The organism is Bradyrhizobium sp. 149 (assembly GCF_023073915.1).
GTDB lineage: Bacteria > Pseudomonadota > Alphaproteobacteria > Rhizobiales > Xanthobacteraceae > Bradyrhizobium.
Genome location: NZ_JADPKK010000022.1, coordinates 1 through 55954 on the forward strand (window position 1 = coordinate 1; position 55954 = coordinate 55954).

General features: G+C 64.5%; 53 protein-coding genes (1 of these 53 cut by a window edge). 31 read left to right on the plus strand and 22 right to left on the minus strand.

Features of this window, described 5'->3' with window-relative positions:
• Nucleotides 1-181: 181 nt before the first annotated feature.
• Complete coding sequence (gene atzF, locus IVA88_RS17510; RefSeq protein WP_247498482.1) at nucleotides 182-1999, minus strand: allophanate hydrolase; 1818 nt, start codon at nucleotides 1997-1999, stop codon at nucleotides 182-184.
• A 193-nt stretch (nucleotides 2000-2192) separates the two neighbouring features.
• A complete protein-coding gene (locus tag IVA88_RS17515; RefSeq protein WP_247498483.1) occupies nucleotides 2193-2687 on the minus strand; it encodes a MarR family winged helix-turn-helix transcriptional regulator in 495 nt (164 codons plus the stop codon).
• 152 nt (nucleotides 2688-2839) lie between these two features.
• On the opposite strand from IVA88_RS17515, the gene IVA88_RS17520 reads away from it, so the two are divergent.
• Complete coding sequence (locus IVA88_RS17520) at nucleotides 2840-4690, plus strand: feruloyl-CoA synthase (RefSeq protein WP_247498484.1); 1851 nt, start codon at nucleotides 2840-2842, stop codon at nucleotides 4688-4690.
• A gap of 280 nt (nucleotides 4691-4970) precedes the next feature.
• Here the strand turns inward: IVA88_RS17520 and IVA88_RS17525 are convergent, their stop codons facing one another.
• Nucleotides 4971-5474: a MarR family transcriptional regulator gene (locus IVA88_RS17525; RefSeq protein ID WP_247498485.1), complete on the minus strand. Its 504-nt coding sequence runs from the start codon at nucleotides 5472-5474 to the stop codon at nucleotides 4971-4973.
• Nucleotides 5475-5557: 83 nt separating this feature from the next.
• Between IVA88_RS17525 and IVA88_RS17530 the strand changes: the two genes are divergently transcribed.
• The 3 genes from IVA88_RS17530 to IVA88_RS17540 are packed head-to-tail and all read left to right on the plus strand — an operon-like array spanning nucleotide 5558 to nucleotide 8380.
• A complete protein-coding gene (locus tag IVA88_RS17530) occupies nucleotides 5558-6778 on the plus strand; it encodes a cytochrome P450 (RefSeq protein ID WP_247498486.1) in 1221 nt (406 codons plus the stop codon).
• Nucleotides 6779-6789: 11 nt separating this feature from the next.
• Entirely contained in the window at nucleotides 6790-7113 is a 324-nt protein-coding gene (locus tag IVA88_RS17535) for a 2Fe-2S iron-sulfur cluster-binding protein (protein ID WP_247498487.1), read from the plus strand.
• Between the two features lie 55 nt (nucleotides 7114-7168).
• A complete protein-coding gene (locus IVA88_RS17540; protein ID WP_247498488.1) occupies nucleotides 7169-8380 on the plus strand; it encodes an ABC transporter substrate-binding protein in 1212 nt (403 codons plus the stop codon).
• 174 nt (nucleotides 8381-8554) lie between these two features.
• On the opposite strand, the gene IVA88_RS17545 is transcribed toward IVA88_RS17540, so the two are convergent.
• A complete protein-coding gene (locus tag IVA88_RS17545) occupies nucleotides 8555-9817 on the minus strand; it encodes an NAD(P)/FAD-dependent oxidoreductase (RefSeq protein WP_247498489.1) in 1263 nt (420 codons plus the stop codon).
• Nucleotides 9818-10114: 297 nt separating this feature from the next.
• On the opposite strand from IVA88_RS17545, the gene IVA88_RS17550 reads away from it, so the two are divergent.
• Nucleotides 10115-11287 (plus strand): ABC transporter substrate-binding protein, encoded by a 1173-nt coding sequence (locus IVA88_RS17550; RefSeq protein ID WP_247498490.1) that lies wholly within the window; start codon nucleotides 10115-10117, stop codon nucleotides 11285-11287.
• A 173-nt stretch (nucleotides 11288-11460) separates the two neighbouring features.
• On the opposite strand, the gene IVA88_RS17555 is transcribed toward IVA88_RS17550, so the two are convergent.
• The 10 genes from IVA88_RS17555 to IVA88_RS17600 all read right to left on the minus strand — a co-directional run bounded on the left by IVA88_RS17555 (nucleotide 11461) and on the right by IVA88_RS17600 (nucleotide 21301).
• A complete protein-coding gene (locus tag IVA88_RS17555) occupies nucleotides 11461-13332 on the minus strand; it encodes a sugar phosphate isomerase/epimerase and 4-hydroxyphenylpyruvate domain-containing protein (protein ID WP_247498491.1) in 1872 nt (623 codons plus the stop codon).
• Entirely contained in the window at nucleotides 13329-14387 is a 1059-nt protein-coding gene (locus tag IVA88_RS17560; RefSeq protein ID WP_247498492.1) for a Gfo/Idh/MocA family oxidoreductase, read from the minus strand. The genes IVA88_RS17555 and IVA88_RS17560 overlap by 4 nt, the downstream gene beginning before the upstream one ends.
• Nucleotides 14384-15121: an ABC transporter ATP-binding protein gene (locus tag IVA88_RS17565; RefSeq protein ID WP_247498493.1), complete on the minus strand. Its 738-nt coding sequence runs from the start codon at nucleotides 15119-15121 to the stop codon at nucleotides 14384-14386. The genes IVA88_RS17560 and IVA88_RS17565 overlap by 4 nt, the downstream gene beginning before the upstream one ends.
• An 11-nt stretch (nucleotides 15122-15132) precedes the next feature.
• Nucleotides 15133-15876, minus strand: coding sequence for an ABC transporter ATP-binding protein (locus IVA88_RS17570; RefSeq protein ID WP_247498494.1), 744 nt, complete (start codon nucleotides 15874-15876; stop codon nucleotides 15133-15135).
• Nucleotides 15873-16871, minus strand: a complete 999-nt coding sequence (locus IVA88_RS17575) for a branched-chain amino acid ABC transporter permease (protein WP_247498495.1) — start codon at nucleotides 16869-16871, stop codon at nucleotides 15873-15875. The genes IVA88_RS17570 and IVA88_RS17575 overlap by 4 nt, the downstream gene beginning before the upstream one ends.
• Entirely contained in the window at nucleotides 16868-17743 is an 876-nt protein-coding gene (locus IVA88_RS17580) for a branched-chain amino acid ABC transporter permease (RefSeq protein WP_247498496.1), read from the minus strand. The genes IVA88_RS17575 and IVA88_RS17580 overlap by 4 nt, the downstream gene beginning before the upstream one ends.
• 106 nt (nucleotides 17744-17849) lie before the next feature.
• Nucleotides 17850-18980: an ABC transporter substrate-binding protein gene (locus IVA88_RS17585; protein WP_247498497.1), complete on the minus strand. Its 1131-nt coding sequence runs from the start codon at nucleotides 18978-18980 to the stop codon at nucleotides 17850-17852.
• A gap of 58 nt (nucleotides 18981-19038) precedes the next feature.
• Nucleotides 19039-19917: a shikimate dehydrogenase gene (locus tag IVA88_RS17590; protein WP_247498498.1), complete on the minus strand. Its 879-nt coding sequence runs from the start codon at nucleotides 19915-19917 to the stop codon at nucleotides 19039-19041.
• Nucleotides 19918-20061: 144 nt separating this feature from the next.
• A complete protein-coding gene (locus IVA88_RS17595; RefSeq protein ID WP_247498499.1) occupies nucleotides 20062-21000 on the minus strand; it encodes a LysR family transcriptional regulator in 939 nt (312 codons plus the stop codon).
• Between the two features lie 124 nt (nucleotides 21001-21124).
• On the minus strand, nucleotides 21125-21301 hold the full coding sequence (locus IVA88_RS17600) for a hypothetical protein (protein ID WP_247498500.1): 177 nt from the start codon (nucleotides 21299-21301) through the stop codon (nucleotides 21125-21127).
• A 175-nt stretch (nucleotides 21302-21476) separates the two neighbouring features.
• On the opposite strand from IVA88_RS17600, the gene IVA88_RS17605 reads away from it, so the two are divergent.
• The 7 genes from IVA88_RS17605 (at nucleotide 21477) to IVA88_RS17635 (ending at nucleotide 26805) form a co-directional block, all read left to right on the plus strand.
• On the plus strand, nucleotides 21477-22205 hold the full coding sequence (locus tag IVA88_RS17605; RefSeq protein ID WP_346657649.1) for a LuxR family transcriptional regulator: 729 nt from the start codon (nucleotides 21477-21479) through the stop codon (nucleotides 22203-22205).
• Nucleotides 22206-22288: 83 nt separating this feature from the next.
• Nucleotides 22289-22945 carry an acyl-homoserine-lactone synthase gene (locus IVA88_RS17610; RefSeq protein WP_247498502.1) on the plus strand — a complete coding sequence of 219 codons (657 nt, stop codon included), beginning with the start codon at nucleotides 22289-22291 and terminating at the stop codon, nucleotides 22943-22945.
• 1 nt (nucleotide 22946) lies between these two features.
• On the plus strand, nucleotides 22947-23165 hold the full coding sequence (locus IVA88_RS17615) for a hypothetical protein (protein ID WP_247498503.1): 219 nt from the start codon (nucleotides 22947-22949) through the stop codon (nucleotides 23163-23165).
• 300 nt (nucleotides 23166-23465) lie between these two features.
• Nucleotides 23466-24383 carry a branched-chain amino acid ABC transporter permease gene (locus IVA88_RS17620; RefSeq protein ID WP_247498504.1) on the plus strand — a complete coding sequence of 306 codons (918 nt, stop codon included), beginning with the start codon at nucleotides 23466-23468 and terminating at the stop codon, nucleotides 24381-24383.
• Nucleotides 24380-25324, plus strand: coding sequence for a branched-chain amino acid ABC transporter permease (locus IVA88_RS17625; RefSeq protein ID WP_247498505.1), 945 nt, complete (start codon nucleotides 24380-24382; stop codon nucleotides 25322-25324). The genes IVA88_RS17620 and IVA88_RS17625 overlap by 4 nt, the downstream gene beginning before the upstream one ends.
• Complete coding sequence (locus IVA88_RS17630; protein ID WP_247498506.1) at nucleotides 25317-26084, plus strand: ABC transporter ATP-binding protein; 768 nt, start codon at nucleotides 25317-25319, stop codon at nucleotides 26082-26084. Before IVA88_RS17625 ends, IVA88_RS17630 begins: the two co-directional genes overlap by 8 nt.
• A complete protein-coding gene (locus IVA88_RS17635; protein ID WP_247498507.1) occupies nucleotides 26077-26805 on the plus strand; it encodes an ABC transporter ATP-binding protein in 729 nt (242 codons plus the stop codon). Before IVA88_RS17630 ends, IVA88_RS17635 begins: the two co-directional genes overlap by 8 nt.
• An 83-nt stretch (nucleotides 26806-26888) precedes the next feature.
• Here IVA88_RS17635 and IVA88_RS17640 read toward each other — a convergent pair whose 3' ends face one another.
• From IVA88_RS17640 to IVA88_RS17650, 3 genes are all read right to left on the minus strand, one after another.
• Nucleotides 26889-27272 (minus strand): hypothetical protein, encoded by a 384-nt coding sequence (locus tag IVA88_RS17640; protein ID WP_247498508.1) that lies wholly within the window; start codon nucleotides 27270-27272, stop codon nucleotides 26889-26891.
• Nucleotides 27273-27561: 289 nt separating this feature from the next.
• Complete coding sequence (locus IVA88_RS17645; protein WP_247498509.1) at nucleotides 27562-29010, minus strand: glutamine synthetase family protein; 1449 nt, start codon at nucleotides 29008-29010, stop codon at nucleotides 27562-27564.
• A gap of 145 nt (nucleotides 29011-29155) precedes the next feature.
• On the minus strand, nucleotides 29156-30514 hold the full coding sequence (locus IVA88_RS17650) for an aromatic ring-hydroxylating dioxygenase subunit alpha (RefSeq protein WP_247498510.1): 1359 nt from the start codon (nucleotides 30512-30514) through the stop codon (nucleotides 29156-29158).
• 112 nt (nucleotides 30515-30626) lie between these two features.
• On the opposite strand from IVA88_RS17650, the gene IVA88_RS17655 reads away from it, so the two are divergent.
• Nucleotides 30627-31412 (plus strand): IclR family transcriptional regulator C-terminal domain-containing protein, encoded by a 786-nt coding sequence (locus IVA88_RS17655; protein WP_247498511.1) that lies wholly within the window; start codon nucleotides 30627-30629, stop codon nucleotides 31410-31412.
• Between the two features lie 106 nt (nucleotides 31413-31518).
• A complete protein-coding gene (locus IVA88_RS17660; RefSeq protein ID WP_247498512.1) occupies nucleotides 31519-31851 on the plus strand; it encodes a PRC-barrel domain-containing protein in 333 nt (110 codons plus the stop codon).
• Nucleotides 31852-31925: 74 nt separating this feature from the next.
• Here IVA88_RS17660 and IVA88_RS17665 read toward each other — a convergent pair whose 3' ends face one another.
• Nucleotides 31926-32321, minus strand: coding sequence for a group II truncated hemoglobin (locus tag IVA88_RS17665; RefSeq protein WP_247498513.1), 396 nt, complete (start codon nucleotides 32319-32321; stop codon nucleotides 31926-31928).
• A 12-nt stretch (nucleotides 32322-32333) separates the two neighbouring features.
• On the minus strand, nucleotides 32334-33242 hold the full coding sequence (locus IVA88_RS17670; protein ID WP_247498514.1) for a helix-turn-helix transcriptional regulator: 909 nt from the start codon (nucleotides 33240-33242) through the stop codon (nucleotides 32334-32336).
• Nucleotides 33243-33378: 136 nt separating this feature from the next.
• Here IVA88_RS17670 and IVA88_RS17675 point away from each other — a divergent pair, with 136 nt between their 5' ends.
• The 4 genes from IVA88_RS17675 (at nucleotide 33379) to boxB (ending at nucleotide 39217) form a co-directional block, all read left to right on the plus strand.
• A complete protein-coding gene (locus IVA88_RS17675) occupies nucleotides 33379-34920 on the plus strand; it encodes a benzoate-CoA ligase family protein (RefSeq protein ID WP_247498515.1) in 1542 nt (513 codons plus the stop codon).
• Nucleotides 34921-35063: 143 nt separating this feature from the next.
• On the plus strand, nucleotides 35064-35882 hold the full coding sequence (locus IVA88_RS17680; RefSeq protein ID WP_247498516.1) for an alpha/beta hydrolase: 819 nt from the start codon (nucleotides 35064-35066) through the stop codon (nucleotides 35880-35882).
• A 72-nt stretch (nucleotides 35883-35954) separates the two neighbouring features.
• Nucleotides 35955-37643, plus strand: a complete 1689-nt coding sequence (boxC, locus tag IVA88_RS17685) for a 2,3-epoxybenzoyl-CoA dihydrolase (protein ID WP_247498517.1) — start codon at nucleotides 35955-35957, stop codon at nucleotides 37641-37643.
• 122 nt (nucleotides 37644-37765) lie between these two features.
• Complete coding sequence (boxB, locus tag IVA88_RS17690; protein ID WP_247498518.1) at nucleotides 37766-39217, plus strand: benzoyl-CoA 2,3-epoxidase subunit BoxB; 1452 nt, start codon at nucleotides 37766-37768, stop codon at nucleotides 39215-39217.
• A 183-nt stretch (nucleotides 39218-39400) separates the two neighbouring features.
• Here boxB and IVA88_RS17695 read toward each other — a convergent pair whose 3' ends face one another.
• A complete protein-coding gene (locus tag IVA88_RS17695; protein WP_247498519.1) occupies nucleotides 39401-40210 on the minus strand; it encodes an SDR family oxidoreductase in 810 nt (269 codons plus the stop codon).
• Between the two features lie 181 nt (nucleotides 40211-40391).
• A complete protein-coding gene (locus IVA88_RS17700; RefSeq protein WP_247498520.1) occupies nucleotides 40392-41450 on the minus strand; it encodes a polysaccharide deacetylase family protein in 1059 nt (352 codons plus the stop codon).
• A gap of 164 nt (nucleotides 41451-41614) precedes the next feature.
• Here IVA88_RS17700 and IVA88_RS17705 point away from each other — a divergent pair, with 164 nt between their 5' ends.
• From IVA88_RS17705 to phoB, 10 genes are all read left to right on the plus strand, one after another.
• Nucleotides 41615-43009: an OmpA family protein gene (locus IVA88_RS17705; RefSeq protein WP_247498521.1), complete on the plus strand. Its 1395-nt coding sequence runs from the start codon at nucleotides 41615-41617 to the stop codon at nucleotides 43007-43009.
• Between the two features lie 2 nt (nucleotides 43010-43011).
• Entirely contained in the window at nucleotides 43012-43314 is a 303-nt protein-coding gene (locus IVA88_RS17710) for a hypothetical protein (protein ID WP_247498522.1), read from the plus strand.
• A gap of 450 nt (nucleotides 43315-43764) precedes the next feature.
• A complete protein-coding gene (locus tag IVA88_RS17715) occupies nucleotides 43765-44820 on the plus strand; it encodes a lysylphosphatidylglycerol synthase domain-containing protein (protein ID WP_247498523.1) in 1056 nt (351 codons plus the stop codon).
• Nucleotides 44821-44868: 48 nt separating this feature from the next.
• Nucleotides 44869-46167: an ATP-binding protein gene (locus IVA88_RS17720; protein ID WP_247498524.1), complete on the plus strand. Its 1299-nt coding sequence runs from the start codon at nucleotides 44869-44871 to the stop codon at nucleotides 46165-46167.
• Between the two features lie 143 nt (nucleotides 46168-46310).
• A complete protein-coding gene (gene pstS, locus IVA88_RS17725; RefSeq protein ID WP_247498525.1) occupies nucleotides 46311-47321 on the plus strand; it encodes a phosphate ABC transporter substrate-binding protein PstS in 1011 nt (336 codons plus the stop codon).
• A 98-nt stretch (nucleotides 47322-47419) separates the two neighbouring features.
• On the plus strand, nucleotides 47420-48409 hold the full coding sequence (gene pstC, locus IVA88_RS17730; RefSeq protein WP_247500341.1) for a phosphate ABC transporter permease subunit PstC: 990 nt from the start codon (nucleotides 47420-47422) through the stop codon (nucleotides 48407-48409).
• Between the two features lie 4 nt (nucleotides 48410-48413).
• Nucleotides 48414-49259, plus strand: a complete 846-nt coding sequence (gene pstA, locus IVA88_RS17735) for a phosphate ABC transporter permease PstA (RefSeq protein ID WP_247498526.1) — start codon at nucleotides 48414-48416, stop codon at nucleotides 49257-49259.
• The gene (pstB, locus tag IVA88_RS17740) at nucleotides 49256-50077 is read left to right on the plus strand and encodes a phosphate ABC transporter ATP-binding protein PstB (RefSeq protein ID WP_247498527.1); all 822 of its coding nucleotides are present in this window, start codon (nucleotides 49256-49258) and stop codon (nucleotides 50075-50077) included. The genes pstA and pstB overlap by 4 nt, the downstream gene beginning before the upstream one ends.
• 11 nt (nucleotides 50078-50088) lie before the next feature.
• Entirely contained in the window at nucleotides 50089-50805 is a 717-nt protein-coding gene (phoU, locus tag IVA88_RS17745) for a phosphate signaling complex protein PhoU (protein WP_247498528.1), read from the plus strand.
• Between the two features lie 14 nt (nucleotides 50806-50819).
• Nucleotides 50820-51527, plus strand: a complete 708-nt coding sequence (gene phoB, locus IVA88_RS17750) for a phosphate regulon transcriptional regulator PhoB (RefSeq protein ID WP_007597871.1) — start codon at nucleotides 50820-50822, stop codon at nucleotides 51525-51527.
• 141 nt (nucleotides 51528-51668) lie between these two features.
• Here phoB and IVA88_RS17755 read toward each other — a convergent pair whose 3' ends face one another.
• Entirely contained in the window at nucleotides 51669-52181 is a 513-nt protein-coding gene (locus tag IVA88_RS17755) for a GcrA family cell cycle regulator (RefSeq protein WP_247394018.1), read from the minus strand.
• A gap of 455 nt (nucleotides 52182-52636) precedes the next feature.
• Here IVA88_RS17755 and IVA88_RS17760 point away from each other — a divergent pair, with 455 nt between their 5' ends.
• The 3 genes from IVA88_RS17760 to IVA88_RS17770 form a co-directional block, all read left to right on the plus strand.
• The gene (locus tag IVA88_RS17760) at nucleotides 52637-53839 is read left to right on the plus strand and encodes an aspartate aminotransferase family protein (RefSeq protein WP_247498529.1); all 1203 of its coding nucleotides are present in this window, start codon (nucleotides 52637-52639) and stop codon (nucleotides 53837-53839) included.
• Nucleotides 53839-54774, plus strand: coding sequence for an ornithine carbamoyltransferase (gene argF / locus IVA88_RS17765; RefSeq protein ID WP_247498530.1), 936 nt, complete (start codon nucleotides 53839-53841; stop codon nucleotides 54772-54774). Before IVA88_RS17760 ends, argF begins: the two co-directional genes overlap by 1 nt.
• Before the next feature lie 162 nt (nucleotides 54775-54936).
• Nucleotides 54937-55954, plus strand: partial view of an Hsp33 family molecular chaperone gene (locus IVA88_RS17770; protein ID WP_247498531.1) — the 5' portion only. Its footprint extends 14 nt past the window's final position; only the first 1018 of its 1032 coding nucleotides appear in the window; the start codon lies at nucleotides 54937-54939; its stop codon lies beyond the right edge, outside the window.

Consider the following 55954-nt stretch of genomic DNA (forward strand, 5'->3'; position numbering starts at 1 on the left):
GATCGCCAGCGGCCTGTCGCGGGGTGCAAACCGCGGCAGGCCATTCCTCACGGAACGAGTCGAGAATAAACCATCGCGCTATTACAAGGGTGGGCAAAGGCGCGCTTGCGCCGTGCCCACCAGCTTTCCGCGACCGCAAAAGAAGTGGTGGGCACGCTTCGCTTTGCCCACCCTACGAGCGCTACGCCGTCGCAGCGTCCGCCATATACGCGCGCCAGCCACCATAGGCCGTGATGTCGCGCGCTTCGCCCAGCACTTCGGGCTCGACAAGAAAGCCTTTCACATTGCGGCCATCCGCGAGCCGGATCGTGCCGATCGCCATTGGCGCGGGAATCGCGTTGACGAACTTGCCGAAGGCGGACGACGATAGCGACCAGATCTCCAGCTCGATTGACGCGCCCTTGCCGGCTTCGACGCGCAGCATGCCCGGTTTCGGCGGCGTGGTCTTCAATGCGTAGAGTGTGTAGTCGGGCGCGGTCCTGGTCGCCTCGATCAGGTGCCCGTTCAGCGCTTTCAACTCGCCGTTCAACGCCATGCCGGAGAGATGGGCGCCGACGACGGCGATCGGAATCTCGTCGATGCGGTTTGCGGCAAGCGGCGCCAGCGCAGCTTGCGCCACGCCCTTTGCGCCAAGGGTCAACTTGGTATCCGCATGGAACACGCGACCGATGCTCGCGAGCAGCGCATCCTGGCCGGTGGGCGCAAGAAGCGTGATGCCGAACGGGATGCCGTCAGTACGCATCGCCGCCGGCAGCGCCAGACCGCAGAGGTCGAGCAGATTGACAAAGTTGGTGTAGGTGCCGAGCCGGCTGTTGAGCTCGATCGGGTTGGCCAGCACCTGCGCGGTCGTATAGGCCGTCGGCGCCGTCGGCAGCACCAGCGCGTCGATATTGGTGAAGGTGCGTTCGGCGATCTTGCGCAGGCCTTGCAGGCGATAGAGCGCGGAGAAGGTGTCCGCCGCCGTCAGCCGCGCGCCGGCCGTGGTGATCTCGCGCGTCACGGGATGGATCGCATCCGGCGCGGAGGCGAGCAGGTCGCGGATCACGAGATAGCGCTCGGCGACCCACGGCCCTTCGTACAGCAGCCGCGCCGTCTCGTAGAACGGCTCGAGGTCGAACTCGACGAGCGTTGCGCCAAGCGCGGTCCAGCGCTTCAACGCATCGGCGTAGGCCGCTTCCGCCTTCTTGTCGCCGAAGAAGATCAGCTGTCCGCTGCGCGGCACGCCGAGGCGCAGGTTTGCCGGGAGCGGGGTGATCGCGCCAAGCGGCCGGTCGCGCGAGAACGGATCGGCCTGGTCGGGACCTGCCATCACGGAGAGTGCCAGCGCAGCGTCGTCCACGGTCAGCGCGAACACCGAGATACAGTCGAGCGTCCGGCAGGCCGGCACCAGGCCGGCGGTCGAGATCATGCCGAGGCTTGGCTTCAGCCCGACGATGTTGTTGAGCATCGCCGGCACCCGCCCGCTGCCGGCGGTGTCGGTGCCGAGCGACAGTGGCACCAGCCCGGCGCCGACGGCGGTGGCCGATCCCGAGCTCGATCCGCCGGGGATGAGGTCCTCACGGATCGCGTTTCTGGGGATACCGTAGGGCGAACGCACGCCGACAAGGCCGGTTGCGAACTGGTCGAGATTGGTCTTGCCGATGACGATGGCGCCGGCGGCGCGCAGCCGCTGAACCGCGGTCGAGTCATGTGTCGGGGTGTACGAGAAGGCCGGGCACGCCGCGGTGGTCGGAAACCCCAGCGCGTCGATATTGTCCTTCACCACGACCGGCACGCCATAGAGCGGCAGGCTGGCGGCGTCCTTGGCGCCGAGCTTCTCGGCTTCCGCGATAGCGTCCTTTTCGTCGCGCAGGCTGATGAAGATGGCGGGATCGTTGTGGTCGCGGATGCGCTGATAGCTGCGCGCGACCGTCTGTGCCGGCGTGAGCGTGCCCGCGCGATGCGCCGCCACGATCGCGGCGATCGTTTCAGGCTGCTCAGCCCCCGTTTCAGCCCTCATGACGACAAACTCCGGCTACGTCTCTTCACCCGGATCGAAGCAAGCGATGTGCCATTGTGTACAGAATCCGGGCAGGACAAGTACTCCGGATATTATCGAGGAATCAGTGCCTTGTGGGATATTTCGGGGATCAGGCGGGCCGCCACGCCATCGCCCTGTCAGGAGCATTTGCGCAAACATTAGGCAGTCTGGATCAGGTGAAGTCAGCGAGGATTCGCAGCAGCCGCTCGCGGTTCTCCTTGCCGATCTTTTCCTCGACATGCCGCTCGTGCTCCGCAGCGAGGCGCTTGAATTTTGCCAGCGCCGTCTCGCCCTGCGGCGTGAGATGCAGGGCGTGGGAACGCCGGTCTGTCTTCGACTTGACCCGCCTGACCAGCTTGCGCTGTTCGAGGCTGTCGAGCAGATGCACCAGCCGCGCGCGCTCGATGCCGAGGCGCTTGGCCACCGCCATCTGCGACAGGCCGGGATTGGCGCCGATCACCGTCAGCACCGAATATTGGGTCGGCCGGATGTCGACATTGCCGAGCGTCTTGACGAAGTCCTGGAAAATCCAGATCTGGAAGCGCCGCACCGCATAGCCTGCGTGCCCGACCAGCGCGTCGAGCCCGATCTCGTCCGCGTCGATGGACCGCGCGGCGCCGTTGCCGGCGCGTTTGCGCGCGGAAGTCCGGGCTGCAGTGGCTGTCACGTCATGTCTCCTGCCGGACCATTCTTGTAGCGTCTTCGCCACACCAGTGAAAGATTGTTGTTGACGACAACAATTGTCCTGCCCAACATTATGGCCAACGCGGCCCGCGACGAGGCCGCGGCCGATCCCGGCTTCCGGGCGAGGAGGAAACCATGACAGGCGCCCCACGCGGTGATGCTTCCAGCCTGTTCGCGCCGCCCAGAACCGTTGCCGAGCATCGCGCGGACGGCAGCATCGTGCTGCGCTCGCCCGAGCCCCTGCGCGATGGCGCGCGCTGCGTCGGCGACTGGCTGGAGCAATGGGCGCGGCAGAGGCCTGATGCGATCTTCCTCGCGGAGCGCAGCAGTACCCAATCGCCATGGACCACGGTCACCTATGGGCAGGCGCTGCGCCAGGTGCGGGCGGCAGCGTCCTGGATTCTGGCGCAAGGTCTCAGCGCCGAACGCCCGCTCGCGATTCTCTCCGACAACAGCATCGATCATGCGCTGCTCGCACTGGCGGCCCAGCATGTCGGCGTGCCCTCGGCGGCGATCTCGCCAGCCTATTCGCTGATGTCAAAGGATTTTGACAAGCTCAAGAGCATGATCACGCTGCTTGAGCCCGCCGCGATCTATGTCTCCGCGACGGGCCCGTTTGCGGCAGCGCTGGCCGCGATCAAGCCCCTGCATAGCGCGCAGATCATCAGCGGCAATGCCGACGATATCGACGCGCTGGCCTTCCGCACCATCGTGGCAACGCCCGAGAGTCCGGACGTCGCAAAGGCCTTCGCCGCGGTGACGCCGGATACGATCGCAAAATTCCTGTTCACTTCCGGCTCGACTGGCACGCCGAAGGCCGTCATCAACACGCAGCGCATGCTGACCTCCAGCCAGCAGGCCAAGGCGCAGACCTGGACTTTTCTCGAACAGAGGCGCGATGATCTCGTCATTCTCGACTGGCTGCCTTGGAGCCACACCTTTGGCGCCAACCACAATTTCAATCTCGTGCTGCGCAATGGCGGCTCGCTCTATATCGACGGCGGCAAGCCCGCGCCCGGTCTCTTTGCGACATCACTCGCCAATTTGAAGAGCGTGATGCCGACGGTCTATTTCAACGTGCCGCGCGGCTTCGACATGCTGATCGCGGCGCTGCGCGGCGACGAGGATCTGTGTCGCCGCTTCTTCGGCGAGGTGAAATTCGCGTTCTACGCCGGTGCGGCGCTGCCGCAGAATCTCTGGGACGCACTCGAACAGCTCTCGATCAAGACCGTTGGCCGCGCGATGCCGATGGTCTCGGCGTGGGGTTCGACCGAGACGTCGCCGCTGGCGACCGACTGCCATTTCCTCGCGGAGCGTTCGGGCAATATCGGCGTGCCCATTCCCGGCACGGAATTGAAGCTTGTCCCCTCCGGCGACAAGCTGGAGGTGCGGGTGCGCGGCCCCAACGTCACGCCGGGGTACTGGAAGGCCCTAGAGCTGACCAGGCAGGCCTTTGATGACGAGGGCTTTTATCTCATCGGTGATGCCGTGAAGTTCGCCGATGCCGAACGTCCCGAGCGCGGCCTGTTCTTCGACGGGCGCGTCGCGGAGGACTTCAAGCTCAATTCCGGCACCTGGGTCAGTGTCGGCACGCTGCGCGTCGCCGGCATCGCCGCGCTGGCGCCGCTCGCGCAGGACATCGTCGTCACCGGTCATGGCGGCGACGAGGTGCGCTTCCTGGTGTTTCCAAACATCGCTGCATGCCGCGCACATGCCGGCCTGCCAGAGACCGCAGGCGTGAACGACGTGCTCGTGCATGACAAGGTCAGAGCCGCGATCGCGCAGGGTCTTGCGAAACTGAAGCAACAGGGCGCCAACTCCTCCGCCCACGCCACGCGCGCCCTGCTGCTCGCCGAGCCGCCCTCGGTCGATGGCGGCGAGATCACCGACAAGGGCTACATCAACCAGCGCGCGGTGCTGACGCGCCGTGCCGACGCGGTGGCGCGGTTGGATGACGATCTCTCGAACGAGTGGATCGGTCTGTAGCGGTTGGTTGGACCGTACCCGGACGCAGCGCCGTACGCAGTGATGCGCTGCGGAGCCGGCCCATTTTCATGAAACAGGCCAGCCAACCTGCCGCATTATCCTGCAGGATTCTTTTGTTGCCTAAGCAACTATTTTGTGCGAACCGTTTAGCCAAGGATGACGGTGGGAGGAACCGCCGCGTCGAATTTCGGAGGACGCAATGCTCGGCAGAGAGGGTGCCGCGGGCGAACGCTGGCGCATGCCCGGAAATGACAGGGGACGGCGCCCGGTTCGCGACCCGTCAAGTGTCGGTGCTGCCCGTCACGGCGCCGAGATTCTCGTGCAGGCGGCGCAACAGCTCGATCAGCACCTCGCGCTCGTCCTTGTTGAGGCAGGACAACAGGCGCCGTTCGCGCTCGAATGCCGCGACGATCACCTTGTCATGAGTGGCGCGGCCCTTCGCCGTCAGCGAGATCGAATGGGTGCGCCCGTCATTGGGGTCGGTGCGGATCGACACCAGCCCTCGCTTCTCGAGGCCGGCCAGCGTCCGGCTCACCGGACCTTTGTCGAAACCGATGACGTGGCAGATGCGCGAGGCCGGAATGCCGGGCTCGACCGCCAGCAGCGACATGATCCGCCATTCCGTGACGTTGACGCCGAACTGCCGCTGATAGAACGCGGTGGCGCTGTTCGAGAGCTTGTTGGCGATGAAGGTGATGATCGCGGGGACGTAGCGATCGAGATCGAGCGTCGGTCCCGTCTCCGCGGGCGCAGGCTTTTGGCGAGATCTGGTCGAAGGCGGCATATCGGGGTTTTAACTCGCGGAATGTCCGCAGACCTAAGGGCATGCGCTCGCGTTTCACAAGATCAAAATGAGGGAGGACTTCAATGAGTGCATCCGGCTCCTCCGTATCCGCCGGCGACGCGGCTGTCCCGCATCTTGATGTCGATCCGTTCGCGATGAATTTTTTTGCCGATCCCTATCCCACGCATGAGTTGCTGCGGGAGGCCGGGCCCGTCGTCTATCTCGACAAGTGGAACGTCTATGGCGTGGCGCGCTATGCCGAGGTCCATGCCGTGCTGAACGATCCCGCGACGTTCTGCTCCAGCCGCGGCGTCGGCCTCTCCGACTTCAAGAAGGAAACGCCGTGGCGGCCGCCGAGCCTGATCCTGGAGGCCGATCCGCCCGCGCACACCCGCACCCGCGCCGTGCTGTCAAAAGTGCTGTCGCCGACCGTGATGAAGCAGGTGCGCGACCGCTTTGCCGCAGCGGCGGAGGAACGGGTTGATGCTCTGCTGGAGAAGCGCAGCTTCGATGCGATCACGGATCTCGCGGAGGCCTATCCGCTCTCGATCTTCCCGGATGCGCTCGGCTTGAAGCCCGAAGGCCGCGAGCACCTGATCCCCTATGCGAGCCTGGTGTTCAACGCCTTCGGTCCGCCTAACCAGCTGCGGCAGGACGCGATCGCGCGCTCGGCGCCGCATCAGGCCTATGTCACCGAGCAGTGCCAGCGCGAGAATCTTGCGCCCGGCGGCTTCGGCGCCTGCATCCACGCCCGTGTCGATGACGGCGAGATCAGCGCGACCGAGGCGCCGCTGCTGGTGCGATCGCTGCTGTCCGCCGGCCTCGACACTACCGTCAACGGCATTGGCGCCGCCGTCTATTGCCTCGCGCGCTTTCCCGACCAGTGGCAGCGCTTGCGCGATGATCTCACGCTCGCGCGCAACGCCTTCGAGGAGGCGGTGCGGTTCGAGAGCCCGGTGCAGACGTTTTTCCGCACCACCACGCGCGAGGTCGAACTGTCAGGTGCGAGGATCGGCGAGGGCGAGAAGGTGTTGATGTTCCTCGCCGCCGCCAATCGCGATCCGCGGCGCTGGGACAAGCCCGACAATTACGACATCGCCCGTCGCAGCTCCGGCCATGTCGGCTTCGGCTCCGGCATCCACATGTGCGTCGGCCAGCTCGTCGCGCGCCTTGAGGGCGAGGTGATGCTGACCGCACTGGCGAAGCGCATCGCCCGAATCGAGATCACGGGCGAGCCGAAACGCCGCTTCAACAACACGTTGCGCGGGCTCGACAGCCTGCCTGTGACCATCACTCCGGCCTGACGAGGAGTTTCATGCCCGCCATCACCTTCATCCATCCCGACGGCAAGTCCGACCATATCGAAACAAGTGACGGCGAGAGCGCCATGCAGGCTGCGACCCGTCACGGTCTCGACGGCATTCTGGCCGAATGTGGCGGCAACGCCATGTGCGCAACTTGCCACGTCTATGTCGACGAAGCCTGGCTCGCGCGCCTGCCGGCGCTGGCTGATGACGAGGACGCCCTGCTCGAGGGAACCGCGACCGAGCGGCTGCCGAACAGCCGGCTGTCCTGCCAGATCATGATCACGCCCGCGCTCGACGGGCTGGTGCTGCGACTGCCGGAGCGGCAGGTCTAAGTCTCGACCGGGCCGGCAAGGACCGGCGCGGCAACAGATCAACGGGGAGGGAACGATGAAGCATCTGAAGCGGACGCTTGCACTGGCCGCGAGTTTGATTTGCGGCGCGGCAAATGCCGAGATCTCGGACAATGTCGTGCGCGTCGGCGTGCTCAACGACATCTCCGGGATCTTCCAGGACACCAACGGCATGGGCTCGGTCGAGGCCGCGCGCATGGCGGCCGAGGACTTCAACGGCGGCGGCAAGGGCATCAAGGTCGAGATTGTCTATGCCGATCACCAGAACAAGGCCGACGTCGGTAACGCCATCGCGCGCAAATGGCTCGATGTCGAGGGCGTCGACGCCATCGTCGACGTGCCGAACTCGGCGGTCGGTCTCTCTATCAACACGCTGCTGCGCGACAGCCGCATGACGTTCCTGGCGTCGTCCACGGCGAGCTCGGACCTCACCGGCAAGGCCTGCTCGCCCAACACCATCCAATGGGTCAACGACGCCTGGGCCACGGGCAACACCACGGCGGCCGCGATGATGTCGCGCGGCGGCAAGGACTGGTATTTCCTCACGGTCGACTATGCGCTCGGCAAGGGCATCGAGGCGGAAGCCCAGAAATACATCGAGGCGCATGGTGGCAAGGTGTTGGGCTCCAGCAAGCATCCGCTCGGCACGTCCGACTTCGCGTCCTTCCTGTTGCAGGCGCAGGGCTCGAAGGCGCAGGTGATCGGGCTCGCCAATGCCGGTGGCGACACCATCAACGCGGTGAAGCAGGCCGCCGAGTTCGGGATCCAGCAGGGTGGACAAAAGCTCGTCGCTTTCCTGCTCTTCATCAATGACGTCCACGGCATGGGCATCAAGGTCGCCCAAGGCCTCCAGCTCATGGAAGCCTTCTACTGGGACATGAACGACGACACCCGCGCCTTCGCCAAGCGGTTCGCTGCGCGCCCCGGCATGAACGGCAAGATGCCGAGCGGCAACCAGGCCGGGGTCTATGCATCCACGCTCGCTTATCTCAACGCGGTCGCCGCGGCCGGCAGCGACAATGCCAAGGACGCCGTACCCGAGATGAAGAAGTTCAAGGGCAAGGACAAGCTGTTCGGCGACACCACGATCCGCCAGGACGGCCGCGTCGTGCATCCGATGTATCTGTTCGAGGTGAAGAAGCCGGAGGAGTCGAAATATCCGTACGACTATTACAAGCTGGTCTCGACCATTTCGGCGGAGCAGGCGTTCCGCCCGCTGGCGGAGGGTGGGTGCGAGCTGGTGAAGTAGGACAAGCTATTGCGGCGAGCGCTGCTGCACCCTCGCCCCTTGTGGGAGAGGGTGGCTTCGCGAAGCGAAGTCGGGTGAGGGGTTCTCTCCTCACGAACAATTCTCGGATGTGGAGAAAGACCCCTCATCCGGCGCTTCGCGCCACCTTCTCCCACAAGGGGAGAAGGAAGAAAGCTACACCACCTTGCTGCTTCCCTGCGTGATCAGCCGCGCGGCGCGCTGGTCGCGGGCGTAGATCCAGAGCCAGCTCAGCGCGACGCTGAGGCGGTGGCGCAAGCCGATCAGGAAGTAGATATGGGCGATGCCCCAGATCCACCACGCGATAGTGCCGCGCAACTTGATGCGGCCGAAGTCGATCACCGCGAGCCGCTTGCCGATCTGCGCGAGGCTGCCGGAGTGCTTGTAGCGGAACGGGCCTGTCGGCTGCTTGCGCAGCCGCGCCTTGATGGTGTCGGCCACGTGACGGCCCTGCTGCTTGGCGGCCGGCGCGATCCCGGGCACAGGCTTGCCGCCCCAGGCGTTGATCACAACAGTGTCGCCGATCGCAAAGATTTCGGGATGACCGGGGATCGTGAGATCGGCCTCGACTTGCACGCGTCCGGCGCGGTCGGCCGGCGCGCCCAGCCATTCAGCCGCGGGCGAGGCGCGGACGCCGGCGGCCCAGATCTTGGTTTTGGCATCGAGCCGCTTGCCGCCGAACACCACGCCGTCGCGGTCGATTTCGGTGACGGCTTGGCCAAGCACGACCTCGACGCCGATCTTTTCCAGCGAGGCCTGCGCATAGGCCGAGAGGTCGTCGGCAAACCCTGCGAGCACGCGCGGCCCCGCCTCGATCAGCACCACGCGCGCCTTGGTCGTGTCGATGTTGCGGAAATCCTGCGGCAGGGTCTGGTGTGCCATTTCGGCGATGGTGCCCGCGAGTTCGACCCCGGTGGGACCGGCGCCGACGATCACGAAGGTCAGCCGTGCCGCGCGCCGAGCCGGATCGGTTTCGCGCTCGGCGCGCTCGAATGCCACCAGGATGTGACGGCGCAGTGTGGTTCCGTCCTCCAGCGTCTTCAGGCCCGGCGCGAACTGCTCCCATTCGTCGTGGCCGAAATAGGCATGCCGCGCGCCCGTGGCGAGCACCAGCGTGTCGTAAGGCACCTGGCTGCCGTCGTCGATCAGCACGCAGCGCCTCTCGGCATCGACGCCGCTGACGGTCGCAAACAGCGTGGTTACGTCGCGCCGGTCGCGCATCAGGTTCCGGATGGGCCAGGCGATCTCGCTGGTGGAGAGCGAGGCGGTGGCGACCTGATAGAGCAGCGGCTGAAACAGATGATGGTTGCGACGGTCGATCAGCGTGATCTCGACCGGGCTGCCGGCGAGCCGGTGGGTCGTCTCCAGCCCGCCGAAGCCGGCTCCGACGATGACGACGCGGTGCGGTGTCGTGGTCATGATGCGCCCTCCGAATCTCGCTGCTCTACTCTCCCATTAAGTGCGGATTGGGCTCCGTGGTCCAATAGAGGTCATCAATCGCCGAATAGGCCAAGCGTATTGATAGCCCGCGAAAAAGCGCCGCAGCCCTCGACGAAGTAAGTAGAATTATATTTCTTGCTATCGCCGATGGGGGCGAAATATGGTGCAGGGGCGGGCGCTGAGCCATTGGCGGCGCGACAGATTTTGCGTTCAATAGAGATGACCCGGGGCGGCGATCACCCCGCTTCCGGGCAAATAATATGGAGGGGAGTGGCTATGAGGACGGCATTCTGGCTGGCGGGCGCAGCGGCGCTGGTGCTGGCAAGCCCGGCATTCGCCGGCGACACCATCAAGATCGGCTTCGTTTCGACCTTCAGCGGCCCGACCGCCGTGATCGGAAACGACATGCGCAACTCGTTCGAGCTCGCGCTGGATCACATCGGCCGCAAGATGGACGGCAAGTCGGTCGAGGTGATCTACGAGGACGACGGGCAGAAGCCCGATGTCGGCAAGCAGAAGACCGAGAAGCTGGTGCAGTCCGACAAGGTCGATTTTATCGTCGGCTATATCTGGTCGAACGTGCTGCTGGCCTCGCTCAAGACCGCGGTGGATTCGCAGACCTTCCTGATCTCGGCCAATGCCGGTCCGTCGCAGCTCGCCGGCGAGCTTTGTTCGCCCTACGTGTTCTCGACCTCCTGGCAGAACGACCAGACGCCGGCCGCGATGGGACTCTACATGAACCAGAAGGGCGTCAAGAGCGTGTTCCTGATCGGTCCGAACTACGCCGCCGGCAAGGACATGCTCGCGGGCGTGAAAAGCACGTTCAAGGGCGAGGTCAAGGGCGAGGAATACACGGTCTGGCCGAGCCAGCTCGACTTCTCCGCCGAGCTCTCCAAGGCGCGCGCCTCGGGCGCGGAGTCGATCTTCGTGTTCTATCCCGGTGCAGCCGGCGTGCAGTTCCTCAACCAATATGCTCAGGCCGGACTGAAGGGCACGATGCCGCTCTATACGGCCTTCACCGTCGATGAGCTGTCGCTGCCGCTGCAGAAGGAGAACGCGCTCGGCGTGCCCGGCGCGCAGGAATGGGTGAATGACCTGCCCAACGAGCAGAACAAGCGCTTCGTCGCCGACTATCGCAAGAAGTACACCGGCCAGCGCCCGACCTACTACGGCGCGCAAGCCTACGACGCGGCCCAGCTCATCAACAGCGCGGTGGTCGCGGTCAAGGGCGACACCAGCAAGAAGGACGCGATGAAGGCCGAGATGGAGAAGGCCAATTTCAAGTCGCTGCGCGGCCCCTTCAAGTACGGCAAGAACCACATCCCGGTGCAGAGCTTCTATCTCCAGGACGTGGTCAAGGACGCCGAAGGCCAGCTCTCGCTGAAGACGGTCGCGACCATCGTCGAAAACGACCAGGATCGCTTCCACGACAAATGCGCGATGAAGTAGCCACAAGCACGATGCCCCTTCTCCCCTTGTGGGAGAAGGTGGCGCGAAGCGCCGGATGAGGGATTTGTTTCCGCGTATTTAAAAGTAAGAGGTCTCGCGCGGAGAGAACCCCTCACCCGTCTCGCCGCTTTGCGGCGAGCCACCCTCTCCCACAAGGGGAGAGGGAAAGTAAGCTACACCCGCGGCATGCTCGCAGGCCGCACCTCGCGGGCTTGCGCCGCGAGCCTGATGCCGGCATTGGCCGCGCCAAAGCCCTGATAATCCCTTCGCTCCACGATCTCGAAGAAGAAGCGCTCGTCGAAAATGTGCGTGTAGACCTGGAAGAACTCGCCGTCGCCTTCGCGATCATAGAGAATGTGGTTGGCGCGCAGCTGCGCCACCAGGTCCGGCGCGAGGTCGTATTTGGCTTCGATGTCGTCGTAGTAATTATCAGGGATATCGAGGAAATCCGCGCCGCGCTTGCGCATCTCCGCGACCGCCGCAAAAATGTCCCGGCATGTGAACGCGATATGCTGCACGCCTGAGCCGAAAAATTCCGAGATGAAGCGGGCCGGCAGCGTGCGGTTGGCGGATGAGCCGTTGAGCACGAAACGCAGGCTCTGGTCGCCGTTGATGACGGCCTGGCTCTGCACGAGCCCTCTGGGATCGGCGATCTCCATCTGCGGCAGTCGCTTGAGGTCGAGGATGCCGGTGTAGAACAGCAGCCAGGACAGCATCTCGTCATAGGGCATCGACTGCGCGATGTGATCGACCGCCAGCAGGGCGTCCGCGCCGGCGTCGCTCGGGACCTGTTCGAAATCCGTGTCCCAGTTCTTGCCGGCTTGATCCAGAAAATACAGCAGGCTACCGCCGACGCCGTGGATCGCGGGAATCTCCAATTCGCCCGGCCCGACCGGCTGGTAGAAGGTGCGCGCCTTCAGCGTCTCGGCGCGTTGCATGGCGAGGCCGGCATTGTCGACATCGAGCGCGATGGCGCAGACGCCGGGGCCGTGCGTCACGTAGTGCGAATGCGCAAAGCCGTCGGTCTCGGAGTTGATGACGAGCTCGACCTTGCCCTGCGACCAGCGCTCCACCGCCTTGCTGCGATGCTTGCCGCTTCTGCGGAAGCCGAGCTGTGCGAGCAGGTGACCGAGCTCGCCCGCCTTGGTTTCGTTCACGGCAAACTCGATGAAGCCGGTGCCGCGACTTTTGGCCTTCGATGCCAGGGGCTCGCTGATGAGCTTGGGCCAATCCGGTGCAAGCTGGTCCTCCAGCAGGATCAGCGAACGCAGGCCGTCGACCGCGGTCTGGGCGGCCGAGCCGGCGCGGAACTGGTCGTTGAAGATCTCCAGCGACAGCGGCCCGGCATAGCCGGTCGCCGCGACCGCCGCCATGAACTCGCCGACCGGAAGATCGCCCTGGCCGGGGAAGGAGCGGAAGTGCCGGCTCCACGACAAGATGTCGAGCTCGAGCTTCGGCGCATCAGCAAGCTGAACCAGAAAGATCTTGTCGCCGGGGATCGAGGCCATCGCGCGGACCGGAAAGCCGGGGGCCAGCGCATGAAAGCTGTCGAGGATGATGCCGATCGCCGGGTGATCGGCGCGTCGCACGATTTCCCAGGCGTCGCGGTAGTCGTTGACGTGGCGTCCCCAGGCCAATGCCTCGTAGCCGACGCGCAAGGACCGTTTGGCCGCACGCTCCCCAAGCTCGCGAAAATCATCTGCGGCGCGGTCGACGCCGCCAAGCGACGCCGGCGAGACGTTGGAGCAGATCAGCAGCAGGTCGGTGCCGAGCTCCTGCATCAGGTCGAACTTGCGTTCGGCGCGGGCGAAGTTGCGCGAACGCTGCGGTTCCGGCATGCCCTCGAAATCGCGGAACGGCTGAAACGCACAGATATCGAGATTGAGGTCCTTGCACAGCAGCGCCACCTGGCGGGGGCTTGCGCCGAACGACAGCAAATCGTTCTCGAAAATCTCGACCGCGTCGAACCCGGCGGATGCGATGGCGCGGAGCTTTTCGTCGAGGGCGCCGGAGAGGGAGACCGTTGCGATCGAGCGTTTACTCATGCTGCCTGCTCCATGATCCGCCCCGGTGACACCTTTTGGCCCGTGCGCGCGGCTTCGCTGACGGCTTCGACGACGGCGAGCGTTCCCATCGCGTCTTCAACTGAGATCAGAGGCGGCTCGCGGCCCGCAATGACGGCACAGAAATGCCGAAGCTGCTCGGCCAGCGGATCGAACGACGGGGGAGCCATGGTCTCGCGGGACAGCGGCGCGTGCCAGCCGGGACTGTCGGAATAAGACCACAGCTCCATGGTCGGCACGGCGAGCGAGCCCTCGGTGCCGGAGAGGACGTAGCAAGGCTGGTCCTGTTGGGGATAGACGGGGTTCTCACCCGACGTCAGTTCCCAGCTCCACGGCGCCGGGGTCGCGTCCGATACCGTCACTGTCCCCAGCGCGCCATTGGCAAAGCGCAACAGCAGTGCGGCGGTGTCTTCGACGGCAAAGCCGCGGACCATGTTCGAGGTCAGCGCCTGCACCTCAACGATCTCGCCGCAGACGAAGCGGAGATTGTCGATGTCGTGGATCAGATTGATGAGCAGCGGCCCGCCGCCCTGCTCACGCCGCCAGGCGACCTCGAAATAGTCGTCGGGTTTCCTGAGCAGCCACAGTCCGACGATTGCGGTGAGCCGGCCGAGCCTGCCGTTCGCGACCGTCTCGCGCGCGGCCTTGATGATCGGGTTGTGCCGGCGGTGATGGCCGACAAGCATCGGAACGCGGCTCCGCTTGATCGTCGTGTATAGCCGTTGCGCGGCCGCGACCGTATCGGTCACCGGCTTCTCGATCAGCGCCGGCACGCCGGCCTCCGCGCAGTCGACCGCCATCTGGAGATGCAGTGCGTTCGGCGAGGCGATGATCAGCCCGTCCGGCTTCCCCTCCGCCAGCAGCGCACGATGGTCCGCAAACCAGGGCGTGTTGCGCGCCTGCGCATGGTCCTTCGCGGCCGGTGAGGGATCGGCAATACCGGCGAGCACGCAATCCTGAGAGGCGTCGATCAGCGCGATATGGCGGCGGCCGATCAGGCCGGCGCCGGCAACGCCGATGCGCAACCGCGTGCTCATGCCGCGCTCTCCTCCATGGCGCCGCCGAGGAACAGTTGCCCAATCCGCGGATCGTTCAGGATGCGCTCGGCCTTGTCGAGCATGCGGGTCTGGCCGAGTTCGAGCACGATGCCGATGTCGGAAATCTGCAGCGCCGAGCGTGCGTTCTGCTCGATCATCAGGATGGTGACGCCGCGGTCGCGCAGGGATTTCAGGATGTCGAAAGTCTGCTGCACCATCAGCGGCGACAGGCCGATCGAGGGCTCGTCGATCAGCACCAGTTTTGGCTCGAGCAGCAGCGAGCGGGCGATTTCCAGCTGCTTCTGCTCGCCGCCGGACAGCGTGGAAGCCTGCTGCGTCGATTTCCGGCGCAGCGCCGGGAACAGGTCGAGCGCGGCCTCGATCCTGCTCTGCAGGTCGATGCCCTTCCCCGCGGAAACGCCGCCGAGCTCGATGTTGTGGCGCACCGACAGCTCGGGAAAGATGTTGCGGCCCTGCGGCACGTAGCAGATACCGGCATTGAGCAGCGCGCGCTGGCTCAAATTGGTGACGTCGCGACCGGCGAAGCTGATCTTGCCGTCGCGCAGCTTCAGCAGGCCGAAGATGGCCTTGAACACGGTCGACTTGCCGGCGCCGTTCGGGCCGATGATGGTGGTGATGGTCGCCTGCGGCACGGCGAAAGTGGTGCCGTTCAGGATCGTCATCTTGCCGTAGCCGCCGACGAGATTGTGAACCGAGAGGATCGGGTCGCTCATGATGGCTCTCCCTAGTGTCCGAGATAGGCTTCAATCACGGCGGGGTCCTTGCGGACCTCGTCGGGCCGTCCCATCGCCAGCACCTTGCCTTCCGCCATCACCATCACGCGCGTGCACAGCGACATCACGAATTCCATGTTGTGCTCGATCACGACGAAGGTGGCGTTCTTCTCGCGGTTGATCGCGACCAGCCGTTCCTTCAGGTCCGACAGCATCGACGGATTGACGCCGCCGGCGGGCTCGTCGAGCAACACCAGCCGAGGGCCGCCCATGAAGGCCATGGCGGCGTCGAGCAGTTTTTGCTGGCCATAGGAGAGCCCGCCGGCCGGCTCGTCGGCGAGATGATCGAGCTTGAAAAAGCCGATCATCTGGTTGGCCGCCGCCGTCAGTCCGGCATCGGAGCGGCCGACCAGGCGCGAGGCCATGCTGCCCTGGTGCTCCTGTCCTGCGAGGATCAGGTTCTCGCGCACCGACAGTTTTGGAAACACCTGCAGGAGCTGGAAGGTGCGGCTGACGCCGAGCTTGTTGAGTTCGGCGGGTCGCAAGCCGGTGACGACCTTGCCGTCGAGCTTGACCTCGCCGCCGCTCGGCGTGAGCTGGCCGAGGATGCAGTTGAACAGGGTCGACTTGCCGCAGCCGTTCGGACCGATCAGGCCGAGGATCTCGCCCTCGCGGACGTCGAAAGAGACGCCGCCGACCGCGCTGATCCCGCCAAAATTCTTCTTGATGCCGGTGACTTCGAGGACCGCGCTCATTGCGCCGTCTCCAGCCTGGATTTCGCGACGGCGCGCAGGGCGGAGGCCGCCTTGGTTCGCCGCTCGGCGAGATGGCGGTCCAGGATTCCCAAGATGCCGGTCGGCGACCAGATCAGCAGCCCCATCACCGCGATCGCGTAGAGCATCAGATAATAGCCCTCGGTGAAGCGCAGCCATTCCGGCAACAGCACGGCGATCATCGCGCCGAGGAACGGACCCAGGAAGAAGCCGGCGCCGCCGACGATCACCATCATCAGGAGGTCGAGGGAGAGCGACAGGTTGAACGGCACGGGATCGATATATTGCGTCAGCGGCGCATAGAGTGCGCCGGCGACGCCGCCCAGCGCGGAGCCGATCGCGAACGCCATCAGCGTGTAGCGGCGCGTGTCGACGCCCAGCGACTGCGCCCGCAGCGGGTTTTCGCGCAGCGCCATGAAGGCGCGGCCCCAAGGCGAGCGGATCAGCCACCACACCGCGAGCGACACGATCGCGAGCGAGCCGAGGCAGACATAGTAGAACGGCAGCGGCTTGTTGGTCGCGATGCCGAAGATGTGCGGACGCGGGATGTTGGAGATGCCGTAGATGCCGCCGGTGAGCCAGCTTTCGTTGCGAAACACCAGGAAGGCCAGCGTGGAGAAGGCGAGCGTGACGAAGGCGAGATAGTGATGCTGCACCCGCAGCGCGGGATAGCCGAGCACCCAGCCGACCGCGAAGCTCAGGCCAATCGCGACGACGATCGCCGCCGGCAGCGGCCAACCATGGGTGGTCATGATCGCCGCCGCGTAAGCGCCGATACCGACGAAGGCGCCCTGCGCCAGCGAGACCTGGCCGGCATAGCCGAGCGTGAGGTTGAGGCCCATTGCGGCGATAGCCATCACCGCCCACTGGCTCAGGATGAACAGGCCATAGCGGTTGAAGTTCATGGGGACGACGATTAGCGCAGCGATGACGATGAGGCCGAGCGCGATCTTCAGAGGTTTGGCGAAGCTGCTCATACGGTGCGCTCCTCGGCACGGCCGAGCAGGCCCTGGGGCCGGAACAGGATGACGGCGATCAGGAAGATCATCGGCACGGCGGCGCGGTACTGCGTCGAGACGTAGGCGGCCGCGAGATTGTCGAGCACGCCGATCAGGAGCCCGCCCGCGATCGCGCCGCGCACCTGGTTGAATCCGCCGACGATCGCGGCGATGAAGGCGGCCTGGCCCAGCACCTCGCCGGATGTGAATTTCGCGAGGTAGATCGGCGTGATCAGCAGCGAGGCCAGCGCGACCAGGAACGCGTTGATCAGGAAGGTCAGCAGGATCATGCGCTCGACCGGGACGCCGATGATGCGCGCCACCGTCGGGTTCTGCGCTGCGGCCTGCATTTGGTGGCCGAGTGAGGTGCGGTTGAGAAGCGCAGTCAGGCCGAAGACGGCAAGGATGGCGAGGACGAGGACGCCAATACTTTGCAGCGACACATTGTGACCGAGGATCGCAATATCGCCGGTCGGTACGATGGACGGGAAGGGCGAGGCCTCCGCGCTGAAGAACTGTTTTACGGCCTCCTTGAGGCCGATCGCGAGCGCCATGGTCGCGATCGCGAGCGGCAGCACGCCGTGGCGCATCATCGGATCGACCAGCAGCATCTTGAAGGTGAGGCCGAGCAGGAGCATCGAGAGCAGGATGCCGAGGATGATCGCCAGCCAGAACGGCGCGCCGGCATGCATCGCTGCCAGCATCAGGAACGCCGGCAGCATCACAAACTCGCCTTGCGCGAAATTGATGGTCTGCGACGTTTGCCACAGCAGCGTGAAGCCGACCGCGACCAGCGCATAGATCGCGCCGGTGGCAAGTCCCGCGACCAGAAGATCGAACAGATTGGACATGGGTTCTCTTTGATCGTTAGAGCCCGAGTGAACTGGATCGACGCAAGTTCAGGTGTGTCACTCCCTCTCCCCGCGAAGAGCGGGGCGAGGGAGAAGAAAGGAGCCCTCACTTCACCTTCGGCAGCACCTGCTTCACCACCTGCTTGCCTTCGACCACCTCGACCAGAAAGCTCTGGCGATCGATGTCGCCGGTGTCGCTGAAGGTGACGTCCATCAAGATGCCCGGCTCGTCCGCGGCCTTGATGGTCAGGCCATGAAGGGCGTCGGCGAACGCCTTGGAATCGACCTTGCCCATCTTGTCGGTCGTGGCTTTCACCATGTAGACCGCGAGATAGCCCTTCAGGCCGTTATGGTCGGGCACGTAATTGTACTTCTTCGCGAACTTGTCGCGAAACGCCTTGATCAGGTCGACCGGCGCGTCGGTGGTGAGGCCGACATGGCCGCGCGCGCCGTTGGCGGCATCGCCCGCGAGCTCGATCACCTTCTGGCCGATCAGCGTGGTCTCGCCCATCAGCGGCGCGGTGACGCCCTGGCGCTTCAGCTCCTTCAGGATGCGCGCGCTCTCTTCTTCGTTCAGGTAGACGAACACGGCGTCCGGATTGGCGGCCTTGATCTTGCCGACGTCGGCGGCGAAATCGGCCTGGCCCGCTTCGGTCGAGAGATCGGCGACGACCTTGGAGCCGAGGCGGTCGAGCTCCTTGACCACGACGTCGCGACCGCCGCGGCCGAAGTCGTTGTTGACCCAGACCACGGCGACCGACTTCGCCTTCATGTCGTCGTGAATGTATTTCGCGACCTTCGGCATCGACGATTGCTGGCCGAACGAGGTGCGGAACAGGAATTTGTTTCCGGCCTGCGTCAGCTCGGCGGCTTCGCCGCCCATGATCTGCGCGATGCCGGCCTCGGCCGCCAGCGGAGCGGTCACTTTCACGGAGCCGGAATAGCCGGGCCCGAGCAGCACATACGGCTCGGCGTCGAGCGCCTTCTGCACCTGCGCGCGCGCGACGCCGGGGTTGGATTGCGAGTCCGCATGAGTGACTTCGAGCTTGCGGCCGAGCACGCCGCCCCTGGCGTTGATCTCCTCGATCGCGAGGTCGATGCCGTTCTTCCAGTTGGTGCCGACGGTCGCCCCGCCGCCGGAAAGCTCGGCGACGTCGGCGAGCTTGATCGCCTGGGCGTGGACGCTGGTTGCGGTCGCGAAGGCAAGCAGGGCGCCTGCCAGAATGGTCGATTTCATGGTCTCTCCTCCCATTTTTCGTTGCTGTTGTGCGCGGCCTTGTGTCCGGCCGCTTCGGTTACGCTGCGTGATAGGCCGAGCTTCGTGCCGCCATCACCTCGTCAAATGCCTCTCCCATGACCTCGGTCGATGGGGCAAGGCCCGTGAACAGTTCGAAAGCGTCGGCGGCCTGGTAGATGGCGAGCTCCCGCCCGGTCATGATCCGCGCGCGCTTGGCTTGGGCGGCCGCCAGCAGCGGCGTGATCAGCGGCGAGTAGACGGCATCCGCAACCCACAATTTCTCATGCAGCAGCGTGGGCGGGACAGGCGTGCCGCGGTTCGGCAGCATCCCGACCGGCGTGCCGTTGACGAGGCCGGTCGCGCCTTGCAGCGCGTCCTCGAGGCTCGACGCCAGCCTTGCGACGCCCTGCGCGGCCAGCAGGGAGACGAGCGTCTCGGCGCGCGCCGGCTCGCTGTCGAAGATGCGGAGGTCGGTCACGTCCAGGCTCGCCAGCGCAAACGCGATCGCCTTGCCGACGCCGCCGGCGCCGATCACGGCGACGGCGTTGCCGGAGGGCGCCAGCAGCGGCGCCACCGCGCGTGCGAAGCCGGTGGTGTCGGTGTTGTGGCCCGTCAGCCGTCCGTCCTTGACGACGACGGTGTTGACCGCGCCCATCGCGGCGGCGCCCGGCGCCAGCGCGTTGAGCAACGGGACCACCGCTTCCTTGTAGGGGTAGGTGACGTTGACGCCGGCAAAGCCAAGCCGCCGCACGCCCTCGAGCATCATGCGAAGCCCGTCCGCATCGGCGCCGGCAACCTCGATGAGCTGGTAATGGCCGCGCAGCCCGAGCGCCTCGGCGGCTCGCTCGTGCATGGCAGGGGATGCGGAATGCGCGATCGGCGCGCCGATCAGGCCGGTGAGGAGTTTTTTGCTGGCGGTGTATCCGCGCTTGGACATGGTTCGCTATCGTCTCGTTGGGAGCGTTCGGTCCCAGCCATTAGCGGAGAAATCCGCGCAATTCCAATGGGCCTTCCGGGTGCGACGATAGTCTTTCCTCCGCCTAACACAATTACCCATTTATCGGACAAACCTAACATAATGTTATTTCCTTCGCCCACGCGCCGGGGTGGCCTTGCCGTTGCCGCGGCCCGGCTCCAGCGCGCGCATCTCGGCGCGCAGGGACTCGATGAAGTACTCGACGTGAAGCGACAACGGCGCGCCGCGCTTCACCGCGATATAGGTGTCGAACCGCGTCGGCTCGGCGATCTTCAACAGCTCGATTCCGGGATAGCCGCCATGGGCGACCGTGAACTGGTCGATGATGGCGATGCCGAGTCCCGCCTTCACCAGCGCGCAGACCGTGGTGCCGAAGCGCGCGCGAATGGTGATGTTGTAGTCGAGCCGGTTGCGCGCGAAGATCTCGGCCATGATCCGACCGTAGGGGTCGTTGGGATCGATGCCGATCAGCGGATAGCCGGTGATCTCGGCCGCGGAGACCTGCTTGCGGCCGGCGAGTTCGTGGCCTGATGGCACGATGCAAAAGAGCTCGCCGGAGGCGAGCGGCATGAAATCGAGGCCGGAATGCTCCAGCCGGTAGCTCATCGCGACGCACTCGCCGCGGCCGAGCAGGAGATAGTCGATCGCTTCCTCGAGCTTGAGGATGTTGATGTCGATGCCGAGGTCGGGATAGCGGCGGCGGACGCGCTCGATCGCGCGCGGCACCATCACCTGCGAGATGCTCGGCACCGAGCCAATGCGCAGCTCCGACAATCCGCCGCGGCCGATCTTGGAGATGAGCTCGGAGAGGTCGTCGACCTTCTTGTAGACGCCGTTGATCTGCTCGAAGATGTTCTCGGCTTCCGGCGTCGGGAAATAGCGGCCGTTCTGGCGCTGGAAAAAGCGGATGCCGAGCGAGCGCTCGGTGTATTTGACGAGGCGGCTGATTCCCGGCGCCGATACGTTCAGCAGCTTCGCCGCGCCGCCGATAGTGCCCGTCACCATCACGGCACGGATCACCTCAACCTGGCGCAGCGTCATCATGTCCTGGGCATCCGAAAGATAATCGTGGGCGCGATCATCTCATGAGAGGCATGATGTCAGCCAGCGGTAAAGGCGGCGTCCTCGCTCGATCTGTTGCATCGGCGTTGGTTGGCGCAACTGCGTCCTAGCTCGCCGGTCCTTCCGGGGAGGCGCTGTCTACCGGCTTGGTGCGCTCGCTTTGCAGCACCGCGCGCGCGAACTCGATGATCTTCTGCTTGTTTGCCGTTTCACGGACGGCGAAAAACACGCGGTTGAGTTCCAGGCCGAGCACGCTGTTGAGGGCGATGTCCTCGTCTTCCATCGTGGTTTTCCCGCTTCAGGCGTCATAGGTGTAACTTGACGCCCTTTCTTCCACAAGTAGATTAATCTTCGGCGTCAATGGGATACCGGGAGACTACGGAAACGGTGAATTGAGGCAGTCCCCAAAAACGTGCTATACCCGACAGCAAGGGTCAGGAAACGCACCGATGTCCGCCGTGGATGCCGTAGATTATGGCCGGGAGGCGCTCGACTTCATCGAAGGGCTTGCGGCCTATCGTAAGGTTCCGGACGCTATGAATGCGCTCGAAGGGGCCTTCGGGCGCTTCGGCTTCGAAACCATCATCGTGACAGGGTTGCCGAATCCCGACCAGCGGTTCGCACAGATGGTGCTCGCCAAGCGCTGGCCCGCGGAATGGTTCAGCCTCTACACCCAGAACAACTACGACCGCGTCGACCCGGTGGTGCGGATGTGCCGACAATCGGTCAACCCGTTTGAATGGTCGGAAGCGCCCTATGATGCCGAACTCGATCCGGGCGCGGCGGAGGTGATGAACCGCGCCGGCGATTTCCGTATGTCGCGCGGCTTCATCGTGCCGATCCACGGGCTCACCGGCTATGAGGCTGCCGTGTCGCTCGGCGGCATCCATCTCGATCTCAACGCTCGCAGCAAGCCGGCATTGCACCTGATGGCGATGTATGGCTTCGACCACATTCGCCGTCTGCTTCATCCGGCGCCGTATTCCTCGACACGCCTCACCCCGCGCGAGCGCGAAGTGATCTCCTGGGCCTCGCAGGGCAAATCGGCCTGGGAAATAGGCGAGATCCTGCACATCACGCAGCGTACCGCCGAAGAGCATCTTGCAACCGCCGCGCGCAAACTCGGCGCCGTCAACCGAACGCATGCCGTTGCACTGGCGATTCGCAACAAGATCATCAATCCCTAAGCGACGTACTGGGAAATTTCCCAATATCGAACCTGCCTCTTTTCGCAGAGGCTGCCCCGCATTGAGGACGAATGGGGGCTTTCATGATTCACGCCATTTCTGCGGTAAATCGTCACCTTTACGAAGACGTGCTCGAGCAGCATTTCCGGTTGCGGCACGACATCTTCGTCGAGGAGCGCCACTGGGAGGCACTTCGCAAACCGGATTGCCGCGAGATCGATTCCTATGACGACGAGGATACCGTCTATCTGCTTGCGCTGGAGGGGCGGCGCGTCATCGGCGGTCACCGGCTCTACCCGACCACCAAGCCTTCAATGATGAGCGAAGTCTTCCCTTATCTGGCGGCGGTGCGCGGCTGCCCGGCGGATCCGCTGGTCTGGGAATGGTCGCGCTACTTTGTCGTGCGCGATCGCCGCGACGGCGCGCTCAACCTGCAGCTGATGGCGGCGGTGCAGGAGTTCTGCCTCGGTCAGGGAATCGTGCAAGTTAGCGCGATCATGGAAACCTGGTGGTTGCCGCGCTTTCATGAGGCCGGCTTCGTCGTGACTCCGCTCGGTCTGCCGGCTCTGGTGGAGAACGCATGGACCATGGCGGCGACGATCGACATTCGTCGGGAGACGCTCGATGCCCTGCATGATCGCATCGGCATGCCTTCGATCGTGCAACAGGACGGCCCGCGTTTGGACGCCGTCGCCCGTGCCAACCTCTGCGGCCTCGCCGCGCAACGAAAGAGCGCCTGAGATGTCGAACATGATGCGGAACAGCCAGATCATGGCGCAGACCAAGGACGAGAATCTCGGCTACATGTCCGACATGGCGCTCGAGCTGGCGCAGATGGCGGAAGACACCGGATTGGCGACGCTCGCCTATCTGTTCCGGATGGCGGCGCTGGAGGCCTCGACAGCCAACAGCGTGCTCGCCGAGCCGGATGACCTACCCCGGCAGATGATGTCGCACTAGGCGCCATCCTTCCTAAACGTTGCGGCGAATTTCACACCCTCTTCCCGGCAACGGGGGGAGGGTGATCGTTTTGGGTGCGGCAGGTTGACCCAGCCTGCACGGCAGCGTTCTTGCAAAGAGCCGCTCGATCGCATGCATCGGCATGCAACAAAGTGCATGTTTGGTGTCGAATCGCTCTTGCCTCGGAACGATACTGCCATTACCCATTTTTCCGCCTTGTACAGGCAGGGGGAGCTCTTTCACTGATGGCGACCGTGTTCGAACATCGGCGTGAACCGGCGTGCGCCTGAAAGAGCTTTGATGCTGCTCGTCGTCGAACAGTTCTTGAACGGATTGCAGTTCGGCCTGCTGCTGTTCCTGCTCGCCGCCGGCCTGACGCTGGTGTTCGGGATCATGGATCTCGTCAACCTCGCGCACGGCTCGCTCTACATGATGGGCGCCTATTTCGCCGCGACGTTTGCGGCCTGGACCGGCAGCTTCCTGCTCGGCGCGCTGCTGGCGCTCGGCGCGACCCTCGTGCTCGGCATCGTGCTCGAGATGAGCGCGCTGCGGCATCTCTACGGACGCGATCATCTCGACCACGTGCTCGCGACCTTCGGCCTGATCCTGTTCTTCAACGAAGCCGTGCGGCTGATCTGGGGGCCGGCCGGACTTGCGCTGCCGCTGCCGGCCTGGCTCACGGTGCCGGTGCCGATCCTGCCGGGCATTCACTATCCCGCTTATCGTCTCGCCATCATCGCGGTGGCGCTGCTGGTCGCGCTGCTGCTCTATCTCGGCGTGATGCGCACCCGCATCGGCATGCTGATCCGCGCCGGTGCCTCCAATCGCGAGATGATCGGCGCGCTCGGCATCAACATCAAGCTGCTCTACACCCTGGTGTTCGGCCTCGGTGCCGCGCTCGCCGGTCTTGCCGGGTTGATGCAGGCGCCGATCCTCACCGTGCAGATCGGCATGGGCGAGAACATCCTGATCCTCGCCTTCGTCATCATCGTGATCGGTGGAATCGGCTCGATCCGCGGCGCGTTCCTGGCGGCGATCCTCGTCGGCATGATCGACACGCTCGGCCGCGCCTTCCTGCCCAATCTGTTGCGGCAGGTGCTGAGCGGCGCCGCCGCCTCCACCGCCGCGCCCGCGCTGTCGTCCATGCTGATCTATCTGCTGATGGCGATCGTGCTGGTGGTGCGGCCGGAGGGGCTGTTTCCGGCCAACCGTCGATGAAGACTTTCACCGTGAGCAAGGCCGTCACGGCCCTGATGCTGGCGGGCCTCGTGCTGCTGCCGCTTTATTCGCAACTCTCCGGCAACATCTTCATCCTGACGCTGCTCACCCGCATCGTCATCCTGGCGCTGGCGGCCGCGAGCCTCAACCTCATCATGGGCTTTGGCGGCATGATGAGTTTTGGCCATGCCGCCTATCTAGGCATCGGCGGCTACGCGGTCGGCATGCTGGCGCAGGAAGGCGTGGGAAGCGGCTTCATCCAGTTTCCGGTCGCGCTTGCGGCATCCGCTATTTACGCGCTCGTGATCGGCGCGCTCTCGCTTCGCACGCGCGGCGTTTACTTCATCATGATCACGCTCGCCTTCGCTCAGATGGCCTATTACGTCGCCTCGGGGCTGGCGCGTTATGGCGGCGATGACGGCCTCACCGTCTACAAGCGCAGCGACTTCTCCGGGCTGATCAATCTGTCGAACCGCACGCAATTCTATTATCTCTGCCTCGCCTGCCTGTTCGCCGTCATCTTCCTGATCTGGCGCATCGCCAATTCGCGTTTCGGCCTCGTCCTGCAGGGCCTGCGCTCCAACGAGCAGCGCATGCAGGCGATCGGCTTTCCCGCCAAACGCTACCAGCTGGTCTGCTTCGTCATCTCGGGCACGATGTGCGGTCTCGCCGGCGCGCTGCTCGCCAACAACACCGATTTCGTCAGCCCGGCCGTGATGTACTGGACGCGGTCCGGCGACCTCATGGTGATGGTGATCCTCGGGGGCATGGGCACGCTATTCGGTCCGGTCATCGGCGCGGTGGTGTATCTGCTGCTCGAAGAGTTCTTGTCGCAGCTCACCGAATATTGGGCGCTGATCATGGGCCCGCTGCTGCTGCTGATCGTGCTGTTCGGTCGCGGCGGTATCATGGGCCTACTCGGGAGGCTCAACCGTGGCTGAACCGCTGCTCCGCGTCGACAAGCTGGTGCGCCGTTTCGGCGGCATCGTTGCGACGGACAACGTCTCGCTCGATGTCGCGGCCGGAGAGCTGCACGCCATCATCGGCCCGAACGGCGCCGGCAAGACCACGCTGATCAGCCAGCTCACCGGGCATCTGGAGCCGCATTCCGGCAGCGTCTCGCTCGGCGGCCGCGACATCACCTATCTGCCCGCCTATCGCCGCTGCGCGCTGGGTCTGGCACGTTCGTTCCAGATCACCTCGCTGCTGCTCGATTTCACCGCCGCGGACAATGTCGCGCTTGCGGCGCAAGCGCATGCCGGCACCTCGTTCCGCTTCTTCGCCAATGCACGCAAGGAGAAGGGCCTGCGCGATGCCGCGCACGCCGCGCTCGACCGCGTCGGTCTCGCCCATCGTGCCGATGTCCTGGTGTCGAGGCTCAGCCATGGCGAGCGGCGCCAGATCGAACTCGCGGTTGCGCTGGCGAGCAAGCCGAAGCTTTTGCTGCTCGACGAGCCGATGGCGGGCCTCGGCGTCACTGAGTCCCAGCGCATGGTGCAGCTGCTTCAGGAACTGCGCAAAGAGGTCTCGATCGTGCTGGTCGAGCACGACATGCCGGCCGTGTTTGCGCTCGCCGACCGCATCTCGGTGCTGGTCTATGGCCGCGTCATCGCCTCCGGCGATCCGGCCGCGATCCGGGCGAACGAGGACGTCAGGCGTGCCTATCTCGGCGATCAGCATGTGGTGACGCACCATGGCTGACAAACTGATGGACGACACGCTGCTCGAGGTCGACGGCATCGAGACCTGCTACGGCCTGTCGCAGGTGCTGTTCGGCCTGTCGCTGTCGATCAAATCAGGCGAGATGGTCTCGCTGATGGGCCGCAACGGCATGGGCAAGACCACGACCATCCGTTCCATCATGGGCCTGACGCCGGCGCGCGCCGGCAGCATTCGCTTTGCGGGCGCCGAAGTGCGGACGCAGCCGTCCTACAGGATTGCACAGCTCGGGATTGGTCTCGTCCCCGAGGGGCGGCAGATCTTCCCGAACCTCACCGTGCGCGAGAATTTGGTCGCGGCCGCCGCCGATCGTTTCGGCAGCAGCAATCCCTGGACGCTGGCGGCGATCTACGTGATGTTTCCGCGGCTCGCCGAGCGCGCCTCCAACATGGGCAACCAGCTCTCCGGCGGCGAGCAGCAGATGCTCGCCATCGGCCGCGCGCTGATGACCAACCCGAAGCTCCTCATCTTGGATGAAGCGACCGAAGGCCTGGCGCCCCTGATCCGCGAAGAGATCTGGAACTGCCTGTCGCTGCTCAAGAGCCGCGGACAGTCGATTCTGGTCGTCGACAAAAACGTGGACCACCTCGCCCGCATCTGCGACCGCCACACCATTATCGAGCGCGGCAGGACTGTGTGGAGCGGCACCTCCGACGAACTGCTGGCGGAGCCTGATCTGCAGCACAAATATCTGGGGATCTAGGGGTCAGCTGGCAATGTGAGGACGGCGCCCTGGTGCCTCGCAATCGGTGTCGTCCTGGCTTTCGCGAGGACGACATGGGGCCTTCACCAATAAATCCCGTGCCGATGCAGTTCGCGAATCACGCGGGCTTCGGTGGACGGCTGGCGACGTCTCGGCTTTGCAATCTCGGTCCCGCCTGCCAGCGGCGCCGCGGTGGACTGAGCAGCGGCTGCAGCGGCAGGAGCGGTCGCGACGGTCGCAGCCGTCGGTTGGGGCGAGGTCGGTGTAGTGGTCGCCGTCTGCACATTTGGCGGTGGCGTTGTTGCCGCAGCCTTCGTTGCCTCGGACGCGACCGCTGCCGACGGCGCCGGTTGCCCGGCCACCTGCTGGCTTGCATTGGTCGCCGCAAGGCTCAGGCTCCGCGGGCCGCCGGCATCGGCTTGTGTTGCGAGCAGCGACATCACCGCGATCAGGATCAGCTTCCGCATCGGAAACCCCATTTATCTGGTCAATCCGTCTTACCTAGATTCGCCAGCGTCTAGCGCAGCGAACGGCCCGTCCCGATCTCGATCAAGGTGGCACGGCAGGACAGGCGATAGATCAGGCTGAACAATTGACCCCACATGACCGAACTCCATTGTTGATCACGAGAGCCAATATACATCCCCGGTCTTTCCGGCGGTTTTCGTGGACCGGGGAAAACGGCTTCGTCGGGGCGGTGAAATGTCGTCGGAACAGGTCGGACGAAGTCGCCTCACGGGAGCGTGAGGCCGCACCTCAGAATATCTCGAAATATTCCTTGTGCTCCCAGTCGGTCACCTCGGACAGGAAGCGGTCGATCTCGGCATTCTTGATGTGGGTGTAATAATCGACGAACTCGGCACCAAGTTTTTCACGGAAGAACGGATCGTCCTTCAGCGCGCTGACCGCATCGCGTAAGGACTTCGGCAAGAGCGGCGCCTTGGTCTCGTAGGGCGTGTCGGCGGACGGGCCGGGATCGAGCTTTCGATCGACGCCGTCGAGGCCTGAGAGAATCTGCGAGGCCATGTAGAGATAGGGATTGGCGGCGGGCTCGCCGATGCGGTTCTCCAGGCGCGTGGCGGCGTCGCCGGCAGCGCCGAGTACGCGGATCATCACGCCACGATTGTCGCGGCCCCAGATCGCGCGGTCCGGCGCCAGCGAATAGGCGCGGTAGCGCTTGTAGCCATTGATGGTCGGAGTGGTGAACACGGTCGAGGTGCAGGCGTGGTCGAGCAGGCCCGCAAGCCAGGCGCGGCCGAACGCGCTGAGCGGCTCGCCGCCCTCCTTGGTCTTTTCCTTGGCCATGAATAGATTGTCGCCGCTTGTACGTGAGACCACCGATTGGTGCAGATGCCAGCCGCTCGCGAACAGGTTCGGCAGCTTCGGCCGGCACATGAAGGTGGCGTGATAGCCGTGGCGGTGCGCGATCTGCTTCACGGCAGAGCGGAACAGCACCATGTTGTCGGCGGGCTCCATCCCTTTCTTCGGCGCGAAGGTGAATTCGCACTGGCTCGGCCCGAACTCGACCTCCACTGAGCGCAAGGGCAACCCGAGTGCGACGATGTCACGGCGTAGGATTTCCAGCACCGGCTCCATCTGATCGAAGCGCTGCTCGGTGAGGTATTGATAGCCGTGGCTGAGCAGGCTCACCGAAGGTGGTGTGCCGGGCTGGCCGGCGTCCTCCGGGCGCATATGCGGATCGTCGAGCTTGAAGATGTGGAATTCGACCTCGAGCCCCGCGATGAAATCGTGGCCGCGACGTCCGAGCTCGTCGAGCGCCTTGCGATAGAGCCCGCGCGTCGCGAACGGCACCGGACGGCCGTCGTTGAAATAGAGGTCGCAGAGAACCCAGCCGCTGGTCGGTGCCCACGGCAACACGCGGAAACTGGTGGGATCGGCGACCATCAGCACGTCGGCCGCGCCCTCCATCTCCTTCATGCCGAAGCCGCCGCCTGACGTGAACACCGGAAACACCGTGCGGTGCGAGGTGTCCTTGGCGAGCAGGGTGGTGGTGATGGAGCAACCGCTCTCCAGCGATGCGATCGCCTCGGCCGCGATGATGGTCTTGCCGCGCAAAATGCCGTGCTGGTCCGGGAAGGCGAGGCGGATGACTTCGAGGTTCTTCTCCTCGACGAGACGGCGCATGCGCGTCGCCGCGTCCTTCTGCTCATCCGACCACAGCGCGTGACGCGCGACGAAAGTCACTTTGATTGCTCCTCTAGCCGTACGACGCGAGCATGCGCCACATTCGCCGTCATTGCGAGCGTAGCGAAGCAATCCAGAAATGCGTCCGCGGTGGCAGACTGGATTGCTTCGCTACGCTCGCAATGACGAGGATGGGCCGTCACCCTCACTCCGCCGCCGTCAGCCGGTGCACGTTGTCCGCGATCTCCTTCGGCACCGGCGCCGTCCACGGTGCGCCGCGGCGGCGCTTGACGTCGACTTCCATCCAGTAGGTCTCCCAGCCTCGTGTCGGCCCGATGCCGTCCATGGTCGCCGGGCCCTGGATCGAACGCGCGGTGCTCTCGTCGAGATGCAGCATCGGCTTCTCGCCGCCCGCGACCTTCTCGATCTCCTGCCGCAGCAGGCGGCGGTACTGCACGATCGCCTTGTCGCTCGTGCCGAGGTGCTCCCTGGTGCGGTCCTGGATCGCGCCCATCGATTCCACCGCCCACTGGTCGTGGACGTTGATGTCATTGCCCATACCGGTGTAGGTCGCGGTCTGCTGCTCGTGCGGGTCGAAGCCGTAGTCGTTCGTCCTGTTCTTGCGGGATTTGTAGTCCGGCAGCTCGTAGAGCTCGAGCCGCTGGTCGCGCATCTTCTTCTTGTCGACCGGGTTCGAATAGCTGGTGAAGATCGCGTACCAATAGCAGTTCTCATCGTCGACCGGCACGTGCCACTGCGTGATCGTCATCTCCGTGCTCATAGGGATGACGAAGCCGTGCGGGAAGATCTGGTTGGTAACGCGCACGTGCGTTCGCTCCTCGTCGATCTCGCGCAGCGCGATCAGCCGCAGGCCGTATTCGGTGTGCTCGACATTGATGATGGGGCGGTCGTACTCGCGCAGGATCTTCGTCATCGGCAGGTCGGAGCCGGCGGATGCGCCGCGGAACTGCTTGCCGTAAGCCGTCGAGGTGTCCTCGTCCTCGAAGAAGCGATGCAGATAGGAGGCATGCGCGGGATCGATGCCCACCTCCAGCGCCTGGAGCCAGTTGCAGGCCATGTGGCCCTTGAATGCAAAAGTATGCGTGCCGGGCGCGATAAAACAGTCGAGCTCCGGAAACGCCGGCGGTTCACCCTCGCCGAGCCAGGCCCACAGGATGCCGCTCTTCTCCACCACCGGATAGGAGCGCTGACGGATGTTCTGGCAGAGCTTTGAGTCCTTCGGCTCCGCCGGCGTCTCGATGCATTGCCCGGTGGCGTCGAACAGCCAGCCATGGAAGGCGCAGCGCAGCCCGCCATGCTCAAGCCGTCCGAACGCAAGGTCGGCGCCGCGATGCGCGCAGTGCCGATCGATCAGGCCGTAGCGTCCGGTCTCGTCGCGGAACAGCACCAGGTTTTCACCGAGCAGCTTGACGGGGCGGATCGGACGATCGCCTTCGAGTTCGTCCACCAGTGCCGCCGGTTGCCAATAGCTCCGCATCAGCTTTCCGCAGGGGTCCTTCGGACCGGTGCGGGTGATCAGGTCGTTCTGCTCCTGGCTCATCATGGCAGTAGCGTCCTTTGTGGAGTGACGATTGTTCGCCTATTGAACGAATGGGCGAATTATGACATGGCTTGGTCCGGCAGCAAGCACTATTTTGCAGGAATGTCCCGAGCCCATGCCCAAGCTGAAGCGAAGCGAGAGCGACGAACGCGCGACGGATTTCGTCGAGAGCCTCGATCGCGGCCTGCGCCTGCTGCAATGTTTTGGCACCACGGCGGGGCCGATGACGCTGAGCGATCTCGCCCGTGCCGCCGAGCTTCCACGCGCCACCGCGCGGCGCATGCTGTTCACGCTCCAGCGCGGCGGCTTCGTCGATGGCGACGGCAAGCTGTTCTCGCTGACGCCGCATGTGCTGACACTGGCCGCATCGTATCTGCGGTCCAGCCAGCTCGTCACGGTCCTGCAACCGGTGCTCGATCGCGTCGCGACAGCGGCCAACGAAATCTCCTCGCTCGCGGTGCTCGACGGCGATGAGGTCGTGTTCATCGCGCGCAGTAGCCCGGCGCGCATGTTTTCAGGTGGGCTGGACATCGGCTACCGCCTGCCGGCGTTCTGCACCTCGGTCGGCCGCGCCATGCTCGGCCAGCTCGATGATGTGGAGTTAACTGCGCGTCTGAGAGCGATGAAACGCGAGGCGCTGACGCCGCAGACGGAGACCGATCCCAAGGAATTGTGCGCGCGCATCGCCGCCGACCGCGCGCAGGGCTACGCGCTGGTCGATCGCGAGGCCGAGCCGCATTTCCGCTCGATCTCCGTTCCCGTCCGCCGCTACGACGGTGTGATCGTCGCCGCCATCAACATGGGCGCCCATGTCGACCGCGTGCCGGCGCAGGAATTGATCGGCCGCTTCCTGCCGCTGTTGCGGGATGGCGCGGAGTCGGTGGGGTCGCGGTTGTTGTAGCTGAGGCCAGGAGAGCAAAAAGCCCAGAGAGCAAAGAGGTGGGTTTCGCTCGTCCTGCCTGCCAGGCTATAATGCGCAGGGCAAAAAAGAGAACAGGGAGGACACCATGCACCATACCATGGTTCCCAGTGATCGCGTGGAGCATGTCGCCGTCTACGGGCGCGACGGCACCAAACTCGGCACGATCGAGCGGTTGATGCTCGACAAGGTGAGTGGAACGGTCGCCTACGCCGTGATCAAGACCGGCAGGCTGCTCGGCACCCACCATCATTATCCTCTGCAGTGGAGCGCACTGAGATATGATCCAGGACGTCAGGTCTTCCAGGTCGAGCTGACGCCGGAGCAACTGAGCAGCGGCCCCTGCGAAGTCGATGGCGATGAATTCGACTGGGGTGACCGCTCGCGGCCTTACCCGCATCCGAATTACTGGTCGATCTAGTCGCGTCGTAAGTCTCATAGTCCGGGTCAGCGAAGCGGTACCCGAACGCCACACGTCGGCCTTTATCGACGTTTTTACGGCCGGTTGCGCATCCAGTCGGCGAGGCCGGACAGCGCCTTGTCGAGGTCTTGCCGCGCGGCAGGATCGACGACCGTCTCCTCCAGCGCGCCGCGCATGCAGAGCATCCACGCATCGCGCTCGGCATTACCGATGGCAAAGCCGATGTGGCGCTGCCGCAGCCGTGGATGGCCCTTCTCGACCGAATAGAGTTTTGAGCCGCCGGTCCATTCGGTGAGATAGCGCTTCAGCACGTACCTGATCGCACCGAGATCGGCGGCGTGCATCGCGCGGATGACCTGCGCCTCCGGCAGGGTATCCATGCGATCGTAGAAGCAATCGACCAGCCGATCGATCGTGGTGCTGCCGCCGATCCGCTCGAACATGGAGATTGCGGCGCCGCTATCGGTCATCGGAGTTCAGACCTACAGCGCGACGCTGCGCAGCCCAAAGCTGCGGGCTTCGTTTTGCAGCACGGGCCGTACCGCATCGATCAGGCGCGCGGCCGCGGCATCGACCGAAAGTCCCGCCGTGTCCACCACCGCCGTCGCGCGCGCATACAGCGGCTCGCGGCTGAGCAAAATATTGCGCAGCTCCGCCATGGCAGAGCGGTCGTCGGCCATCGGGCGCAAATCGCCCTGCCGGCGGACGCGGGCCATGTGCTCCTCGGGCTCGGCTTTCAGCCAGATCGTATAGAACGACGACAGGATCTGGTCGAAGGTCAAAGGCTCCGAGACGATGCCCCCGCCGGTCGCCAGCACCATCAGCTCGTTGCGCGCGAGCAGCTGTTGCAGCGCGGCCTGCTCCATGCGGCGAAAGCCTTCCTGGCCGTAGAGCGCGATGATCTCGGCGACCGAGAGACCGTTCTGCTGCTCGACCTCCTTATTGAGCTCGACAAAGCTCCAGCCCACCTTCTTTGCCAGGATCTTGCCGAGCGTGGATTTGCCGGCGCCGCGCAGGCCGATCAGCGCGATGCCGCAGAATGGCGCGCGGCGCGGCGCGGAGGCGCTGCCGCCGGCGAGCAGATCCTTGGCCTGCGCGATCTGCGCAGGTGTCGCCTTGCGCAACAGATCGCGAAACATCTGCCAGTCCGGAGTCGGATCGGCTGAGGGAAGCAAATCTTCCAGATGCGCGCCCATTGCGTCGGAGACGCGGCGCAGCAGCACGATAGAGACGTTGCCCTTGCCACTTTCGAGCTGCGCGATATAGCGCTCCGAAATTCCTGAAACCTTGGCGAGCACTTTGCGCGACATGCCGCGCAGCGCGCGCATGGTGCGCACGCGCTGGCCGAGCTGTTCGAGAAATCGGGATTCGGCGTCGGGACTGTCGGTCATGGACTACGGATCACGGGCCTTCTTAGCGGTTGTCCTACGGCGCACTTAAATGAAACATAGTGCCTGCTGGCATTGACAGCAAGCCGCTGCAGTGTCTTTCTATGAATTATAATTCTAAATCCAAGGGGAGAAGTCCGTGAGCGAGGGATCCTATAACGCGGTGACCTGGCTGCTCGACCGGAATGTCGAGGAAGGACGCGGCGACAAGGTCGTCTTCGACGACACCGTCTCACGGCTCACCTATGGCGAGCTGGCGCGCGAAACCCGGCGCACGGCCAACATGCTGCGCCGGCTCGGCGTCCGCCGCGAAGAGCGCGTGGCCATGATCATGCTGGATACGGTCGACTTCCCGATCGTGTTCCTGGGCGCGATCCGTGCCGGCATTGTGCCGGTGCCGCTCAACACCCTGCTGACATCGGATCAATACGCCTACATCCTCGCTGACTGCCGCGCGCGTGTGCTGTTCGTCTCGGAAGCGCTCTATCCCGTCATCAAGGACGTCGTCGGCCGCATGCCGGACCTCGAGCATGTCGTGGTGTCCGGCGCCAAGCTCAACGGCCACAAGCAGCTCGCCGAAGAACTCGCGGACGAGAGCGAGCAGTTCACGACCGCCGCGACACATCCGGACGAACCCGCATTCTGGCTCTATTCGTCGGGCTCGACCGGCATGCCCAAGGGTGTGCGCCACATCCATTCGAACCTGCAGGCGACCGCCGATACTTACGCCATGCAGGTGCTCGGCATCCGCGGGAACGACGTTTGTCTTTCTGCGGCAAAGCTGTTCTTCGCCTATGGCCTCGGCAATGCGCTGACCTTTCCGATGTCGGTCGGCGCCACCACGATCTTGAATAGCGAGCGCCCGACGCCGGCGCGCATGTTCGACCTGATGAACCGCTACAACCCGTCGATCTTCTACGGCGTGCCGACGCTTTTCGCGGCGATGCTCAACGACGAGGCGATGAAGCGCGAGCGCTGCGGCGGGGCCTTGCGCATCTGCACATCGGCCGGTGAGGCGCTGCCGGAATCTGTCGGCACCAGCTGGAAGGCGCGCTTCGGCGTCGACATTCTTGACGGCGTCGGCTCGACCGAGCTGTTGCACATCTTCCTGTCGAACGCGCCCGGCGACATCAAATACGGCTCCTCCGGCAAGCCAGTGCCCGGTTATGCGGTGCGGCTCGTCAACGAGGCCGGACAGGATGTCGCCGACGGCGAGGTCGGCGAATTGCTGGTCGATGCGCCCTCGGCCGGCGAAGGTTACTGGAACCAGCGCCACAAGAGCCGCCGCACCTTCGAGGGGCCGTGGACCCGCACCGGCGACAAATATGTCAGGGATGCCGAGGGCCGCTACACCTTCTGCGGCCGCGCCGACGACATGTTCAAGGTCTCCGGCATCTGGGTCTCGCCCTTCGAGGTCGAGAGCGCGCTGATCACGCATCCAGCCGTGCTGGAAGCTGCCGTCGTGCCGGAAGCCGATCCGGAAGGTCTGCTGAAGCCGAAGGCCTTTGTCGTGCTGCGGCCGGGCGTGGCGACGACGAACTTGCAGGAAATGCTCAAGGACCACGTCAAGCAGAACATCGGCCCGTGGAAATATCCACGCTGGATCGACGTGGTGGACTCGCTGCCGAAGACCGCGACGGGAAAGATCCAGCGGTTCAAGTTGCGGGACGGCGCGAACTAGAAACAAGCCGTCATGGCCGGACAAAAGTGCGAAGCGCGTCTTCAGCAAAGTGTCCCGGCCATCCACGCCCGACCGCGATTGAGGAACGACGTGGATACCCGGGTCGAGCCTGGGCATGACGACGGAGAAGGACGAACGAAGAAATGACTCTCTCCCCCACTGGCTACCTCAGCATCGGCAACGCCAGCCTGGAATACAAATGGCTGGCGCCGCAATCCGCCGACGCACCGACGATCGTCATGCTGCATGAAGGCCTCGGCTCCGTCGGGCTCTGGGGCGACTTCCCGGAAAAACTTCGAGAGGCGACCTCCGTCGGCATCTTTGTCTACTCCCGCGCGGGCTACGGCCAGTCGAGCAAGGTCGCGCTGCCGCGGCCGCTCGACTACATGCAGCGCGAGGCGCTGGACGTGCTGCCGAAGGTCCTCGATGCGATCGGCTTCAAGCGCGGCCTGCTGCTCGGGCATTCCGACGGCGCCTCGATCACGACGATCTATGCCGGCGCGCATCAGGACCATCGCCTGAACGGCCTCGTGCTGATCGCGCCGCATTTCATCGTTGAGGACATCTCGGTGAAGTCGATTGCCGACATCAAGAGGGCATTTGAGACCACCGACCTGAAGGCAAAGCTCGCGCGCTGGCACAGCGACGTCGACAATGCCTTCTACGGCTGGAACGCCGCCTGGCTGGACCCAAAGTTCCGCGATTGGGATATTTCCGAATCTCTCGCCTATATCCGCGTCCCCGTCATGATCCTGCAGGGCGCGGACGACCAATATGGGACATTGCGTCAGGCGGAAATCGCGCAGCAAGAATGCTATTGCCCGGTCGATTTGAAAGTCATTTCAGGCGCGGCGCATTCTCCGCATCGCGAAGTTCCGGGCGCGACGCTTGACGCGATTGAGCAATTTGCAGCAGCTACCCTACGAGATGATATGCAACAAAATGCATGTATGGGCCGTTAAGGACTAGACCTGCGCAATAATATGCATTATTGTGCATCTAATGGTAAACCAAGACGAACTCAAGGGTGGCCCATGGCCGGGGAAGATCGGCGCCTCGCAGGCGGCGCGACATTCATCGATTTCCAGACCGAACCGTCCCGCTACAAGCACTGGAAGCTCGCGGTCGACGGTGACGTCGCGACGTTGACCATGGACGTCGACGAGAACGGCGGCCTGTTCGAAGGCTATCTACTCAAGCTCAACTCTTACGATCTCGGCGTCGACATCGAGCTTGCGGATGTCGTCCAGCGGCTGCGCTTCGAGCACCCCGAGGTCAAGGTCGTGGTGATGCGCTCGGCCAAGAACCGCGTGTTCTGCGCCGGTGCCAACATCCGCATGCTCGCGGGCTCCACGCATGCCCACAAGGTGAACTTCTGTAAGTTCACCAACGAGACCCGCAACGGCATGGAAGATTCGTCGGAGAATTCCGGCCAGCGCTTCATCACCGTCGTGAACGGCTCGGCCGCCGGCGGCGGCTATGAGCTTGCGCTCGCCACGGACTACATCATGCTCGCCGATGACGGCGCGTCTGCCGTTGCGTTGCCCGAAGTGCCGCTGCTCGCAGTGCTGCCCGGCACCGGCGGCCTCACCCGCGTGGTCGACAAGCGCAAGGTGCGCCGCGATCACGCCGATTTCTTCTGCACCATCGAGGAAGGCGTGAAGGGCAAGCGCGCCGTGCAGTGGCGGCTAGTCGACGAGATCGCGCCGAACAGCAAGCTCGAAGCGAAGGTTGCCGAGCGCGCCAGGGAATTCGCCGACGCCTCCAAGCGCAAGGGCAGCGGCAAGGGCGTCGCGCTGACGCCGCTCAAGCGCGTTATCGACGAGACCGGCATCCGCTACGGCTTTGTCAACGTCGATATCGATCGCGCCGCGCGCGTCGCCACCATCTCGATCAAGGCGCCGGAGACCGCGCTGCCCGCCGACATCGACGGCATGATGGCGCAGGGTGTCGCGTTCTGGCCGCTCCAGGTCGCGCGCGAACTCGATGACGCGATCCTGCATCTGCGTATCAACGAGCTCGAGATTGCCATGCTGGTGTTCAAGAGCCATGGCGACCGCGCCCATGTGCTCGCCTGCGATGCCTTCCTCGAAACCAACAAGGCGCATTGGCTGGTCAACGAAATCAGGCATTACTGGAAACGCGTCCTGAAGCGCATTGACGTCACCTCGCGCACGCTGGTGACGCTGGTCGAGCCCGGCTCCTGCTTTGCCGGCACGCTCGCCGAACTCGTCTTCGCCGCCGACCGCTCCTACATGCTGATCGGCACGCGCCAGGGCGACAACCGCCCGCCGCCTTCCATTGAGCTTTCGGCCATGAACTTCGGCCCCTATCCGATGAGCCATGGCCTGACGCGGCTGCAGTCGCGCTTCCAGGCCGATCCGTCGGATGTGGAACGCGCGGAAGCTACGATGGGCACCGCGCTCGACGCCGAGCAGGCGGAAGAGCTCGGCCTCGTCACCTTCGCGCTCGACGACATTGACTGGGACGACGAGGTTCGCGTGTTCCTGGAGGAGCGTGCCAGCTTCTCGCCCGACAGCCTCACCGGCATGGAGGCAAGCCTGCGCTTCGTCGGCCCCGAGACGATGGAGTCGAAAATCTTCTCGCGCCTCACCGCATGGCAGAACTGGATCTTCCAGCGCCCGAACGCGGTCGGCGAGGAAGGCGCGCTGCGGCGCTACGGCAGCGGCCAGAAACCGAAATTCGATATGACGCGGGTTTAGCCACATTCAGCGTCATGGCCGGGCTTGTCCCGGCCATCCACGTCCTTGGCTCACGCAGGCAAGAACGTGGATGCCCGGCACAAGGCCGGGCATGACGGAAAGAGATCTCAAGGAGCACGGCCATGAACATGAACATCATGAACGTCGACTACTCGACCAAGATTCCGAACAACGTCAATTTGGCCGAAGACCGCCAGGTGCTGAAGGCGCTGGAAGGCTGGCATCCCGGCTACATGGATTGGTGGAAAGACATGGGGCCGGAAGGCTTCCAGGAATCGCTGGTGTATTTGCGCACCGCCTATTCGGTCGATCCGCGCGGCTGGGCCAAGTTCGACTACGTGCGGATGCCCGAGTATCGCTGGGGCATTCTCCTGGCGCCCCAGGAAGAGAATCGCGTCGTGCCCTTCGGCGAGCATCTTGGCGAGCCGGCCTGGCAGGAAGTCCCGGGCGAATATCGCGCCATGCTGCGCCGTCTCATCGTGATCCAGGGCGACACAGAGCCCGCCTCGGTCGAGCAGCAACGCCACCTCGGCAAGACCGCGCCCTCGCTCTACGACATGCGCAATCTGTTTCAGGTCAATGTCGAGGAAGGCCGCCACCTCTGGGCGATGGTCTACCTGCTGCAAAAGTACTTTGGCCGCGACGGACGTGAAGAGGCTGACGATTTGCTGCGCCGCCGGTCGGGTGACGCTGACGCGCCGCGCATGCTGGGCGCCTTCAACGAGGCGACGCCGGACTGGCTGTCCTTCTTCATGTTCACCTACTTCACCGACCGCGACGGCAAGATGCAGCTGCACTCGCTGGCGCAGTCCGGCTTCGATCCGTTGTCGCGCACCTGCCGTTTCATGTTGACGGAAGAAGCGCACCACATGTTCGTCGGCGAGACCGGCATCACCCGCGTCGTGCAGCGCACCTGCGATGCGATGCGCGAAGCCGGCATCACCGATCCCTCCGACATCGCGAAAGTCCGCGCGCTCGGCGTGATCGACCTGCCGACCATTCAGAAGAAGCTGAACCTGCACTATACGTTGTCGCTTGATCTGTTTGGCTCGGAAGTCTCGACCAACGCGGCCAACGCCTTCAACACCGGCATCAAGGGCCGCTATCACGAGACCCAGATCGACGACGATCATCAGCTCAAGAACGCCACCTATCCGGTGCTGAAGTTCATCGACGGCGAGATCAAGCTCGTGGACGAGCCGGCGCTGACCGCGCTCAACATGCGCCTGCGCGACGATTACAGCCAGGATTGCGTCAAGGGCATGCTGCGCTGGAACAAGGTGATCTCGACCGCAGGCTACCAGTTTCAGCTCAAGCTGCCCAACGTCGCCTTCCACCGCCACATCGGCGAGTTCAAGGGCATCCACGCGACGCCGGATGGCCTGTTGATCGACGACGCAACCTGGGCCAGGCGCAAGGATGAATGGCTGCCCTCCACTGCTGACGGCGACTTCATCACTTCGCTGATGCAGCCCGTCACCGAGACCGGCGAGTTCGCCTCCTGGATCTCGCCGCCGAAAGTCGGCATCGACAACAAGCCCGGCGATTTCGAGTACGTGAAGATTGAGTCGTAAGGCCTATCGCTGACGCGGATCGCCTGTTGCCGTATCGAAGACTGTCATCACCCGCGAAAGCGGATGATCCAGTATTCCAGAGAGGGCAGGGATAAATCGAGAAGCTGCGGCGTCCTGGATGCCCCGGTCGAGCCGGGGCATGACAGTGAGTCTAAGTTGAGGGCGTCGCCCCTCGCGCGCGCCTCAACTATCCCATCCGCTTCCCTTGATCCCCGGGTTCGCATAAACGATGCCGCCGTCCACCGCGATGGTTGCGCCCACCACGTAATCTCCCGCGCGCGAGGCGAGATAGATCGCCGCACCCGCCATGTCCTCGTCGGTGCCGATGCGGCCCGCGGGCACGCGCGTCGAGACCTCGTCGGCATGATCGCGCGCGGCGCGGTTCATGTCGGACCGGAACGGGCCCGGCGCGATCGCGGTGACCACGACATGGTCGCCGATCAGCTTCACGGCCATGCGCCGCGTCAAATGGATCAACCCCGCCTTGCTCGCCGCGTAGGAATAGGTCTCGCCCGGATTGACGAAGATGCCGTCGATCGAGGCGACGTTGATCACTTTCGCCGGCCGCTCTACTGATGCCGCCGCGCGCAACGCGGGCGCCAGCGCCTTGGTCAGGAAGAACGGCGCCTTGACGTTGAGGTTCATCACCTTGTCCCAGCCGCTCTCCGGAAACTCGTCGAACTCCGCGCCCCAGGCCGCGCCCGCATTGTTGACGAGAATGTCGAGTTTTTGCTCGCGCTTCCCGAATTCGCTCGCGAGCAGCTCGGCGCCGGCCACCGTCGAGATATCGATCGGCAGCGCGATGCATTCGCCGTCATATTGCGCGGAGAGCTCGTTCGCGGTTGCTTCGCAAGGTCCGGCCTTGCGCGCGGTGATGTAGACTTTCGCGGCCCCTGCGCTGAGAAATCCCGCCGCGATCATCTTGCCGATGCCGCGCGAACCGCCGGTCACCAGCGCGACGCGGCCTTTGAGCGAGAACAGATCGTTGAACATGGTGCCTCCCTTGATTTGCTCCGGTTGTGAGCGGGGCGGGGAGGGGAGTCAACTCAGCTCGTCAGCTCCGCACTCATCCTGAGGAGCGCGCCAGCGCGTCTCAAAGGAGGCGGGCGACCTATCCTTCGAGATGCGCTCCTTCGGAGCGCTCCTCAGGATGAGGTCTGAGTGTGCGGTTGGATCAAGCCGCCGCGATCCTGCGGAAGCCGTTCCACATCGCGGTCGCGGCGCCCGAGGTCAGCACCGGCAGAATCCGCGTGTCCTGGTAATTGCCGTTGAGCGAGACGCGTGGCAGCGCGGTCATGTGGCCGGCGTTCTCGGCGAACAGCATGCCGGGCCGCGTCGTCACTGCGGTCTTGAAGCCCGCGGTCGCAGCGAGAGCGAATTCACGCTCGCCCGCCGCCTCGCGGTCGCCATAGGGATAGGCAAGATGCTGGACATTGCGGCCGAGCGCCTGCTCGATGCGCGCGCGGCTCACGGCCATCTCATGCGCGGCGATCTCTTCGCTTTGCCTGGCGAGATTGCAATGGCTGACGGAATGCGCACCGATCGTGACCAGGGGATCGGCGGCAAACGTCTTCACCTCGTCCCATGACAGGCAGAGGCCGCGGCACAGCGCGGCCATGTCGACGCCGTACTTCGTGCAGAGCGCCTCGATCTCGCGCTTGAGATCGTGCTCGCCCGGCAATGCGCGCAACCAGTCGTGCAGGCGGTCGAACGCCGCCTGCTTGGCGGCCGGCGTCGTCGCATCGAGCCGCAGCGCGGCATCGCCGATTGTTACCTCGATCTGCTCGGCCTTGGCGATCACTGCCTCCAGCGCCTCCCACCACAGCCGACCCGTGCCCTCGGCGAAATCGCTGGCGACATAGACCGCCAGAGGCGCGTCAAATTCGCGCAGAACCGGCAGAGCGAAATCGAGATTGTCGCGATAGCCATCGTCGAGCGTAAAGGCGGCGAAGCGGCGGTCGAACCGGCGCCGTACCAGCCGCTCATGCACCTCGTCCATGCTGACGATGTCGATCTCGCGCGAGCGCAGATGGCGCAGCGTCGCGCGCAGGAATTCGGGGGTGACTTCGAGATGCCTGTTCGGCTGGAACGCCGCGTCACGGGCCGGCCGCACGTGGTGCAGCATGAATATGGCGCCGACGCCCGACAAAAGCGGGCGCAACAGATGGTGCGCCCCGCTGAAATAGAGTGCTCCCAGCCCGGCGCGGATGACGTTGTTACGGAGTTGTTTCATGACCCGCTGGCGGACTTTGGCATTCCGTCTTCAACTTACGGAAGAACCCTTGAAGAAAAAGTTATTCCAATTGTCCCCGCCCGGCCTTCGGAAGGGCGTCATTTCCGGTTTGACAGCCCGCCAAGGGTTTGTTTTGTCTCCGGTTCCAGAGTTCGGGTCGTCGAATGCAGAAGCTTTTCAGGTGGGCCAGCAAATGGTGGCCGGGGCTGATCCCCCTGGCCGTCATGTGGGGATTTGCGGCCTGGAATAATACTTTGCCGGTCGAGGCGGACCTTTCCGCCCGCAGTTCGGCCGCCCTCAAGGACACCGTTCTGGACAAGACCCGGATCGCGGTGGACGGCCGCGACGTCCGCCTGGCTGCGGACGCGTTTTCCGAGGAGGGGCGCCGCGATGCTGTTGTGGCGGTCGAGACCGTCCCCGGGGTGCGCCTGGTCGACGACCGAACCCGCCTCGTGCCCGAGGCAAAACCCTTTGTCTGGAACGCCGAACGCGACGTGGTGCGGGTGACGCTGTCAGGCTCCGCGCCACTGCCGTCGATGAAGGGCCGCCTGACCGAGGCGGCCCGCAAGGAGGTCGGCGGCACCGAGGTCGCCGATCAGATGGGTCTGGCGCGCGGCGCACCACCGCGATTCGAGGCGGCTGCGATGCTGCTGCTCGACCAGATCGGCAAGCTGAAGGACGGCAAGATCACGATCTCTGACACCAAGGTCACTCTGTCGGGCATGGCGCGCGAGCTCGGCGGCCGCGAAGCGGTCGCAGCGGCGCTCAAAAACCTGCCCGAGGGCTTTTCGGTCGCAGCCAATGACGTCAAGGCGCCGCCCTACGTCTTCCAGGCCTACAAGGATCCGGTGGCCGCGACGGTGACGCTGACCGGGTACGTGCCCGACAACAATGTCCACGCGGCCATCGCCACCAGCGCGTCGCGGAAATTCTTCAACGAAAAGGTCGTCGACAATCTCAAGGCCAGCGTCGGCGCACCCGGCTCCTTCAACCCTGCCGTGGTCGCAGCGCTCGGCGCGCTGTCGCGACTGTCGACCGGCACGCTCGTCGTCTCCGACCGCGAGGTGAAGCTGTCGGGCGATGCTCTCTATGAAGGCGCCGCCAACGACATCCGCGCAGGCCTTGGCAAGGATTTCCCGAAAAACTGGCAGTACAAGCCGGAAATCACGGTGAAACCCGCGGCCGGGCCGGTCGACGGCACCGTGTGCCAGCAATTGTTCTCGGAGCTGCTGGCCAAGGCCAAGATCCGCTTCGGGGCGAAGCGCGCCGACATTGATCCGGATTCCGCCGGCATTCTCGATCATCTGATCGAGACGGCACTGCGATGCCCCACCACCAATATCGAGGTCGCCGGGCATACCGATGCGGACGGCGAGGATGCCGTCAACCAGGCGCTCTCGGAGAAGCGCGCGCAGGCGGTGATCGACTATCTGGTCAAGGCTGGCCTGCCCGCCAGCCGCTTCACTGCGGTCGGCTACGGCAGCACGCAGCCCCTCGCCGGCAATGACACCGAAGACGCCAAGGCGCAGAACCGCCGCATCGAATTTCTGGTGAGGTGACGATGCCCTACCTCGTCTCATTCCATCTGGGCTGGCTGATCGGCTCGCTGCTGCTCGGCTTTTGCATGGGCTGGATCTCGGTGGTCCAGCGCGGCAACGGCACCTCGAAAGTGACTGCGCGCTGGCTCGCCGTGCTTGCTGCCGGCCTGGTCGCGGCCTCGTTCGCGCATGTGGTCCCCGGCCGCTTCGGCTACTGGCTCGATCTCGCCCTCATCATGCTCGGCTGCTATCTTGTCGGCGGCACCATCGGCGCCTGGCTGCGCCATCGGGTGGTCTCGCGCACCGCGCCGCCTGCTGCTCTGTGATGTTGCCGTGCACCCTGACCGCGGGAGTCAGGGCCGCGGCTGCGCGGCATTCCGGCACATCGGAAACCCTGAACAAACCCTCCGGTCACCCTCTTTCAACAGGTGAGTGTACCCCATAGATTGACGTCGGCCTAAGCCGTGACGGAACATTGTACGGTCGGAAATCATCAAAACTTCATGGCGACTGCGCAGGATTGCCATGGAGATTCGCGTCAGTCTTGCCGTCGAAAGCGCCAAACCGTGCATCAGGAGCCCGCAGCCGTGCCTAAAATATTGAAGGCACGAGCTTTTGTTCGAATTGCCGAATTCCACTCCGCCCGGAAACGCGCTAGTGGAGGGACAGCGGGCATGCGCGATCCCGGGGCCGACAACAAGGGTTGGTTGGGTGTCTGCGCGTCGTCCGCCTGTTCGCCGGCCACCCTGGCCGCTGAAGCATTGTTCGAGGTTTAGATGCCGGAAGCCATACGCAGGGCGATGTCGTTTCTGCGCCAGAAGCAAATCCTGCATAAGCTTGGAGTTGTGATCAGCGTCGCGGTCATCGGCATCGCTTGCTATGTGCTCTACCACATGCTGCGCGGCATCGATGTCAACGAAGTCCTCGAAGCGATCAAGAGCACCGAGCCGAGCCAGATTGCGATGGCGGCGCTGTTCGTCGCCGCGGGCTATTTCACGCTGACCTTCTACGACCTGTTCGCCGTGCGCGCGATCGGCCACGTCCACGTGCCCTATCGCATCAACGCGCTCGCCGCCTTCACCAGCTACTCGATCGGCCACAATGTCGGCGCCAGCGTCTTCACCGGCGGCGCGGTGCGCTACCGCATCTATTCCGCCTACGGCCTGAACGCGATCGACGTCGCAAAAATCTGCTTCCTCGCCGGCCTGACCTTCTGGCTCGGCAATGCCGCCGTGCTGGGCCTCGGCATCTCCTATCACCCTGAGGCCGCTGCCTCGATCGACATGCTGCCGCCCTGGCTGAACCGGACGCTGGCGATGATGATCATCGTCGGGCTGGTCGCTTACGTGGTCTGGGTCTGGACCCAGCCGCGGATGGTCGGCCGCGGGCCCTGGACCGTGATGCTGCCGGGCGGCCCGCTGACGCTGCTCCAGATCGCGATCGGCATTATCGATCTCGGCTTCTGCGCGCTCGCGATGTACGTGCTGGTTCCGGACGAACCCAATCTCGGCTTCGTGGTGGTCGCAGTGATCTTCGTCTCGGCCACGCTGCTCGGCTTTGCCAGCCATTCGCCCGGGGGCCTTGGCGTGTTCGACGCCGCCATGCTGGTCGGCCTCTGGCAGATGGACCGCGAGGAGCTGCTGGGCGGAATGCTGCTGTTCCGCGTTCTCTATTATCTCTCCCCTTTCGTCATATCTGTAATCTTGCTGACGTTTCGCGAGGTTATCATCGGCGCTCGATCGAAGCGCCTGCAGCAGGCCGCGCTCAAGCTCGACCCCGGCCCCGCGCCTGAAGCCGCTTATGTGAGAAAGCGCAGCGACAGCGGCGCCTGACCGGCGCAAGTCTTGAGTTTAAGGGTCCCCTTGGAGAAGCCCGCCCCGATGGCGATTGACGCCCCATCTTCTCCCTCCGCCCAGCCCTGGTCCGACCGGCTGCGGCACTCGACCGTCATCCTGATCGCCGCAGCGCTGGCGCTGTCGGTGGTGGTCTCGCTGGGCGAATTGTCGGCACTGCATGCGATTGCGGTGTTTCTCTGCATCGCGGCCGCAGCGCTGATCCCGTGGCGCTTGCACGATACCGCCGCCTCGCGCGAAGAGACTCGCCGCGTCAACCCGGTCGAGAGCGCGGCGGTGGCCGCGGTCGTCGCCGGCATGCCCGATCCTGCGGTGCTGCTCGACCGCGCCGGCCGCGTCATCCATCTCAACGCCGCGGCCGCCCAGCTCGCACCGGCGCTGCGCAAGAACGAGCTCGCCCAGTTCGCGCTGCGCTCGCCCGAGATCATCACGGCGCTGCGTGAATCGATCGCGACCACCGAGCCGCGGCGCGCGACCTATCTCGACCATGTCCCGGTCGATCGCTGGATGGAGCTGACCATCACGCCGGTGCCGGTGCCGACCACGTTCGGCGGTGCCGACAAATGCATGCTGATGACCTTCCACGACCAAACACCGCTGCGCCGGGTCGAGGAGATGAGGGCCGACTTCGTCGCCAATGCCAGCCACGAGCTGCGCACGCCGCTGGCCGCGCTGTCCGGCTTCATCGACACGCTCCAGGGCCAGGCCAAGGACGATCCCAAGGCGCGCGAGCGCTTCCTCGGCATCATGCACAACCAGGCCACCCGCATGGCGCGCCTGATCGACGATCTGCTGTCGCTGTCGCGGGTGGAGCTCTCGGCCCATGTGCGGCCCGACACCCTGGTCGACCTGCTGCCGATCATCTTGCAAGTCGCCGACGGGCTCGAGCCGCTGGCGCGGGAACGCCAGGTCGAGGTCGAGACCCAGCTGCCTGAGACCCCGGTGATGATCGCGGGCGACCGCGAGGAGCTGCTCCGCCTGTTCGAGAATTTGATCGAGAACGCGCTCAAATACGGTGCCTCGGGAGGTCGCGTCATCGTGTCGCTGACGTCCAGTCCCTCCACTGATGGAACTCAGGAAATCCGGGTCCTGGTCCGGGATTTCGGCCCCGGCATCGCGCCGGAACATTTGCCGCGGCTGACCGAGCGCTTCTACCGGGTCGATGTCGGCGACAGCCGCTCGCAGGGCGGCACCGGCCTCGGATTATCGCTGGTGAAACATATTGTTAACCGCCATCGCGGCCGGCTTTTGATCGAAAGCGTGCCGCGGCAGGGCGCCACTTTCACGGCCTGTTTTCCCCAGGGCAAGCCTGCGGCTTTGAGCTAAACTCCAGCTTATTCAGCTGTTTAAGCCTGTCATCCGACTGTCACCAAACCTTCGTAAAAGCTCAGCTGTTCGCTCCTAAAGGGGCGGCACGGGGAGCGCGATCGGGCGCGGATGGCGCTTCGCTCCCCTGTATGGAGACCACCATGAATTTCCTCAAAACCATCGTCGCTGCCGGCTTGGTCGCCGCATCGACGTCGGCCTTCGCTGCCGATATCACGGGTGCCGGTGCGACGTTCCCGTTCCCGATCTATTCCAAATGGGCTGACGCCTACAAGAAGGAGACCGGCAACGGTCTGAACTACCAGTCGATCGGCTCCGGCGGCGGCATCAAACAGATCCAGGCCAAGACCGTGACCTTCGGCGCCAGCGACGCGCCGCTCAAGGCGGAGCAGCTCGAGAAGGACGGCCTGGTCCAGTGGCCGATGGTGATGGGCGCCATCGTTCCCGTCGTCAACATCGAGGGCGTGAAGCCCGGTGAGATGGTGTTCGACGGCGAGACCCTCGCCAGCATCTATCTCGGCAAGATCACCAAATGGGATGACGCCGCGATCAAGAAGCTCAACCCGAACGTGAAGCTGCCCTCGGAGGCCATCACCGTGGTCCGCCGTTCGGACGGTTCGGGCACCACCTTCAACTTCACCAACTATCTCGCCAAGGCCAGCGCGGACTGGAAGAGCAAGGTCGGCGAGGGCACTGCGGTCGAATGGCCGGTCGGCGTCGGCGCCAAGGGCAACGAAGGCGTGTCGGGCAACATCAGCCAGACCAAGAACTCGATCGGCTACGTCGAGTACGCCTATGCCAAGCAGAACAAGCTGACCTACACCGGTCTCGTCAACAAGGCCGGCAAGCCGGTGCAGCCGACCGTCGAAGCCTTCCAGGCGGCCGCCTCCAACGCCGACTGGGCCAAGGCGCCCGGCTACTACGTCATCCTGACCGACCAGCCCGGCGAGAAGTCCTGGCCGATCACGGCGGCGACCTTCATCCTCATGCACAAGGACGCCACCGACAAGGCGGCCTCGCAGGAAGCCATCAAGTTCTTCCGCTGGGCCTTCAAGAGCGGTGGCAAGGCGGCTGAAGAGCTCGACTACATCCCGATGCCGGACCCGGTCGTTCAGCTGATCGAGAAGACCTGGGCTGCCGACATCAAGAGCTAGGCTCGCGACGCTCGTGTCCCGGGGCGCTGCGTCGCCTCCGGGGCACGGACCAACAAAAAACGTATACTAATTTGGTACAGGGGATCGGCGTGGCAGAGATGGCCGTTCAGAGCGATGTAATCGACGACGCCGGACCGTATGATCGCGCCAAGGCCTTGAGCGCGTTCAAGCTCGGCGACGTCACCTTCTACTGGATCACGCGGCTCTCCGCCATCTCGGTGCTTCTGATCCTCGGTGGCATCATCATTTCGCTGGTCGTCGGCGCCTTTCCGGCGATCAAGGAATACGGGCTATCGTTCCTGTGGACGCAGCGCTGGGCGCCGTCCGCCGATCCGCCGGTGCTCGGCGCGCTCGGGCCGATGTACGGCACGCTCGTCACCTCCTTCATCGCGATGCTGATCGCCATTCCCGTGGGTCTCGGCATTGCGATCTTCCTCACCGAACTCTGCCCGCAATGGCTGCGCCGCCCGATCGGCATGGCGATCGAGCTGCTCGCCGGCATCCCCTCGATCATCTACGGCATGTGGGGCTTCTTCGTGTTGGGTCCGTTCCTCGCCAACACGTTCCAGCCCTTCATGATCAAGATCTTCGACGGAGTGCCCGTGCTGGGTGCGATCTTCGCGGGTCCCCCGTCCTATCTCAGCCTGTTCAATGCCGCGCTGATCCTCGCCATCATGGTGCTGCCCTTCATCACCTCGATCTCCGTCGACGTGTTCAAGACGGTGCCACCGGTGCTGAAGGAAGCCGCCTACGGCGTAGGCTGCACCACCTGGGAAGTCGTCCGCAGCGTGGTGATCCCCTACACCCGCGTCGGCGTCATCGGCGGCGTCATGCTGGCGCTCGGCCGCGCGCTCGGCGAGACCATGGCGGTGACCTTCATCATCGGCAACTCGTTCCGGATCTCGTCGTCGATCTTTGCCCCGGGCACCACGATCTCGGCGGCGATCGCATCCGAGTTCGCCGAGAGCGACGGCCTGCACCAGTCCGGCCTGATCCTGCTCGGCCTCCTCTTGTTCGTGCTGACGTTCTTCGTGCTCGCAGCCGCGCGGCTGATGCTGATGCGGCTGGAAAAGAAGGCGGGAAATTGACGCCATGAATCCGATCTATTCACGCCGCCGCCGCAACGACTTCGTCATCCGCGGTCTCTGCATCGCCGCGACCGCCTTCGGCGTCACCTGGCTTGCGCTGATCCTGATCACGCTGCTCTACAACGGACTGGCGGGACTCAATGTCCAGCTGTTCACCGAGAATACACCGCCCCCCGGATCGAGCGAGGGCGGTCTGCTCAACGCCATCGTCGGCTCGCTGATCATGACCGTGATCGGCGTCGGCATCGGCGCGCCGCTCGGCATGTTCGCCGGCACCTATCTCGCCGAATACGGCCGCAACGACCGGCTGACCTCGGTGATCCGCTTCATCAACGACATCCTGCTCTCGGCGCCCTCGATCATCATCGGCCTGTTCATCTACGGCGCGGTGGTGGTGCCGATGCGCGGCTTCTCCGCGATCGCAGGCTCGCTCGCGCTCGCGGTGATCGTGATCCCGGTGGTGCTGCGCACGACCGAGGACATGCTGCTGCTGGTGCCGAACGCGCTGCGCGAGGCGGCCTCGGCGCTCGGCCTGCCGCGTTCGCTGGTGATCAAGCGGATCGCTTATCGGTCAGCCCGTTCGGGTCTCATCACTGGCGTGCTGCTCGCCACCGCCCGCGTCGCCGGCGAGACCGCGCCGCTGCTGTTCACCGCGCTGTCGAACCAGTTCTTCAGCCTCGGCCTGAACAAGACGATGGCGAACCTGCCGGTCACCATCAACAATTTCGTGCAGAGCCCCTATGCCTACTGGAAGCAGCTGGCCTGGAGCGGGGCGCTGCTCATCACCCTGACCGTTCTTGCCCTTAATATTGGCGCGCGCATCCTTGGCGCCGAGAGGACCGCAAAATGAGTGATCTTTCCCTATCGATGAGCGCGTCCGGTGGACTGCCGCACGCGCCGGTGCTGCCCGAGGCGCCCCCCAAAGTGACCGCGCGCAACCTGAACTTCTATTACGGCGAGCACCACGCGCTGAAGAACATCAACCTGACGCTCGGCGCCAACCGCGTCACGGCGTTCATCGGCCCGTCGGGCTGTGGCAAGTCGACTCTGCTGCGCATCTTCAACCGGATGTACGACCTCTATCCCGGTCAGCGCGCCACCGGTCAGCTCATGCTCGACCAGACCAACATCCTTGACGGCAAGCTGGACCTGAACCTACTGCGCGCCCGCGTCGGCATGGTGTTCCAGAAGCCGACGCCGTTCCCGATGACGATCTACGAGAACATCGCGTTCGGCATCCGTCTTTACGAGAAGATCTCGAAGTCGGAGATGGACGGCCGGGTCGAGAAAGCGCTGCGCGGCGGCGCGCTGTGGAACGAGGTCAAGGACAAGCTCAACGCCTCCGGCCTGTCGCTCTCGGGCGGCCAGCAGCAGCGCCTCTGCATCGCCCGCACCGTCGCTGTGCGGCCCGAGGTGATCCTGTTCGACGAGCCCTGTTCGGCGCTCGACCCGATTTCGACCGCCAAGGTCGAGGAGCTGATCCAGGAACTGTCCGAGGACTACACCATCGCGATCGTCACCCACAACATGCAGCAGGCGGCGCGCGTCTCCGACAAGACCGCCTTCATGTATCTCGGCGAGCTGATCGAGTTCGACGACACCAGCAAGATCTTCACGTCGCCGACCGACCGGCGCACGCAGGATTACATCACCGGCCGGTTCGGCTGAGGAGACGCGACATGGGTTCTGAACATACCGCAAAGGCTTTCGACACCGACCTCCAGGAACTCACTCGCCTGGTCGCCGAGATGGGCGGCATCGCCGAGCGCATGATCGTCGATTCCGTCGATGCGCTGATCCGCCGCGACGTCCCGCTCGGCCAGCGCGTCGTCACCATCGACACCGAGCTCGACGCGCTGCAGAAGCGCATCGAGGAGCGCGCCGTGCTCACCATCGCCCGCCGCCAGCCGATGGCGGTCGATCTGCGCGAGATCGTCGGCGCCATGCGCGTCGCGACTGATCTCGAGCGCATCGGCGATCTCGCCAAGAACATGGGCAAGCGCGTCGCGGCGCTCGAGACGGACTTCCATCCGCTCAAGCTGTTCCGCGGCCTCGAGCACATGACCGATCTCGTGCAGCAGCAGGTCAAATCGGTGCTGGACGCCTATGCCGCGCATGATTTGCCGGCGGCGATGGCGGTGTGGAAGGGCGACGAAGAGGTCGACGCCATCTGCACCTCGCTGTTCCGCGAGCTCCTCACCTACATGATGGAGGATCCGCGCAACATCTCGTTCTGCATCCACCTGATGTTCTGCGCCAAGAACATCGAGCGGATCGGCGACCACGCCACCAACATCGCCGAGACCGTGTTCTACATGATCGAGGGCCAGGCGATCACCGACAAGCGGCCGAAGGGCGATATGACGACCTTCGCCAACACGATACCGAACACCTAGGGAGCAACGACCCGATGGGCGCACGCATTATGGTGGTTGAGGACGAGGAAGCTCTGACCGAGCTTCTCCGCTACAACCTCGAAGGCGACGGCTATGACGTCGAGACGGTGATGCGCGGCGACGACGCCGACACCCGTCTCAAGGAGCACATCCCCGATTTGATCGTGCTGGACTGGATGCTGCCGGGCCTGTCAGGCATCGAATTATGCCGGCGGCTTCGCACCCGTCCCGAGACCAAGCAGCTCCCGATCATCATGCTTACCGCGCGAGGCGAGGAGAGCGAGCGGGTGCGGGGGCTTGCGACCGGCGCCGACGATTACATCGTCAAGCCGTTCTCGGTGCCGGAACTGCTGGCGCGCGTGAAGGGCCTGCTGCGGCGCGCAAGCCCCGAGCGGCTCGCCACCGTGCTCGCCTTTGGCGACATCGAGCTCGATCGCGACAAGCGCCGCGTGGCACGCTCGGGCCGGCCGATCGATCTCGGTCCGACCGAATATCGCCTGCTGGAGTTCTTCCTGGAGCATCCGGGACGGGTGTTCTCGCGCGAGCAACTGCTCGACAGCGTCTGGGGCCGCGACATCTACATCGACGAGCGCACCGTCGACGTGCATATCGGCCGCCTGCGCAAGCTGCTCAATCTCGGCCGCGAGCAGGACCCGATCCGCACCGTCCGCGGCGCCGGCTACGCGCTGGATGATCGCTTCGCGAAGGCGGAGCAGGTGTAGGGCTTGGTGAGCTTAAGTTCGGCTGCGTCAATAATCACAGCCGTCGTTCCCGGGGCCCGTGCGCAATTATCCGTGACGACATCAAGGGGCTGAGCCGTCACCCGTGTGACGGCCGTCGTCGCGATCAGCCAATCCGCTAGCTCAGCGCGGACCCGGCTTCACGGGTGCGCGCCGCCGATCCGATGCCGGCTGGTACGCAACGCGCGAGTGCTGGGCGCAATAGGGCAGGCCGGACAACGCCCTGCCGCCGCAGAAGAAGAAGTCCGGGGTCGAGGGATCGCCGACCGGCCAGTGGCAGGTCGCTTCGTTCAATTCCAGCAGCGACAGCCGCTGGCTCATCGGCACCACGTTGTCGTAGGTGACCGGATCCGGCTCAGCCTCGACCTCGAACGCCTGCGCCAGCGCAGTGTTGCCGCGCGAGATCGGACGCGACACCCGCATCATGTGCTGCGCGGGGCGCGCCTTGCGCGGCCGGGGCGCTGCCGACGAAGGGCTCTTGGCGCGACCCGACAGGCCGAGCCTGTGCACTTTGCCGATCACGGCATTGCGGGTCACATTGCCGAGCTCAGCCGCGATCTGGCTGGCCGAAAGTCCGGCCTCCCAGAGCTTTTTCAGCTGCTCGACGCGATCATCGGACCAGGTCAAAACCGTCATTGCACCCTTTCCCTCGCTGCGCGCCAGCCATCCTGGGGCCTCGTAGCGAATGCCTAAGCCTTCAAAAACCCGTGCCGTCAGAATCCCTTAAGGCTCGCCGGGCGCGACTAGAACGCCCGAACGTTTACGCCGGTACATAAGGACTTAGAGATCAGAACCACTGCACGAGATGTCGTATCTGACAATTCAAACGCTACAATATGGCGTGACTCCCGCGCAAGAGTCCGGCGACTCGCTTCCACATGTTCCGTGGCTAAATCCCGCAAAATCGGCACCGCAAGACTACGGATTCAGCGTTTCGCGGGGCTTTCCGGGCGGCATTGACACCCGTTTCATCAGGCCTAAGATAGTCGCACGTGCCGCCCTCAAGAGGCGGCACGTTTCGTTTTCCGGGCCGGTCAATGGTGCGTCGCGCAATGCACGCTCACACTGTCCGCAACATTCAAGTGATCGTCATGACTAACCGCGCAGCGCCGCATTTGCTCCCCGTTTTCGCCAGGTCCGACCTCGGTTTCGAGCGTGGCGAAGGCTGCTGGCTGATCGCGACCAATGGCGAGCGCTATCTCGATTTCACCTCCGGAGTGGCGGTGAACGCGCTCGGCCACGCCCATCCGGCGCTGGTCTCGGCGCTGCAGGAACAGGCCACCAAGCTCTGGCACATGTCGAACCTGTTCCAGAGCCCGGACGGTGAGCGTCTGGCGGCCCGCCTCTGCAACGAGAGTTTTGCGGACTTCGTGTTCTTCTGCAATTCCGGCGCCGAAGCGCTGGAATGCGTGATCAAGGTCGTGCGCCGCTATCACGCCGCAAAGGGCCATCCTGACCGCTATCGCATGATCACCTTCGAAGGTGCCTTCCATGGCCGCACGCTGGCGACGCTGGCTGCGACGGGATCGGCAAAATATCTCGAAGGCTTCGGCCCTCCCATGGAGGGCTTCGACCAGGTTGCGCATGGCGATCTCGACGCGGTGAAAAAGGCGATCGGTCCGCAGACCGCCGGCATCCTGATCGAGCCGATCCAGGGCGAGGGCGGTGTGCGTTCGGCAACGCCCGCCTTCCTCAAGGCGCTGCGCCAGCTCTGCGACGAGCGCCGCTTGCTGCTCGCCTTCGATGAGGTACAAACCGGAATGGGCCGTACCGGCGATCTGTTCGCCTACCGCCGCCTTGGCGTCGAACCCGACGTGATGTCGCTGGCCAAGGCGCTCGGCGGCGGCTTCCCGATCGGCGCCTGCCTTGCCACCGCGGAAGCGGCCTCCGGCATGACGCCGGGCTCGCACGGCTCGACCTTCGGCGGCAATCCGCTCGCGATCTCCGCCGCTAACGCGGTGCTCGACGTCATGCTCAAGCCCGGCTTCTTCGATCATGTGCAGAGGATGTCGCTGTTGCTCAAGCAGAAGCTCGCCTCCGTGATCGACCGTCATGGCGACATCGTCAGCGAGGTACGGGGCGAGGGCCTCCTGATCGGCATCAAGGCCGTGGTGCCGTCCGGCGATCTCGTTGCCGCCTTGCGCGAGGAAAAACTGCTCACCGTCGGGGCCGGCGACAATGTCGTGCGTTTCCTGCCGCCCCTGATCGTCACCGAAGCCGAGATCGAGGACAGCGTCGGGCGGCTCGAGCGCGCCTGCACTGTGTTGTCCGGCAACAAGCGGGCGGCAAGCTGATGAGCAAGTCGCCCGATAAGACGCCGAAGCACTTCCTCGATATCAACGAGCTGCCGCTGTCGGAGCTCAAGCGCATGCTCGCCGCGTCCTCCGCGATGAAAGCGAAGCAGAAGGCGCATCAGCCGGTCAGGCCGCTCGAAGGCAAGACGCTGGCGATGATCTTCGAGCGCCCCTCGACGCGGACGCGCGTGTCTTTCGACGTCGCCATGCGCCAACTCGGCGGCGAGCCGATCATGCTCACCGGCGCCGAGATGCAGCTCGGCCGCGGCGAGACCATCGCCGACACCGCGCGCGTGCTGTCGCGCTACGTCGATGCCATCATGATCCGCATCCTCAATCACGATGCCCTGCTGGAGCTTGCGGCGAACGCCACCGTCCCCGTCATCAACGGCCTGACGCGGCGCTCGCATCCCTGCCAGGTGATGGCCGACCTCATGACCTACGAGGAACATCGCGGCCCGATCGAGGGCAAGACGGTGGCCTGGACCGGCGACGACAACAACGTGCTCGCCTCCTGGGCGCACGCCGCCGAGCGCTTCAAGTTCCAGCTCAATGTCGCGACGCCCCCGGAGCTCGCGCCGAAAAAGGCGATGCGCGACTTCATCAAGGCGACCGGCGCACCGATCATGCTCGGCACGGATGCCGAAGCCGCCGTGCGCGGCGCCGATTGTGTCGTGACCGACACCTGGGTGTCGATGGGCGACAAGGAAGGCGAGCACCGCCATAATGTGCTCAAGCCCTACCAGGTCAATTCCCAGCTGATGTCGCTGGCCAAGCCCGATGCGCTGTTCATGCACTGCCTGCCCGCCCATCGCGGCGAGGAGGTCACCGACGAGGTGATCGACGGTCCGCAATCCGTCGTGTTCGACGAGGCCGAGAACCGCCTCCACGCGCAGAAGGGCATTCTGGCCTGGTGTTTTGACGCGGTGAAGTAACGCGGCCCGGGAAAGTAGCTTTCCGTCGTTCCGGCCTCCGTGCGTAATTGCGCACCAGGCCTGGACGACGGAATTTCAGGTACGATTGTGTGACCGTCGCGGCGCCGGATCACGCCCTTCGCCCCCCTTCCATTTCCGCCTTCCGACCCCAGATAAAACGCCATGGTTTCCCAATCCCCTGACATGAAAACCGGGCCCGAAGGCCCGGTTCGCGCGCCATCCGCGGTTCCCATCGACGACGCCGTGCTGCCCTACGAGGTCGACGCGCTCGATGTGCGCGGTCGCCTGGTGCGACTTGGTCCGGCGCTCGACGAGATCCTGACCAAGCACGATTATCCGGCGCCGGTCGGCAAGCTGCTCGGCGAGGCCATCGTGCTGACCACGCTGCTCGGCTCGGCGCTGAAGTTCGAGGGCCGCTTCATCCTCCAGGCGCAGACCGACGGTCCGGTGTCGTTTTTAGTCGTTGATTACCAGGCGCCGGATCGCCTGCGCGCCTATGCGCGCTACGACGCCGCGCGCCTCGGCGAGGCCAAGGAGTCCGGGACGCATGCTGGCACGCATTCCGGCGCGCTGCTGGGCCACGGTCATCTCGCCATGACGATCGACCAGGGCCCCGACATGAGCCGCTACCAGGGCTTGGTCGCGCTCGACGGCGGCAGCCTGGAAGACGCCGCTCACGAATATTTCCTGCGCTCCGAGCAGATCCCGACGCGCGTGCGTCTCGCCGTCGGCGAGGAATGGCGTTCGAACGACGGCGGCAAGCATCGCTGGCGTGCCGGTGGCATGCTGATGCAGTTTTTGCCGAAGGCGCCCGAGCGGGCGCGGCAGGCCGATCTGCATCCCGGTGACGCGCCCGAAGGCGTCGAGGTGCATGCCGTCGCTGAAGACGACGCCTGGGTCGAGGCGCGCTCGCTGATCGAAACCGTCGAAGACGTCGAGCTGATCGACCCCGAGCTCTCCGGCGAGCGGCTGCTCTACCGTCTGTTCCACGAGCGCGGCGTGCGCGTGTTCAATCCACTGTCCTTGAAGGCGCAATGCTCGTGCTCGCGCGATGCGGTCGCGTCGATGCTGAAGAGCTTTTCGTCCGACGATCGCGCCGCCATGGTCAAGGACGACAAGGTCGTCGTGACCTGCGAGTTCTGCTCGTCGGTGTACGAGTTCACACCGGATGAGGCGGGCG

Bases quoted from the DNA above. Each gene is read 5' to 3' on its own strand.
- IVA88_RS17755 (WP_247394018.1), bottom strand. From the start codon at position 52,181: ATGACGGTTTTGACCTGGTCCGATGATCGCGTCGAGCAGCTGAAAAAG.
- IVA88_RS17565 (WP_247498493.1), bottom strand. From the start codon at position 15,121: ATGAGCGACCCGATCCTCTCGGTTCACAATCTCGTCGGCGGCTACGGC.
- pstA (WP_247498526.1), top strand. From the start codon at position 48,414: ATGAATCCGATCTATTCACGCCGCCGCCGCAACGACTTCGTCATCCGC.
- IVA88_RS17590 (WP_247498498.1), bottom strand. From the start codon at position 19,917: ATGTCCAAGCGCGGATACACCGCCAGCAAAAAACTCCTCACCGGCCTG.
- IVA88_RS17520 (WP_247498484.1), top strand. From the start codon at position 2,840: ATGACAGGCGCCCCACGCGGTGATGCTTCCAGCCTGTTCGCGCCGCCC.
- IVA88_RS17720 (WP_247498524.1), top strand. From the start codon at position 44,869: ATGGCGATTGACGCCCCATCTTCTCCCTCCGCCCAGCCCTGGTCCGAC.
- IVA88_RS17550 (WP_247498490.1), top strand. From the start codon at position 10,115: ATGAGGACGGCATTCTGGCTGGCGGGCGCAGCGGCGCTGGTGCTGGCA.
- IVA88_RS17615 (WP_247498503.1), top strand. From the start codon at position 22,947: ATGTCGAACATGATGCGGAACAGCCAGATCATGGCGCAGACCAAGGAC.
- IVA88_RS17665 (WP_247498513.1), bottom strand. From the start codon at position 32,321: ATGACCGATAGCGGCGCCGCAATCTCCATGTTCGAGCGGATCGGCGGC.
- phoU (WP_247498528.1), top strand. From the start codon at position 50,089: ATGGGTTCTGAACATACCGCAAAGGCTTTCGACACCGACCTCCAGGAA.
- IVA88_RS17680 (WP_247498516.1), top strand. From the start codon at position 35,064: ATGACTCTCTCCCCCACTGGCTACCTCAGCATCGGCAACGCCAGCCTG.
- IVA88_RS17595 (WP_247498499.1), bottom strand. From the start codon at position 21,000: ATGATGACGCTGCGCCAGGTTGAGGTGATCCGTGCCGTGATGGTGACG.
- IVA88_RS17555 (WP_247498491.1), bottom strand. From the start codon at position 13,332: ATGAGTAAACGCTCGATCGCAACGGTCTCCCTCTCCGGCGCCCTCGAC.
- argF (WP_247498530.1), top strand. From the start codon at position 53,839: ATGAGCAAGTCGCCCGATAAGACGCCGAAGCACTTCCTCGATATCAAC.
- IVA88_RS17535 (WP_247498487.1), top strand. From the start codon at position 6,790: ATGCCCGCCATCACCTTCATCCATCCCGACGGCAAGTCCGACCATATC.
- IVA88_RS17660 (WP_247498512.1), top strand. From the start codon at position 31,519: ATGCACCATACCATGGTTCCCAGTGATCGCGTGGAGCATGTCGCCGTC.
- pstS (WP_247498525.1), top strand. From the start codon at position 46,311: ATGAATTTCCTCAAAACCATCGTCGCTGCCGGCTTGGTCGCCGCATCG.
- atzF (WP_247498482.1), bottom strand. From the start codon at position 1,999: ATGAGGGCTGAAACGGGGGCTGAGCAGCCTGAAACGATCGCCGCGATC.
- IVA88_RS17710 (WP_247498522.1), top strand. From the start codon at position 43,012: ATGCCCTACCTCGTCTCATTCCATCTGGGCTGGCTGATCGGCTCGCTG.
- IVA88_RS17650 (WP_247498510.1), bottom strand. From the start codon at position 30,514: ATGATGAGCCAGGAGCAGAACGACCTGATCACCCGCACCGGTCCGAAG.
- phoB (WP_007597871.1), top strand. From the start codon at position 50,820: ATGGGCGCACGCATTATGGTGGTTGAGGACGAGGAAGCTCTGACCGAG.
- IVA88_RS17570 (WP_247498494.1), bottom strand. From the start codon at position 15,876: ATGAGCGCGGTCCTCGAAGTCACCGGCATCAAGAAGAATTTTGGCGGG.
- IVA88_RS17700 (WP_247498520.1), bottom strand. From the start codon at position 41,450: ATGAAACAACTCCGTAACAACGTCATCCGCGCCGGGCTGGGAGCACTC.
- IVA88_RS17695 (WP_247498519.1), bottom strand. From the start codon at position 40,210: ATGTTCAACGATCTGTTCTCGCTCAAAGGCCGCGTCGCGCTGGTGACC.
- IVA88_RS17560 (WP_247498492.1), bottom strand. From the start codon at position 14,387: ATGAGCACGCGGTTGCGCATCGGCGTTGCCGGCGCCGGCCTGATCGGC.
- IVA88_RS17525 (WP_247498485.1), bottom strand. From the start codon at position 5,474: ATGCCGCCTTCGACCAGATCTCGCCAAAAGCCTGCGCCCGCGGAGACG.
- IVA88_RS17585 (WP_247498497.1), bottom strand. From the start codon at position 18,980: ATGAAATCGACCATTCTGGCAGGCGCCCTGCTTGCCTTCGCGACCGCA.
- pstB (WP_247498527.1), top strand. From the start codon at position 49,256: ATGAGTGATCTTTCCCTATCGATGAGCGCGTCCGGTGGACTGCCGCAC.
- IVA88_RS17635 (WP_247498507.1), top strand. From the start codon at position 26,077: ATGGCTGACAAACTGATGGACGACACGCTGCTCGAGGTCGACGGCATC.
- IVA88_RS17760 (WP_247498529.1), top strand. From the start codon at position 52,637: ATGACTAACCGCGCAGCGCCGCATTTGCTCCCCGTTTTCGCCAGGTCC.
- pstC (WP_247500341.1), top strand. From the start codon at position 47,420: ATGGCCGTTCAGAGCGATGTAATCGACGACGCCGGACCGTATGATCGC.
- IVA88_RS17575 (WP_247498495.1), bottom strand. From the start codon at position 16,871: ATGAGCAGCTTCGCCAAACCTCTGAAGATCGCGCTCGGCCTCATCGTC.
- IVA88_RS17610 (WP_247498502.1), top strand. From the start codon at position 22,289: ATGATTCACGCCATTTCTGCGGTAAATCGTCACCTTTACGAAGACGTG.
- IVA88_RS17715 (WP_247498523.1), top strand. From the start codon at position 43,765: ATGCCGGAAGCCATACGCAGGGCGATGTCGTTTCTGCGCCAGAAGCAA.
- IVA88_RS17705 (WP_247498521.1), top strand. From the start codon at position 41,615: ATGCAGAAGCTTTTCAGGTGGGCCAGCAAATGGTGGCCGGGGCTGATC.
- IVA88_RS17530 (WP_247498486.1), top strand. From the start codon at position 5,558: ATGAGTGCATCCGGCTCCTCCGTATCCGCCGGCGACGCGGCTGTCCCG.
- boxC (WP_247498517.1), top strand. From the start codon at position 35,955: ATGGCCGGGGAAGATCGGCGCCTCGCAGGCGGCGCGACATTCATCGAT.
- boxB (WP_247498518.1), top strand. From the start codon at position 37,766: ATGAACATGAACATCATGAACGTCGACTACTCGACCAAGATTCCGAAC.
- IVA88_RS17545 (WP_247498489.1), bottom strand. From the start codon at position 9,817: ATGACCACGACACCGCACCGCGTCGTCATCGTCGGAGCCGGCTTCGGC.
- IVA88_RS17670 (WP_247498514.1), bottom strand. From the start codon at position 33,242: ATGACCGACAGTCCCGACGCCGAATCCCGATTTCTCGAACAGCTCGGC.
- IVA88_RS17600 (WP_247498500.1), bottom strand. From the start codon at position 21,301: ATGGAAGACGAGGACATCGCCCTCAACAGCGTGCTCGGCCTGGAACTC.
- IVA88_RS17625 (WP_247498505.1), top strand. From the start codon at position 24,380: ATGAAGACTTTCACCGTGAGCAAGGCCGTCACGGCCCTGATGCTGGCG.
- IVA88_RS17540 (WP_247498488.1), top strand. From the start codon at position 7,169: ATGAAGCATCTGAAGCGGACGCTTGCACTGGCCGCGAGTTTGATTTGC.
- IVA88_RS17655 (WP_247498511.1), top strand. From the start codon at position 30,627: ATGCCCAAGCTGAAGCGAAGCGAGAGCGACGAACGCGCGACGGATTTC.
- IVA88_RS17640 (WP_247498508.1), bottom strand. From the start codon at position 27,272: ATGCGGAAGCTGATCCTGATCGCGGTGATGTCGCTGCTCGCAACACAA.
- IVA88_RS17620 (WP_247498504.1), top strand. From the start codon at position 23,466: ATGCTGCTCGTCGTCGAACAGTTCTTGAACGGATTGCAGTTCGGCCTG.
- IVA88_RS17580 (WP_247498496.1), bottom strand. From the start codon at position 17,743: ATGTCCAATCTGTTCGATCTTCTGGTCGCGGGACTTGCCACCGGCGCG.